The organism is Calothrix anomala FACHB-343 (assembly GCF_014696435.1).
GTDB classification, from domain to species: domain Bacteria; phylum Cyanobacteriota; class Cyanobacteriia; order Cyanobacteriales; family Nostocaceae; genus Aulosira; species Aulosira anomala_A.
In genome coordinates this window covers 1-57671 of sequence record NZ_JACJQG010000003.1, presented here as the reverse complement: position 1 = coordinate 57671, position 57671 = coordinate 1, and the positions used below count along the sequence as shown (strand labels likewise).

The window sequence follows — 57671 nt, the reverse complement described above, 5'->3', positions numbered from 1 at the left end:
ACGCTTAAAAATGGAAATTGGCTCGCGGATGGTAGCCAACAATCGCTTAGATTATGCCATGCAAATTTTGCAACAAGCTGACAACTCAATTCAAATTTTTCGCCGTCGGGCAGAAGTTTGGCAGAGTTTAGCATCATTAGAACTAGGTACAGTTCAACCTATGTGCCTCACAGATAGCATTCGCGATTTAGTGGATTTACTCTCAACGGAAATCTCAATTCGCAAACTAGAAGTTATCACATATTGGCAAGAAGAACCAATTCACGTTTTAGCAGATTCGCGTAGCCTATTGCGTCAGCTTTTTCGCTATTTTTTACAGATATTTGAGATTGTCGGCAAAGCCGGTAGAGTCAAAGTAGTCGTGAATATACTAGATTCTGGATTTGTGCAAGTCAGTTTTATCCCAAATGACAGATTAAATCTTGACCAATTAGAATCAGGCAAGTACACTTTTTCTCTACCACTAGCTAATTATAAGTTATGAGCAGAAATATTTCAGTGAAGCGTAAGGTGCTGATTGCAGACGATGACGATGACAGTCGAAAGATGCTGGCTTTTTTACTGGAAGATGAAGGCTGGGAAGTCAAAGAAGCACGGGATGGTAAAGAAGCTTTAGCAACAATAGTTAACGATCGCCCTGATTTATTAATTTTAGACAACCGGATGCCAGAATTAACCGGAGCCGAAGTTTATCAGCAAATGCAAGCCCAAGGTATTAATTTAGCAGTTGTTTTAGCTACAGCTTATGGACATATAGAGGAATTAGCTTCATCGTTAGGTATTGTTCATTTTGTTAATAAACCCTATGACATTACAGAATTATTAACAATAGTAGAATCTGCCTATGCAAATTTTTCTATTAGTAATATTTCTCACAATTAAAATTACCTATATTCACAATCAATCCCAAAATTATCCCAATTTACCAACAGAATATGAAAGTAGGGGTACGCTAATGCGTGCCCTTTTGAATATATATTAATCCTATTGAATCTGCGAACAAAAGCGACAAGGAAGACAGATAGGACAAAGAGGACAAGGGAGATAGGTATTTTAGGACTTACGCAGTGTCAGATATTTTTCATGCTTTTTGTCAATGGTCAATGGTCAATAGTCAATAGTCCAAAAACCTGAATTTTGACCATTGACTGTTGACTTTTGACCACCCTTGTGAGGGTTTTTGTGTTCGGTGCGTAAGTCCTAGTATTTGTGAATCAATTTTGGATGGGTGGATTTTAGATTTATTCCCCGAATAAATTCGGGGGCTACCCTACGGGAATGCTAGGCGAACATACGAGATGAGATTTTAAATTTTGAATCTTCAATCCAAAATTTAAAATCTAAAATCTATAATTCGGTGAATAATTTAGAATTGCTAGATTTGCAAGCCTGACGACAGACAGCGATTACTAGGAATTTTTACTTTTTCAAGAAATATTCTCAACCCAAACCTATTGAGTTATACCAATTAATTTTTTGGGAATCATTGGTTGTAAGTATACCTTTCCCAAAAAAATATGGGTATTATATGAAAATTCCGCAAATTATTTACAGATGGACAATCTGGTGCCTGCGAAAATTGAGATTAGGTATCAAGGCTAGATTTTTCTATTTGTCTGCGATCGCTCTTTGTGTGATATTAATCGCTAATGCTTGTAGTTTTGGGCAAAATCAATCTCTCCAGCCACTGCGGATCGGAATTACCAGCTGGGTAGGCTTTGATATTGTACGCTATGCCCAACCCGCAGGCATCTTCAAGCAACGGGGATTAGCAGTGGAGTTGGTACAATTTGATAACCAGCAAGATTCTAGTCGAGCCGTGATTCGTGGCGGATTAGATGCGGCGTTTGTGTCTTTTTGGGATGCGATGCAAGTCGATCCAGGTAACGATAAACCAGCAGTATTAATGACAACCAATATTTCTGCTGGTGCAGATGGAATTGTTGCCAAACCAGCAATAAAATCTGTAGCAGATTTACGCGGTAAACAGGTAGGTGCAAAGTTAGGTACTGTCAACCATTTGATTTTATTAGAAGCTTTAAAAGCCCATAAAATCAAACCTGCTGAGGTGAAAATTATCGATTACTCCAATGAGGTAGCCGCCGAAAAAATTAAAACAGGTGCCATTGATGCGGCGGTGTTATGGGAACCAATGCTAGGGGAAACGGCGAAAAAAATCAAGGGAAATATCATTCATACTACTAAGCAACTAGACAGTCTAGTAATTGATATTTTGATGTCTAGCGACAGAACGGTGAAAGCGAAAAAAGCCGAATTCAAGCAATTTCTTTTAGCATGGTTTGATGTCATGCAAGCTGTAGAAACCCAGCCGAAAAAGGTGTTTGACACTGTTGCGCAAACATTAGGACAAAGTACTGAGTCTTTTGCGGCTGATTATGCAGGATTAAAAAAAGGCGATATAACTTTAAATCGGCGGATGTTCGCCGCAGATAGTCGTCTCAATGCTGCAAAAAAAGAAATTATACAACTACTACAAGCAGATCCGCGTCACGGACGAGTTATTCGCCAAGATGTAGAGATTAATACCGAACTTGTCAATGAAGCAATGGCGGGATGGAAATCATGAGCCAGCCAGCTAAAAATCGCTTATCGCAGCAACTATTGATAGGTTTTGGTATTTCTCTGATTACGGTTGGCTTAACTACATTGGGATTTAACCACTTGTTGATTAAGTCACAACTAAGATATAAGCAAGAACAACGTGCCCAAACCATCACCCAAGGGGTGGCATTTTCTACAGAAGGATTAATCGAACTGGGAAATACGAGCATTATTAAACGCATCGTCCAAAATTATGCCACAATGCCATCGGTGGTTGAAGTCGCCATTGTCAGTCCCGACGGACAAACCCTGGCTCGGAGTGGCGCGCAAGCAAAAAATCGCCCCTATGCAGACATTTATCCACAATGGGCGCAAATTTTACAACAGGCTGCACAAACAGGTATAGACAGGAGTTTTCGCACGCAAATAGATGGTAGACCGGTATTAGTGGAAATTTTGCCCTTTAGCAGCACATTATTTGCTAAAGAAAATCGACGCGGATTAGCGATCGCTATTCTCGATGTGAAAGAATTACAACAGCAAGCTTGGCAAACTTTCTCTACTTCTACCATTACCCTAGTCGTTGGCATGTCAGCAATTTTGATGTTGATGACAATGATGATTCAGCGCTTAGTTTTACATCCCTTGCAACGGTTGAATAAAGCCGTCACCAACAGTCCCAGTATTGACTATTTTGTCATGCCTAGCGGTTTGCCTAATAATGAAATCAAATTCCTGGCGCAGACAATTCAAGCAGCAGCTACCAGAGTAGAAGCTTATCAGCAACTGGAACAGGAAATAGCACAGCGCAAACAAGTTGAAGCGGCTTTACTAGAGTCAGAAGCACAACTACGACAGCAAGCGCAAGATTTAGAGAAAGCTATGCAAGATTTGCAACAAGCGCAAACGCGGATTGTACAAGCGGAAAAAATGTCGAGTTTGGGACAGCTAGTTGCAGGTGTAGCCCACGAAATTAACAATCCAGTTAGCTTTATTCACGGTAATCTCAGTCATATTGAGGATTATACGCAAAATTTGTTGCAATTAATCGACATTTATCGCCAAAAATATTCAGATAATCCAGAAACTAACCACAAAGTAGCAGAAATCGACCTAGAATTTATCCAGGAAGACCTTCCCAAGCTGATAGGTTCAATGAAAACAGGTACAGAACGTATCCGGGGAATTGTCCAATCTCTACGCAACTTCTCGCGTCTGGATGAAGCTAAGTTGAAAATAGTAGATGTACATGAGGGGATTGAAAGTACGCTACTCATTCTCCAAAGCCGTCTTAACGCTAAACCTGGCTTTGCTGGTATCGAAATCATTAAAGACTACAGCCAGTTACCCAAGGTGGAATGTTATCCAGGACAATTAAATCAGGTATTCATGAATATTTTGGCAAATGCCATCGATGCGTTAGAAGCATCAACTAGCCATCAATTAGCTGCAAAAACAAATCCCCAAATTTCTATTGTTACCCAAGTTTTAGCAGACAAAGCCGTCTCTATTCATATTCATGATAATGGTTACGGCATGGATGAAACAGTAAAAGCGAAGTTATTCGACCCCTTTTTTACTACCAAACCCGTAGGTAAAGGTACTGGTTTAGGCTTATCTATTAGTTATCAAATAATTGTCGGCAATCACGGTGGTAAGCTGTACTGTAATTCTTTCCCAGAACAGGGTACTGAGTTTGTCATCGAAATTCCCATTTATCAGGGAAATCGCTAACTGCTGGGAGCAAATTTCCCAAATGACTAACTAATAAAAAATTTATGAGAATTGGCTGGCTTTAATAGTATTTGATAGTGTTGTAGTTAATTCATACCCAACAATCTTAGAATAATTAGGGTATGTTGAATTATGTAACAAAAATTTATGCCTCCTCGTTGGCCTACCAAACCCGATCGCCAAGACCCAGCTTACCGCAAAATAGATGACAGAATGAACTTTGCTGTTCATGTAGCGATCGCGGCGACGATAAACTCCGGACTATGGTTTTTCCACAATCTCAAAGCAACTAACTGGGAATGGCTACCTTGGGTATCAGTCAGTTGGCTGGTGATTTTGTTAGTCCATTTTCTTTATATCAGCGCGATCGCCAATTATTCCGATACCCCACCCAAATCTACCTAAATATAGACCATAAATGCTAGGGCGATGTAACCTGTGACTGTAGAGTTAGCCCAGCCAATTGAGCGATAATAATAAAGAACCTGAGAGTTAGCGCTTTTCGTTGATATGGGGTGATTTTTATGGCTAAGACTAACACCACAGAAATGCTAGAAGCCCTAGCAGCCGAAATAGGGGAAAATGTTTACATAGACATTGCTAAGTGGCATCTTTATTTATCTAATGCCAAATTGCATACCGTTGTCGCCGAACAGCTATATCCCTTAATTACTTCCAATACGGTGAATGAAGACAGAGTTATCGCCGTATTAGCTGCAATTCCTGTAAAAATTGGTGGTGGAAGGAAAGAAATTCCCTTAATCGATTTACTACCCCTGCAATGTCAGGTAAGTTTAGTCGATATTCTCGAAAAATTCCAACGCGAGTTGTAACATCTCTACTTTCAGTGTCCCTAGTGACTTTTGCAGCATCCTCTTAGCAGAGGTGGAGGACATGAATACATATCAGTTTCACGATGAATCTAGCCTAGCCGAAACAGCCGAGAATCTAGGTAAAAAAGCTTTGGCCTTAGGTTTGATTCCTAGTTTTGTAGTGCGTTATTTTCCTGATAGCAGGGAATATTACATTCCTAACGAAACACAATCAGAACCTTTAACACCAGAAGAGGCATATATGCGGTTAAGAAAAATAGTGGAACAATCTGGTAAGGCTTAAATTCCCTATTTGCCAATTTTCAGGCATAATTGGCGATATTTAAACATTAAATTCTGACCAATTCTCTCAAAACCCTAAACGACGCATTACGAATTACAAATTCAAATTACAAAGAGGTGAATTATATGTTTTTACAAACCAAAGATACCAATGGTTTAATTAAAATTGTCGATTTTGAAGAATTGATCGATCCCAATAAAGATACCGTTCACGGTAAAGACCAAGAAGGTCAAGAAGAACAAGAAACAGATATCTTCAGAAAAGATGAGTTAGTTTTTCCTTCAGGAGAAAGTCTTCCCCGTTGTTGGTTAGATGCTAATTATAGATAGGTTTTACCACATTAACGCTCTCTAAACAAACAAAGCCTGCCTTCGCAGGCTAAATTATATGTATCTTCATCTTGAATTGGTATTAGCTAAAAATGGGTAATAAATCGGAAAATAATCTATTACCCAATGATTAACTATTGCTCTATGAAATAGCTTTATCTTGGACTATTGCATCTGACTTTTCATTAGAAGAAAATGCTTTAGTTATCCAGGAAGTCAAAATATGGGATAAAACACCCATAGGCCCGGCAAATAAACACAGTATCAGAGAATGAATCGTCCAAATACCTGTAGTTTGTCCTTGCCAATATATCCAACGCCCAACAAATAAATCCATCACTAGAAAATGAATCCAACCAGTAGCGGCGGCTGTTTCATCAGCAAAAAATTTGGCAATATCAGCTAACTGAGGATTAGATAAAGCTTGGGCATTTTCTGGGGTAATGCTGGTAACGAACAAATATACATAAGCTCCAGCTAAAGGTAAAAAGGGTATATATGATTCCATCACTCGGCGAGTGACTTTCCAATTAGGTAGGAGAATCATCAAAGCCCAAAAGGGTAATACAAAAAGATTGGCAACGTTAAATAATTGCGTGACGTTCATGGATTTGATTTTTTTGATTTGTAAGATGTTCTGAAGTCAAAAGTTCGGTCTATCCTTATTTTGCTGAGAAGATAAAGGTATCAACTCAACCAATGCAAAGGGAATAATACATAGAGACCACAAGAAATATTGTAAAAACAGTACTGAATTAAAATACAAAAATATCATCATGGTTATTGTAGAAGATACAAACATGCTCACCTTTTCTTTCAGGAAACTTAGGTAAATCATTCCCATCAGAAATAGCATGAGTAACTTGGCTCTTAATCCTACAATCCACGGGTATTTTTGAGAAAAAATCACATCAACTGAGGGTGCATCTGTTATATGCGAACTCGCTAACCTTGTTCCTGAAAACAAGATAGATTTGAAGAAAGCTTCAGCATCCCAAATCAGAAAAGGTAATGATGTTAAAAAAGGAATGCTGAAAATAATCAAAAATCCCCAGATTATATGTTTAATTCGTCTATTTTTAGCTGCATTTTTCCAGATATATATAAGATACAAAGGTAGCAAAAATATTGCAATCTGCTTAATTCCCAAAGATATACTAAACATTAGCAAAGAAAATTTAGTTTTCTCTTTCAATAGAACTAAAGATAATATTAAAAAAAAGATGGCTGCAAATTCCAGGTGGTGAACCCTGACTATATATATACTCCAGCGCCCTAATAAGATTATTGTAGAGGCTACAAAGCCAATTATCCATAAACCTCGGATCTGGAAATATCTCAATATTAAAGCAACTATACCAATATGAAAGCTAAAAGAAATAGGTCGCCAAAAATATAACCAATCCCGAAACTCTAGAAACCCAAGCTTTTGAACTAACGCAGAGAAAAGGTAAGCAAGTGGAAAGTAAGTTGCATATTTATCATTGTTCCTCATGTCACCTAACAAAACTCTGGCATAAGGGTTTTCTCCACTAATAATCCGCTTGCCTTCCAACCAAATAAAGTAAATATCCTGATTTTTTAAAGCATCAGCAGGTGTGAGCCAGAATTTAAAATGTATTAAAAAACCCGCTAAAACTAGGGGCAATAGCAGAAGGCAATATTTTTTGTCTAATCTATATAAAGATAACATCGAGCATCATTTTAAAATTAGTTTATACCAATTTAATCTGAAGTTGCATATATCTAGATACCCCTAAATCCCCCTGTTTAAGGGGAGGCAGTGCGTTGGGCGGGTTTCCCGACTTGAAGCAACTGCCGTGGACTTTGATTCTTTTCCCCCTTTTTTAAGGGGGGTTAGGGGGTATCGAATTTTATGCAGCCTCATAAAAAATCGGTATTATGCAAAAATTTCTTCACCCAATTTTAGATTTTAGATTTTACATTAAAGATGAAAATCTGATTTTAACATTATTAATAAATTCTGCTAAAATCAGATTTGAGATTCGCCAAATGACTCGCTTATAAAGCTACAAGTTGAGATTCTATCTCTGCAGATTTCAAATCGCGACCGATAAAAACTAAACGAGTTTGCCTAGCTTCTTCTGGTTGCCAAGGGCGATCGTAAAATTTATCAAAGCGGGTGCCTACACCTTGCATAACTAAACGCATAGGTTTATTGGGGACAACCACAAAACCTTTAATCCGATAAATCTCTTGTTGATTGACTATTTGTTGCAGCTGTTGTTGCAGCTTTTCTGGATCAAAAGCCCGATCTAAAATAACATGAGTTGAGGTAATTTCGTCATCGTGATCGTGGTCTTCTTCTGTGTCGTGATGACTAGGACGACTATCTAAATTATCTTCCACAGCCGCTTGCAAACCGAGTAAGATAGATGGATCGAGTTGACCGCGATCGCTCTCGACAATCTTCACCACTCTGGGTAACTCTTGTTTAACTAACTCCTCAACTTGGGCTTTTGTCTGTGCATCCACCAAGTCAGTTTTATTCAAAACTACCAAGTCTGCACAAGCTAGTTGGTCTTCAAACAGTTCTTGCAATGGTGTTTCATGTTCTAGACTATCATCAGCTTGCCGTTGGGCTGCTACCGCCTCAGGATTGCTAGCAAATGTCCCTGCTGCTACCGCCGCACAATCAACAACGGTAATTACCGCATCTACCGTTGCACCAGTGCGAATTTCTTGCCAACGGAAAGCCTTAATTAAAGGTTTAGGTAAAGCTAACCCAGAAGTTTCAATGATAATCGAGTCAATGCGATCGCGCCGCTTGAGTAACTCTTGCATCGTCGGATAAAACTCTTCTTGTACGGTGCAGCACAAACAGCCATTAGTTAACTCAAAGATATTACTGCCATCCTGACTATCTTCGGGACAAATTTGACAGGATTTCAGCAATTCGCCATCAATACCCAGTTCGCCAAATTCATTAACTAAAACCGCAATCCGGCGTCCTTGGTTGTTTTGTAGCAGGTGGCGAATTAGGCTAGTTTTACCACTACCTAAGAAGCCTGTGATCACTGTGACAGGAATTTTTGTAGCCATTGTTTAACGCGAATTTTGCCCAAAAGCCATACTTGGCCTCTAAGTGCATTTTCCCCCATCCCCCCGTTGATTGGAAATCCGGACAAAGATGTATGAAAGAGGACAAGGGAAGAGGGCAGAGGGGCAGGGGGCAGGGTGCAGGGGAGACAAGGAGAGAAGTCTGAGCGCCGGCTTCCGGCGATCAGAACTTCGGAGGGACAAGGGGGACAAGGGAGACAAGGAGGACAACTGACTATTGACAAATGACAAATGACAAATGACCAAATAAAATTTAGGGCAACTTCCTTGCGATCGCCTCATTGACTCAGGTGACCCCAGGGAAATTGCCCCGAGAATTTATCCAAATTGATTTGACAAAAAATTATTACTCAGCAGTAGCCAGTTCGGTGCTGCCACGGCTGCGCTTTCTGGTTAAGCTGTTGTAAAGCATGATACCAATAGCTTTGATTAAATTACCTTCTAATTCTTTGAACATCTTCATGTTCATGCCAAAAGCAGCGTTGGCTTCTTCCACAATGCGATCGGCTGTAGCTTCATCGATGGGTAATTCATCTAAAGCTTGACGATACTTAGCTTTAAATGCCTTTTCGTCAGTAATATCTGCAAATTCATAAAATGCAGTACCACCTTCAGTCAGGTTCATTGCTGTTTGGGCAATACCTTTGAGGATTTGACCGCCAGATAAATCGCCTAAGTAACGGGTGTAAGAATGGGCGATTAATAATTCTGGTTCTGTAGCAGAGATTTCTCTGATGCGTTGTACGTAAGCTTCCCCGGCTGGAGATAGCTGTACTTGTTCCCGCCAGTTAAAACCGTAGTAGTAACTCAGGTCTTCCTCTAAGGTTTGCTTCCGGTTGAGTTCGATAAATTTAATTTTGCTAACAATCGGATGGTTCTGGTGCTTTTCCATTTCCTCTTCCATAGCTGAGTAGATGAAATAGAAATTACCAACTAGCTTGCGGTATGAGTTTTTCTCCACCACTCCTTTTAAAAAGCACTTGACAAAACCAACATTTTCTGCCATCGTATGGGCTTTTTTAGTACCTACACGCAACTTGCTTGCTAAATTGCTACTCATGCTAAATTTCTCAACTTTAAAAGGTCTACTACCAGAGTTTCGATTTATCAATGGCTAAATTAGGCCATTAAAACGTTACATTAGAACGATTTGATGAGAATTTATATTAAAAATTTTTAAGCTGAGAGCATTGACCGTTTAAGCACATCTTGGAATAGCATTAGCACAAGAGATTTGAGAATACCTATAACCCAATTCCCCATACCCAAAAACTCCACCCCCAAGGGGGTGGAGTTTTTCATTAACGAGGACTTACGCGAAAAATCTCCAAAACTCTGTGGTTCAATTTTCCGTCACTTGTCCGTAAGTCCTGTTAACTATAAGCGGAACTTTTTTCAACAGCAGATGGAGGATTATCCTGTAAGTGGAAACACCATACCAAAACTAACTGCCATCGAGTTTACATTTCCACAAGAATCGAGGATGTGGTGTCGTTAAAGTCGTCACCCACATAAGATGTATCTTCGGTGAAAGTTTTGCTTCGTCCACTAAAATTAACGTGTTCGTAAAGAGTAACTTTCATTCCCTGAGGTACTTTCAATGAACTCAAACTATCGTTATCGAGACCGAGTTGACCCCAGTCATATTGACCAACTGGTAGGTTAAAACTGTTTCCTTGAAAGTTGGCATGTTCGTAAATCGTCACTGATGATGTAGTTTGAGAAAGATAGACTCTAGAAAAGCCATCAACAGCGAACATACTCGCGTCAATTCCACATTCCCCATAACCAATCCAGAAGTATCCATCCATTCCCCAGCCAGTTCCCCAGCTATTTTTGCACAGCCAAGCGCCAAGGCTATCGTTATAACCAATACAGGCTACAGCATGTCCACCAATGTGGTTACCGCTAACATGCTTGTAAACCCCATTGGTATAGTGGTAAAAATCTTCGTAAATCGTCAGGCCAGTAGACAAAGGGCCTTGAGAAGAAAGCCAAGCTTTCATCTCATCAATGGATGTAATTTCGTGATAACTAGATACCTGAGTGATTTTATCTTGCCAATTTCCATTTAAGTTACATCCTTGATCTCCCGCAGTATATGGAAAACTAGATTGTGGAACTAGACCTTGATCTCTACAAAAATTTAACGCGGCCGCATTCCACCAACCGCTACCACAATTCCTGCCTTGGCTACCACCGTAACAATAAAACAGTTGTGCTTCCGATAAATCCTCAAATACAAAATCATTAGAAGAATTAACAGGAATATTTTTGAATATACGTGCAGCAGATTCAACTGTTGCGACGGTTGCGAAAGCAACGCAAGAACCACATTGTCCTTGGTCTTTGATTGAGGTAACGAAGTTCTTTCCGTTAACATCGCGCCAGTCAAAGGAAGAAGGGAATGCTGCTGCTAGTCCTCGAGTCTGAGGTTGACTCTTTGCAAGACGTTCTCGCTCTACCAACGATGGCTCACCCGGCCCGGGAACTAAACCGCACAGATATGTTTTTTCTATGTCTGAAAGCTGGGTGATACGATTGACGCCTGCTTCCCAACCGGCGTTTGTAGATTGTAACGAAATATGCAGATTTTGCAGAAATTCATGATTAGTCATGGGTAATTTATCCTTTAGTAATAATTGACAATTGAACTAACAAATTCGTAACTTAATTTTGAAATAAGTAATAGATGACTCATCTCTTCTCCAAGAACATTGATGTACCAATTGAATTTGGTATTCACCAGTTGAGTTGGCTGTGAATTTAAAATTCCTGATGCCTCCTCCTCCTGTTTCAGAATCAATATTTTGGATATATTGGTCTTCTGTGAGTTTGACGAAGTCCGCATCTATTTTGCTCACTTCCCATTGATAACCAGTTGTTGGGTTTTCGTTTAGTTGGATGAGAAAACTTTGACCAACCGACAACTCAACAGTTTTACCGTTATCGTCCTTTCCAAGAATTAAGTTAGAAGACATATTTGTTTGTTCTCTTGTCTTTCTATGTATACATATTATTTTTATTCAATATGCTTGGTAATTAAAAATTTTTCTTTACTATGTTAGTTCAACATTAATAATTTTTAGATGTAAAAAAATTAGGGAAAATAATTTTCGACCAAAAATCTGAAGAGAGAAAATGGCAATATCGTAGTACAAACAATTGATTTTGTACTACGATATAGTGCGATCGCTTCTTAGAGGATATTTGAAAAGTCTTTAGCGATGGATCAAATTAGTTTAGATACGCCTAAATTCCCCTTTTTATATCAGTCCGTCTTTGTAGAAAATGTCTGTTTTAGACGGTGATATTTGATAGAGAAGTTTATCATCTGGTAGCAAAATCTTGAGTCCAGTAGTGTTTGTACTGAGTTGCGTTACTATAGGCATAACCAATGCCAATTTCACGATAATTGGGATTCAGAATATTTTGCCTGTGTCCATCATTAGGTGGCGTTTCATTCATCCAACTTGACATTGCATCTTCAGGGGTAGATTGACCTGCGGCAACATTTTCTGCGGCAGTTGAAAAATAATAACCCTCTCGTTTTATTCGGTCGAATGGAGACGAGCCATCTGAACCATTGTGCCCCATAAAGTTATGGTCTGCCATATCTTGACTATGTGCTTGGGCGGCTGTCGTCAATTGAGAATTTAGTGTGAGTGGTGTTAAACCTGCTGCACTCCGTTCTTGATTTACCAAATTAAGCATTTGGCTAACAACATTAGAAGAATTATCATTTTCAACTTTAATCGAAGAAGTCAGATCGTTAAAATCATCACCCACATAAGGCGTATCTTCAGTAAAAGTTTTACTCCTCCCTTGAAAGTTAGTATCGCTGTAAAGGGTCACTTTGATTCCTGGAGGAACTTTCAGCGAACTAATAGTATCATTGTGAATCTGACCCCAATCATAATAACTACCAACATTTAAAGTCTGAGCAAATCCGCGATATTGTGAGTCATCGTAGACAATAACCTGGTTATTTGAATTTATTAATTCAACTTTGATAGAAGAAGTTTGATCGTTAAAATCATCACCGACATAAGGCGTATCTTGAGTAAAAGTTTTACTCCTCCCTTGAAAGCGAGTATTGCTATATAGCGTCACTTGCATTCCTGGTGGAACTTTCAACGAGCTAATCGTATCATTATGAATTTGACCCCAGTCGTAATTTCCTGCTGCTAAAGTTTGGGCAAATCCACCATATTGCGAGTCATCATATACAATGACTTGATCGCCAGTACCCATAATTTAATTTCCTTAATTTGTCAGTAATGTGAGATTGAAGGCATTTTTTTTCAGCAATCAGCTAAATTTTTATTTCCTCTGATTGATATTATTTGATATAAATTTGATTGGTAATTAATTATTTTTTGATTTATTTAAAAGTAATTAAATATTTTTCAAATTAATTATTCAGGCTATTCAAACCCAAAATAAATACTTTTCAGAAAAATGCACAAAAAATAGTAGCAGTAAATTTTAGGTAACTTACTGCTATAATCATTAATAATTTTGCAGATTCTAAATTTTGCCGATTTTATTTATTTTCATAATCTGATTTATTTGGCCCGGGCAGAATATCAGGAGTGTAAACTTGTGACTGAACATTTACACGCCCAACAATTGCTGTTCCTACACCACATAGTACTAATACTGCTTGTCCAACATCATCAACAGTGATTTTATTAGCCTTAATACCCTTTACAGCAATTGGAACTAATGATGCTACTCCTGCTAATACGGCACCCCAGAATGTCCTACTTGCAAATATGCTCTTAGCTACAGTTCGATCAATTTTCTCATTTTGATTCTTGCTGTTCATTATGACCTATGAATTTGATTGCATATATTATTTATTGAGCAAATAACGTGAGTTCGATGCAAAAGATTTTGGGGAGCATCCCAATTTTGACGCAATACCCTAGAAGGGTATTGCTATACCAACAAAGCCTGCCTTCGCAGACTAAAAGTTTGATAGCCTGCGTTCGTCGAAGACGTTCCCGAAGGGTAGGCAGGCTTCGTATTTCTAGCCCCACCCTTATAGGGTGAGGGCGTTTTTGCACATTTGGGATGCTCCCAGATTTTGACCTCATCTCCTTAATCTCTTGAATTTGAGTACAAGGTAGAGAAAAGACTAATTTTTCATTTTTCGTTACTCTTCCTGTGAGGAGAGTGAGACTGAGTGGATGAGGTTTTATCGAATTCACGTTAAAGGATTAATAACAAACAAAATTAATGATTGAATTTTGCTTTATCAATAAATTTTTCATTTGGTTAGAGGCTGTAGTCTTTGCTCTGTAACCATTTTTGAAATTTTGAAGCATCAATAACTACAGTATCAAATTTTGTTTGTCCACTTTCCTGACAAGCAGGCATAAAGAGATTGTAATGTGTAGATGGATGCTTACCAACTAAACAACCATAGCTCCAAGCACCAACTGTATCAGGTGCGGGTGAATCTGCACTATTTCCAGTTGTATGTTGGTTAATACCAAAATCACTACCTGCATAGGTTTTATCTCCAGTTCTGATATGATCTTTGTTAGCGTCTCTATAACCTAAAACCTCACCACACTGAACAAGAGCTAATTGATTAGAAGATTTTGTAATATGTTTACCTACTTCCCAAGCATCTTTGAAGAGAGTATCTAAGCCAATTCTAAAAGTACCATTAGAATTCATCGGATTGTTTACAGCCTTAATTCCCGGCTCTGTAGTAGCAGAACAACTAACAATAACTTTACCTTCTTTAGGTTGCCAAAGAATTCTCACATCATTCCAAGCATCTGGTTGATTAGGTTTCGCTTCCCAAGTATTTGGATCTGCATCTTCTAAATATGTAATTGTCAAAGGTTGGGTTCTCCAGCCATTTTCTGCATAATATTCGGCTAAGGCTTCAGCTTTTGATTTATGAGTGACCATTGTCAGTTAATCCTTTTGTTTGTTGTTAATACTAGAATAGTTGTTGATGATTTATTTGATAATTAATTATTTTTAGCTGTTGATGAGATGATAGTTGATTATTTTTAGATATCAAATTCATATTTGATTTTTGAAATATATATAGGTGAGTCAGTGCGTTGCAGGTTTCCATCGTTGTGTAAACTGGCGTTGTGTTTTCGCCAAGCGCCGAAGCAAAAATGAGAATGCGGTGCGTTACACTACCCTTCGGGAAGCCACTTCGTGTCTACGTGATAACGCACCCTACAGAATCTACACATTTTCAGGTTTTTGGCGCTAACTGAAGGGTATTGGCTTTTAAGATACTTGGCGACGATGGTTTTCTCTCCAAGCACGGGGAGTATTTTTATAGTAGTCACGAAACTGGCAGTAGAAATGATTAATATTTTGATAACCTACTTGTAAAGCAATCTCTTCCACAGAATAATTGGTTTCTAAAAGTAAGTTACTTGCTTGAATTATCCGGCGTTCAATAATCCAGTTATTAACTGTCTTTCCTGTCAATTTTCTGACTAAATCTGTTAAATAAGCTGATGAATAACCAACTGCTTGCGCTACTTCTTTGAGACTAATATTTTGATGATAATTTAATTCAATAAACTCAAACACTTCATTGAGTCGAGCAATATTAGGAAATATAGATTTTTGATAATTTGTGATATGAGCGTTATGTTTTTGAGAAGTTTTATTTTGGAAAATACCAACCTTAACAATACCATTTTCAATATTAATTATCTCAAAGCCTGCATTTTCTAAGCATCTCATTAATAATGTTTGGGTCTCAAAGTTGGTATCATTGATTAAAATATCGGTCATTTTATTTATCTCCTAATATTTCTATATATTTATCAAGTTGCTATATTTCATTACTGACGACCCCTTAAACTTAAGGTGTGTTTTCAGCAATAGTGATGGATAATGCTTACTTATCCTGGTGTTCAACCTGATAAATCTATCAAAACCTGGCGCATACTGGTTTATCGCCTGAGAATTACTGACTTATATCTGACTTGTGACTGATTTTGAAAATAGGGGCGCTTAGGCTAGGGGCTAGAGGCTAGGTGTGAGGAAAGAGAAATTTTCATATTTGGTTGTGAGATTTTTGCGTGATTGACTGTCTTGAAAATATGGCTTAGGGGCTAGGGGAGAGAGATTTTCATGTTTGGTTGTGAGATTTTTTCGTGATTAGCTGACTTGGAAACCATTACTGTTAAAATTTATAGAGTCGTATTTAAACGAGTCATGGCTAGGTCACTCAGGGTTCGCCCAGAGTTCATTGAAAAAGTAAAATCAGCAGTCAGGCGCAATGGTTTTCCTAGTCAAAAAGCTTTGGCTATTGATGTAGGGTTGGCTTTAGCTACAGTTAGCAACTTCCTTACAGGTAAACCAGTTGACTATTTAACATTTGAAGAACTTTGTCGAAAGTTAGCGCTTTCGTGGAGAGAAATCGCTGATTTGGATGTTGACAATCGATTACAGAATGTAGATTCAGATAGACAAACTAGAGAAATAACTCATAATTACCAGAACTGGGGAGAAGCAATTGATGTCTCTCTGTTCTATGGACGTACAGAAGAATTAGCTACGTTAAAACAATGGATTATTGACCATCGTTGCCGACTTATTAGTTTAATTGGTTTGGGTGGGATTGGGAAAACAGCTTTGTCTGTCAAATTAGGACAGCTTTTGCAAACCGAATTTCAATATTTAATTTGGCGCAGTCTACGTAATGCACCACCAATTCATGAGATTGTTAACGACTTCATTAAGTTTTTATCACATCAAGAAATTGTTTGCAATGAAAACTTAGATAGTAAAATTTCTGCTTTAATTGAATATTTACGTGCCCAGCGTTGCTTGTTAATTTTAGATAATGTAGAGTCGATTTTATCTAGCGATCGCCCTGCGGGATCGTATCGTCAAGGTTATGAAGGATACGGACAATTATTTAGAACTATCGGTGAAACTGAGCATCAAAGCTGCCTATTGTTAACTAGTAGAGAAAAACCTAGATGTATTAGAATTAAGGAAGGTATTAATTCTCCAATTCGCTCACTAAATTTATCTGGTTTATCAGGAGAAGAATCTGAAAAAATTTTTGCTGAGAAAGGCTTGGGTATTTCTAGAGATGAATGTCAATCGCTAGTTGCTCTATATGCAGGTAATCCTTTGGCATTAAAAATTGTTGCAACTACGATTCATGAGATATTCGATGATAATATTGACTTGTTTTTAGAGCAGGGAACTATTGTATTTGGTGATATTTCTGATTTACTTGACCAGCAGTTTCATCGATTGTCTACTTTAGAACAACAGGTGATGTATTGGCTGGCAATTAATCGAGAATGGGTATCCTGGAAAGATTTACAGGAAGATATTATTCCCCAGGTTTCATTTAAAGATTTATTAGAAAATTTAGAATCTCTACAATTGCGATCGCTAATTGATAAAAATGCTGGTTATTTTACGCAACAACCAGTAGTCATGGAGTATGTGATTGACTGCTTAATTCAGCAAATTTGTCAAGAAATTCACACGGGAGAGATAGAGTTATTTGATAAATTGGCTTTGATCAAAGCTGAAGCTAAAGATTATGTGCGAAATTCACAGGTTAGGCTGATCCTTAAACCAATTGCAGATAAATTAGTAAATCTGTTTGGCAGTTTAGAAAATGTGCAGGTTGCTTTGAACAGGATTTTATCTAACTTGAAATCTGGCGTTCAGCGCAAACCAGGATATGCAGCTGGCAATATTCTCAATTTACTATGGCAGCTGCAAATTAATTTGAGTGGCTATGATTTTTCTAACTTAACAGTTTGGCAAGCTTATTTACAAGATATGAGCTTACCTGGAGTTAACTTTAGCAATGCAGATTTGAGTAAGTCTGCTTTAAGTCGAACTTTAGGGGGTGTGCTATCAGCAACTTTTAGTCCAGACGGTAAATTATTAGCAACAAGCATTGACCATGAAATTTGCTTGTGGTCTGTGACAAATATCAAACAAATTGTCACATATATGGGTCATACAAGTTGGGTACAATCTCTAGCTTTTAGCCCCGATGGTAACATTTTAGCTAGTGGTAGTAATGACCAAACAGTAAGATTGTGGAATATACATACTGGTCAATGTCTCAAAACTTTGCGAGGTCATACAAGCTGGGTACAATCTTTAGCTTTTAGTCCCGATGGCAACATTTTAGCTAGTGGTGGTAAAGATCAAATAGTAAAGTTGTGGCGTATTGACACTGGAGAATGTCTACAAACTTTATCAGGACATAGCAATCGGGTGATTTTTATTGCTTTTACAGCTAATGGGGAAACCTTAGTGTCTGGAAGTGAAGACCAAACTGTTAGGGTATGGGATGTTCTCACGGGTGAATGTTTGCGAGTTCTGAAAATTCCAATTAACTGGGTATTAGCGATCGCACTGAGTCCAGACGGACAAACTTTAGCTACAGGAAGCGATCGCACAACTGTCAAATTTTGGGATTTAGTCAGTGGTGATTGTATCAGCACAATACCAGATTATCAAAGTCATGTCTGGACAGTTGCTTTTAGCTCTGATGGTAAAACCTTGGTAACCGGGAGTGAAGATACAACTGTGAAAGTATGGGATGTTGCTACAGGTAAATGTCTGCAAACCTTGTCTGAAGATGGAGATTTATCCACAGGCGATCGCCCTGCTTCACGTATTTGGTTAGTAGCACTTCATCCCGATAATCAAACTTTGCTCAGTATCAATGAAAATCAAACTATCAGATTATGGGATATCAACTCAGGAAAATGTTTGAGAACAGTGCATGGCTACATTAATTGGATATTATCTGTTACTTTTAGCCCTGATGGTCAAATGTTGGCTTGTAGCAGCCAAGACCAATATGTAAGATTGTGGGATGTAAATACAGGAAAATGCCTGCGGACTTTAAAAGGTCATACTAATTTAGTCTCATCAGTTACCTTTGCTGGCAAACACCTAAATGATTTTGCAATCAACAGAATTATAGTCTCATCTGCAGACAGAGAAAAGCAGCGACAAAGACCGATTTTGGCAACTAGCAGCGATGACACAACTATTAAACTTTGGGATGTAAATACAGGAGATTGCTTACAAACACTTTGGGGACATGATAGCTGGGTACATTCTATTAGCTTTAGTCCAGATATACAGATTTTGGCGAGTGCTAGCCGCGATCAAACAGTAAAGCTTTGGGATTGGTATACAGGAGAATGTTTGTTGACATTAACAGAACATATTGGTGAAGTCAAAACCGTTAATTTCAGTCCTTGCGGTAAGTTTTTAGCCAGTGGTAGCCACGATAATACTGTCAAACTTTGGGATGTAAATACAGGAATGTGTCTACAAACATTTTCGGGACATAGTGATTGGGTATTAGCTGTTGCTTTCGCTGAAAATGCAGAAATTATTGCTAGCGCTAGTGGAGACCAAACTATAAGATTGTGGGATGTGAATACAAAGCAATGTCTACAAACTTTGTCAGGTCATACATATAGAGTAAGAACAATTGCTTTTAGTCCAGATGGCAAAATTTTAGCTAGCGGTAGTGACGATCGGACTGTGAAATTATGGGATATGCATACAGGTTCGCCGATCAAAACATTTTCAGGACATCTCAAAGCAGTACGTTCAATATGTTTTAGCCCCAATAGTTCTGTTTTAGTTAGTAGTAGCGAAGACGAAACGATGAAGCTTTGGGATATTGAAACAGGTGAATGTATCAAGACTATCAGAATTGATAGACCATATGAAGGGATGAATATTAAAAATATTAATGGTTTAACAATTTGTCAAAAAGACACGCTTAAGGCTCTGGGTGCCATAGAAAGAGAAGAAAACGTTATGATGAAATAATGCTTAATCATCAAACAGTTTGGGTGCAAAAACCGTATGGAAAATCAAGAAATTAAACAAGCTTTGGAAATAGAAGAAGAATCAGATTTTTCTCCAGCAACAGATAGAGGTGGTGAAGCGAAATCTGATGCATCAAACAAGCAAAATAGCAAGTTAGAAAAACAACAACTGAAACAAGCTCCAACAATCACACCCAAATCAACGCTCTCGCCGGGAACAGATAGAGAACCATAGTTTGTTTTTCAAGCAAACAATTAATCAAAAATAGCGATCGCACTTTTTATTCCCAGAATTAGAGAGTGCGATCGCTCTTGTCTAGCTATTTGTCAACTAACTTGGGCACATTGTCACACAAATGGCGATCGCTCTCATTAACATTGGGGTTATTTTGGAGATAGTCACCCATCCAATGACAAGCTTGTACTTGTAAATCATCTAGTAGCCGATTATCCAAGTTTTCATGTAGTTGCCATAGCTTCACGGTTTGGTCTTTGCTAGCTGAAACCAGAATTTTTCCGTCGGGACTCCAGGCAACGCTATTCACCTGATCGGTATGATTTTTCAGGGTAGTCAATAATGTACCATCTAGTTTCCACAACTTTATACTGTTTCGTGAAGTGGTAGCGAACATCCGCCCATTAGGCCTCCAGGCGATTTTATCGACACCATCACTACCGACCTGAATAGATTTCATTAAATTACCATTTGGCTGCCAAAGCTCTACATTGTTGCTCCCTAGCCCCCCACTCGTCGCTAGAATTTTCCCATTGGGACTCCAACTGACCCTGTTATTGAAAGTATTATCAAATTTTGCGATCTGCTTCCCATCCCGTTGTAGTAAAAATACCTTACCATTCCTATAGGCTGCTGCCAGCAGCTTTCCATCAGAACTCCAGCTGACATCATAACCCCAGTCTCCATCCGCGATCTGAATGAGATTTTGCAAAAGTGTACCATCTCGCTGCCATAACTTCACAGTGCCATCTCCGGCCGCTGATGCCAGAACCTGCCCATCAGGATTCCATCTGACACTATAAACGTTATTGCTATGACCTGGAAGGGTTTTGAGGAGCGTGCCATCCGGATGCCACAACTTTACGGTGTTAAACTCAGCAGAGGCTAGGGTCTGTCCATCAGGACTCCAACTCACGCTATTGACCCCACTCTCAACGGTGAGAGTTTTTAATAAAGTGCCATCTCGCTGCAACAAATTCACTGTTCTATCGCCACTAGCCGTCGCCAATAATTCCCCATTTGGGCTAAAACTTGCATCATTAACTTCCTGGCTGTGGTTATTGAGGGTGATCAGCAAGGGATTATTTTTTTTCCACAACCTCACCGTGCCATCGCTACTGCTAAGAGTAGCCAGGGTTTCTCCATCAGGACTCCATTTGATACTAGCAATGGGCGTAGAAGTATGGAAGGTAGTTAAGGGACTCAGTCTTTTATTGCCATCCCATTTCCACAATTTCACAGTTCCGTCATTACTCCCAGCAGCTGCTAGAATTTGACCATCGCGATTCCAACTGATTAGCCCATGGCCTTTTGCTTCGACGGACGTTAGCTCTGTGAGATCTGGCTGTAGTAGTTTTACCATATTACCACCAGTAGTAGCTAGGATCTGCCCGTGAGGATTCCAACTTACACCAATCACCCAATATCCATAGTTATTGGAAGTTTTTATCAAGGTGCCATCTGGCTTCCATAACCGAACCTTTCCATCTGCACCACCAGAGGCGAGTGTGTTTCCATCGGGATTCCAACTCACACTAAAGACGCCCTGATGTAAATTAGAATCTTTAAGGGTTGCAAACAAGGTGCCATCTGGCTTCCACAACTGAATCATGTCGTTCAAACAGGGAAGAGCTAGGAGTTCAGCATTAGGACTCCAATTAACGCTGTATGGTTGGTAGCAATGGGAACTTCCTTCAATTTTGAACGCTTTGAACAATTCGCCATTTGGCTTCCAGAGTTTCACCTCTCCAACTTTACTAACAGTAGCCAGAATCTTGCCATCGGAACTCCAACTAACTCCCAGCACTTTGGTACTATAACCCTTGAGAATTTTTGGTTTGCTTCCATCCTGTCTCCACAATTGCACAGTATTGTCTCCACTTGCAAAAGCGAGAGTCTGTCCATCGGGACTCCAACTTATTTGTCCATCAACACCCCAATCTAACGGCTTACCATTACCTACCAGGCGATTGGACTCTCTCACTCCATATACTGCTTGCTGCAAAACTTGAGCGAGTTGGGCTTTCATTTGAGAGTCATGGCTTCCTAAAAGTAATGTTTGTAGCTGTTTTGTCGCCCTAAGACTATCTAGCAGAGCATCAAGTTCTTGCTGTGCAGCAAAGCGCCCTTCTGAAGAAGTTATTGTCGCCTGAATTTGAGCAATCTGGGCGTTTCTCTGACCGATTAAAGCAGCGATAGTCAACCCACTCAAGCCCAGCATAACAGCGATCGCAATTCGCCAGCGCCAACTACTATTCTGGCGTTTTTGCAATAAGCTTTTCTGCACAAACTCAGTTTCTAGTTGGTTAAACCAGTTTTCATCAGATTTAAGCTTTTCATCTAACACTTCAAGATAAGGATCTGTATCCCACAAAAACTCTGTGGATTTATTTCTCCGTTGTCCTTGCTGATTCTCCGCGCGTCGTAATTTTTCAGCTAATTTTTCAGGAATTTTATTCACGAAGTTTTCAATAGGTAATAGTATTCGATCTAACGCCACCAAAACAGGTGCAGTCTTGCCTAAAATTCCTTGTTGTTGTTCTTTGTCCTGATTTTTAAAATTTGCCCACTTCTGTACCGCCTGAGTTAACTCTCGTTGCAGAACTAAAATTTGTTCATCTTCTTGCTTCCACCCCAGCAGTTTTTGCCATCCCCGCACCAAAGCATCATGGGCAGGTTCTACATAGTAATTACCTTCAGCATCTTCTCCTGTAACTAGTAACCTTGCTTTGGTAAAATGCTCAATTACTTCTTTAACTAAATCATGTTTAGGAGGCGGATATTCTAGTTCTGATAGCGGTACTCGTCTGCGTGCTAATTCACCTCCACCAAGGGCAACCATCCGCAACATTACTTGACGGATAATATGCTCATAAGTGGAATTTTCTTGAACTAAAGCCTCATATTCTGCATCAGCTTTTTGAGTCAATGATTGGATAACTCCACCTAAATCTTGATAATCTGCCTGAGTTAGCGCTCTGTCAATTGTGATACCTCTATTTTCTGCATCACGTTGTCGCTTTAAATATCTGAGATAAAGTTCCCTCAAGGCAAAAGACAGCAGGGGTAATGCTCCCGGCATATCCGCTACTTCATCAATCAATTGTTCTACTAATTCGTGGGGCTGAAAATACATTACCCGTGCTTCTGCGGGTTTCTCAATTGCTTCGCGTAATTCTCCTCTTGTCATCGCTGGTACAATAAATCTTCCGCTATACCAGTTATTTCTCAGTACCGTATTTTCTAAGTTCAGGGAACTGGGGACAAATTTTAAACCAGCATCTCTGATTTGGGGTTCAAAGTCAGAACGTAAGGATAAAACTACTCGTAATCTCTGGCGATGAACATTAATTGCTGTGAGTATCTGTTGGAAAAATTCCTTACGTTCATCCTCGTTTTGACAGAGAGTAATAATTTCTTCACTTTGGTCAATAAACAGTAATAACTTAGATTTAGGGTGATTTTTAGCCCAAGCATCAATGCTCATTGCTAATTTCTGCTCTGGGTTTTGGGCTGGTATTTCTGGTAATTGGGCATTTCTTAAGGCATTACTTAACGCTTGTAAGGGAGTCTCACCAGGACGGATAGGTTCTAAGATTTCCCATTTTTGAGTATTATCTTGCCGGAGTTGGGGAATTAATCCTGCTTTGACTAAACTAGATTTACCTGAACCAGAAGCACCTAAAACTACTGTCAAGGGATTAGTTTTAACAAACTCATGTAATTTTTCTACCAGTTTACTTCTACCAAAAAACAGTTTGCTGTGTTCCTCTTCATAAGATTCCAAACCTCGGTAGGGATTGTTATTAGCATCCAAAGGTGGTGCGGGCGGTAAGTTAAGTTCATGTCCAGGGGTCAGGAAAATATACTCGCCTTTATCATGCTTTTTTAAAGGCCAAATTCCAGGGGTTTGGCGTTGGTGATTTCCTTCCGTGGCTGGTTCTACTGCATCCCGTAAATATAAGTAGAGTTCAGTAGCAGTGATGACTCCATCTCCTGCGGGTTTACCATTGGTAGAAGGAGGATAAATATCGGCTTTCCCTGCAAGTGCTTCTATTAATGCTGCTGCAAAGGGGGAATGATTACCTATTTGACCACGTTCCGATTTGAGTACGAAGGCATCTAAAGCTTTTTGGTCATAGGCAGCACTAGTAATTACTTGCCAAGCGGGATCGGTAATAAAACGATCGTAGCGTTCTTTGTGGATGACTTCTGGCGTAGTTAATAAATCCCTGGTGCTTGACCAACGAAATGCTCCTGCAAAACAGCAATCCAGGATTCCTAAGAAATGACGACAAGGTAATTTCTCTAAGGATTCCTGCAATTTGGTCATGGGCAGATAAGTTTCAGTAGCATTCAATTTGGCATCTTGAGGAATTAAATAACCTGTTGGGCCATCATCGCCATTTAAAGCTATCCCATGACCAGCAAAGTAAAACAGCAAGCGGTCATTTTCAGAAACTTGTTCAGGTAAAATTTTTTCTAAAAGTTGATTTAAATTTTTCAGGGTAGCTACTTCGTCTAAACATACCCATACTTTATATTCATGCTTTTCTCGCAGTATTTCAACTATTTTTCTGGCATCATTAACAGCATTCTGTAAAGGTGAAATACCGTTTGCGTAATTATTTATGCCAATGATAAATGCTAGATTTCTAGAGAACTCCGACATAAAAATAGTTATTTTGTTAGTGATTTTTTGTACTGGTTAAAAACCTATATATCGATCTAACTCCACTGCATACTTAGTTCATACCTGAGTATGACTGACTTGTGTCTGACTTAGATCGGGACTTATATCATGTCCGCTTGATTACTTACTAAATCTCAAGAACCCCACCCCAACAAAGCGATGCTTTGTGTCCCCTTCCCGCTTGCGGGGTGGGGATTAAGGGGAGCCAGCCGCGTGGGCGGGTTTCCCGACTTGAGCGGACTGGCGTGTGGGGTGCAGTGACTATGGGAATCATAACTAATTACCCGGACATGATATTACGCAAAAATTATCAAAAAGCTGAATTGATGGAACCACCAAGCATTCTAATTTTGCTGGGTTGCTAGATCCCCGACTTCTTTAAGAAGTCGGGGATCTGATCACCAGGTAGTTGAAGTCCCTATGCCCTTGGGCGCACGGTAGTAATGTGGATTTGACTGGTAATCCAGTCATCATAAAGTTCTTCTTCTTCTGGTGCGGCTCTCAAGTCGCGAGATTGGACGCGCTTCATTAAGCGGTTGAGGGTTCCGTTTCCTCGCCCTACTTCTCTTTCCGGGAAGAAAGGTAAATCTAGTTCATTTTGTTTGAGTAAGGTAGCATCAAATTCAGCTGTGCTAACAATTAGCTTAAGAATATCTCGGCTTTGAGTGATTCCCTGTTTCCAAAGTTTTTCTCGCACAGTCGGATAGATGTTTTCTCCTCTTAATGCCCAAGCTTCTTGTCCTGGTTTAAGCCAAATCCCTCCAGTTTCTAATAGTTCGGGACTAACTGCATAACTATCTGTTAAATCTAGGAGGGCGCAAAATAGTTCTTGATTGCTAGTATTTTTGAGCTTGAGTTTAAAAGCAGGGCCTTGCCACTTACCATTTTGCTGTTGATAGTGCAAGTTAATCTCAGAATCTTTGAGTTCTTTATCTTCTTGATAAATGACTATTTGCACTGCATCGGCGGGAATACTACTGGTAGCAGGACTTGAGAGTTCAGCAATGTTTGTCCAACGGGTAATATGCTCTAATCGCTCAATTGCTTGCAAGGCATTTTTTTCTGTATAACCCTGAATTGGTGCAACTAAGGGGCGATCGTCGGCTGGGCGAGTAATTGTATATTGTCCATTACGAGCAAGTAACTTAAATTCGGCTTCTTCCGGGGTTGCAACTTCTTTTAAATAGAGGGAGGGCTGGTTTGAGCCGTTAATTGTCTGTAAGGCGGTGCGGGCTAATTCTACTGCTGCTGGCTCGCCTGTAATTACAACTCCTTTTGGTGGTAAAGGTAGACTCGCGATCGCACCTTTAAAAGTCATCTCTGGTTCTAAAGCTGCAATACCACTAATTTGCACTAAACTCAGTTGTGGCTTAACTGCAATTACTTTCGCTTCACCTATAGCGGCGGACAATTTCTGCATCTGTTGTGGGGAGCTATCAAAGGGGAATAATGCGAGTAAGGTTGTTTCTTCCCCTGAAGGTTGGGGAATTCCATGCACTGAACCCGCATCAATTACCCACTGGTAATCTGGATGATAGCTGACAGTTAGGTAAGGTTTGTGTTGCGCGATCGCTCCTCCTAAAAAGGGTTGTTCTATATCATCTAAGTCTGTGGCTTCTAATTGCGGGGATTGCGCTAATACCTTACTCCGAACTAAAGCATGAGTCCGTTTGAATAAATCTCTATAAGTTAAATTGCCATTGGCTTTTTTTAAAGTATCCACGAGGAAATAAGAAAATGCTCCCCGACGTTGTCCATTAATCGCATATTCTTTGGCTGTTTCGCTATCTCGACAAGCTGCGAAAAAAATATGCTTGGCTCGCGGTAAATTCTCACCTGTGGGTGCTTTTACCAGATTGCGTTCAGTTAATAGTTGTTCAACCTCTAAAGGAGATACAAGAAAGCTTTCTAATGGGCGTTTTCTGCTATCAATAGGCGCTTTTCGCTCTGCGGTATCTGTTTCTAAATCGCCACGAGTGCCAGAGCTAGAATGGCAACAGTCCATAATAATTGTAATGTGAGGGTTTTTCTGGGCAATCTCTGCAATCAGCTTTGCCATCTCCTTATCCGCTAAACCCCATTCCCCCGACTTTTGACTGTCGTAACAAACGATGGTTTCATTGAGTCTATCTAGCTCTATAGTCCAAAACTCTTGCGGTGCTTCTTGTTGAGAACCATGCCCTGCATAATAGAAAAACGCTACATCCTCACTTTCCGCTTGACACAGATGTTGACGAAAACCATCAATAATTGCTTGTCGAGTAGCTTCTTTATTTAACAGTGTCCGTAAATGTAGCTGATATTCACCTGTATCTATCCGTCCTTCTAAATACTCTTGGATGGCATAGATATCATTAACACAACCCTGAAGTGGGGAAATGGGATATACGTATTCATCAATTCCCACCAGTAAAGCATATAAATTGCGCGTCATAGGCTTTTCTTGACGATCTACTTCAATTAGTTAAATTTGTCTGATTGATGGTTTGAGTTTATTTACTACCCAAATTTGACTAACTCATAGTTAGCCAACACAAAGTATGAGTAGTTGCTTCATACGTATGAATTCGTATGCGACACAAATTTATACAGCTACTATTTTTGGAGGTTGTATTCGTATAAATCTTTAGAACAGCATTTGAGAGTATATTAACAGCATTAGCAAATTTACGATAGTAATTTGGCATAAAAAAACTTAATTTAACCTTTTGCGCCGGAAATCCCTTAGTTCCATACAGTACACTGGGGCATGTAAACACGGAGATTCCCCGCTGGCAGAGATGATTTATTAATTTCCGGTTCTCCAAGAAATTAAGGAATCTTCACGAATAACCAGAAAATTTAATAAGTATTTTCTCTAGTAAACAGTATTCTTATATTAGAGATATGCTCTAAAAATCACAAATATATTTAAGTAAACGTGTTAATTTTAATGGGATAAAAAACAAAAAATCGCGATCGCCAAAACTGGTATCAGTAAATATGCAGTGATTTTTTCAAAAATTACTATCAAGCAATTGGGGTCACAAGTAAGCATTAACACTGATAAATGTGATACCCGTGATTTTTATGATCTAGTTACTTATGCAAATTAAGCGGTAATAAGTCAGAATTGTTGAACAAAGTATAAAGTGCTATTCTCCTGTGTGATTGTGTGGAGTGTTTTAAGATATGGTTTCATCAATAACTCGAACTCAAAGCGGACTTAATGAAGTTTCTGCAATAGCAGACAATATTATCGCCAATAATTTTGCCCCAAATTTAATATCGCTACCAAAAAATCCCTTGTTTGGTACAGATGGGATTCGCGGACGAGTAGGAGACTTACTCAATGCACCTTTAGCATTGCAAATCGGTTATTGGGCGGGGATTGTTTTACAGACTCACGCCAAGCGCTTGGGCCCGGTAATTCTCGGACAGGATTCCAGAAACTCCAGCGATATGTTAGCAATGGCTTTGAGTGCAGGGTTAACAGCAGCCGGAATTGAGGTTTGGTATTTAGGTTTATGTCCTACACCATGCGTTGCTTATCTGACAAGCATTACAGATGCTATCGGCGGGGTGATGATTTCTGCTAGCCATAATCCACCAGAAGACAACGGGATTAAAATCTTTGGTGCAGATGGTGGAAAGTTACCACTAGCATTGCAAGCAGAAATTGAAGCCGGACTGCGGGGTAATAAAGCTGTTATTGGTGTAAATAATTGCGGACGCCATTATTCGCGTCAAGAATTAGTGACAAATTATGGTGATGCGTTAAAGCAACCTTTGCAAGGTGCAGTAAATCTTCAGGGAATGAAGATTGTTTTAGATTTAGCCTGGGGTGCAGCTGTGGGGTTAGCCCCAAAAGTTTTTCGGGAAATGGGGGCAGAGGTTATTTGCTTGCATAATGAAGCAGATGGCGATCGCATTAATGTTGATTGCGGTTCTACCCATTTAGAAATGCTGCAAGCTACAGTACAAGAACATAACGCTAACGTTGGTTTTGCTTTTGATGGCGATGCCGATCGCGTGTTAGCTGTAGATAGTACAGGGAGACAAGTTAACGGCGATTACATTCTTTACCTCTGGGGACGCCACCTCAAGCAACAGCAACAGCTACCAGATAATTTGATCGTTTCCACCGTGATGGCTAACTTAGGCTTTGAAAGGGCTTGGGAACAGCTAGGCGGAAAATTAATTCGCACTGCTGTGGGCGATCAATATGTGCAAGCCGAAATGTTACGCACTGGGGGAATGCTAGGCGGCGAACAGTCTGGTCATATTTTGTGTCTGCATTATGGCATGACCGGAGATGGTTTGTTAACAGCTTTGCATATAGCAGCTTTAATTAAAGAAGCTGGCGTAGAACTTCATGAAATGGTAGACCAAAGCTTTCAGACATACCCACAACTATTAAAGAACGTGCGCGTATTAGATCGCGATCGCCGCATGGCTTGGAAAGATTGCGAACCCCTACAAAAAGCGATCGCCCAAGCCGAAACAGCAATGGGTGATGCTGGCAGAATTTTAGTGCGTGTTTCTGGCACAGAACCAGTTATCAGAGTTATGGTGGAAGCGGCCAATGCAGAATTGGCTCACCACTGGACAAACGAACTAGTTTCTCAAGTCCAGCAACACTTAGGATAAACAGTGCTGTAGTGCTGAGTTATACGTAATTCAGACTCAGCACTACAGTACTGAAACCAATGGCGAAACCCCAGAAAAAATCTTCTAAAGTTGGAAAATCGAAAAAGCGTAGGCGTAGCCCGCCGCAGGCATCGCAATCTGAAAAGCCTACCCTTAGCCTCAAAGAACAGCTAGCCCAAAAGCGCAAAGCTAACCTAGCCAAAAAAGAATTTATTAGTTTACTAACCGCCGCCGTCGGTGGCGGTTTCTTCTTGGGTATAATACTGTTTGCCGCAGGTGGAATTAAAGCAGCAGTTCCCGGCATTTTAGCAATTATTATTCTTTCCTTAGCTTACAAATATCCCCGTCAAGCTTTATTTGCTTTTATAATTTATGTTCCCTTTGGCGGCACTATTACTTATTACATCGGTAATAGCCCTATATTGCAATTAGCTAAAGACGCTTTTTATATTCCCGCCTTAATCGGAATTTGGCAAAATTGTCGCCAACAGGGGTTACCTTTCATTATTCCCAAAGCTATTAAAATTCCCTTATTTATATTATTAGGCTTTTGTTTATTAACCTTACTATTTATTAATGGTGGACAGCAGTTTAACCCGCCGCCTGTAGGACTATTAGAAAAACCAGTCAAGGAAATACCTTTAGGTATGGGTATTTTAGGACTCAAAGTATTTTTAGGCTATGTTCCCCTGATTAGTTGCGCTTATTATTTAATTCGCAATCAAAAAGACTTTCTATTTTTATCTCGGCTACAAGTTGTCCTCACATTAGTTTGTTGCTTCCTGGGATTTATCCAATATTTATTATTACTAACTGGCGTATGTCAGGGTACCAGAGGTTATGTAGGAGATGCCTTATTTAGAGCTACTTTAGAAGCGCGATGTTACTTTGGTGGCTCATTATTATATAGTCCCGAAGAAGGAGTAATTCGCCTCCCTGGAACTTTTGTAGCGCCTTGGCAATGGGCATGGTTTTTAATTTCTAGCACCTTTTTTAACTTTGCAACTGGCTTTACAGATCCAGCGATAATTTGGCGATTTATCAGTTTAGGTTCCTTAGCCGCAGTCTTTATTAATGCTGTAATTTCAGGGCAGAGAATTGCCTTAGCATTAGTTCCAACATGCTTTATAGTGTTGCTGTTTTTAACAGGTCAAATTGCCAACTTTAAACGTTTTATACCCATCATTTTAGGATTGGCGACGATTCTGGGAATTGCAATGGTAAATAACCCAGAAGTAGTTCAAGAAAGATTGGATAGCTTCACTACTCGTTGGGAAGCTGCTCCACCCCAAGAGTTTATAATTCAGCAATTTAACGATACCTTAAAAAATCTCGATAACCCATTAGGAAATGGCTTAGGAAGAGCCACTAATTCTGCTCGTTCAATGGGAGAAACAAAACTTATAGAAACCTACTATCCTAAAGTAATTTATGAAGTGGGAATTTGCGGATTAATTGGCTTCTTACTTTTGGTTACTACTCTCACAAAAACTAGTTTTAAAGCTTATCGTTCCCTAAAAAATCGGAACTTACGAAGTTATGGCGCAGCTTTGTGGGTATTTATAGTATTTATTAGCTATAACACCTATTATTATCCTCTAGATGTCGATCCAGTCGCCATTTATTACTGGTTTTTCGCCGGAGTTCTGTTTAAATTACCTTTACTAGATCAACAAGATCAAGAAAATATAGCAGCGCAATCTAAAGCTAAAAGAAAACGCTCATTAACTTAAGAAATTATCTACAAATAAATCATCAATAAAATAGTACCGTAAACTCTCGGAGGGCAGATACTTATTTGTAGACTAGGCTAGATTCAAGATTTAGCTTAATCTAATTATGTTCATAATTTGCACGAGCGGTATTAAAAATCATTTTTTTACATACAATAAAAAATATTTAATTTAATTAACAATATTCAAATGATAACAATACTCATAGCCGGAGAAAAACATCTTAGTATTCCTAACCTACCTCGAAACTCTAGACATACATTAATTAGCTCTAAACCATTTCCTTCAGGCAGGTATCCCTTAGAAAGGTTTTGGCATCCTTTTAACAGTTTAAATTCTTGGCAAGCTTTTAATAAAAAGTATCAGGTTATTCATGCTTTTAATAGCATACAATATACCAATAAACCTTGGTTCGTCACTTTTGAAGACCATAGATTTTTATATAGAAATCCTAAAAATAAGTTTGCAGAAAAAATTTATAATATCTTGAACGAGCGGTTAGCTTTAGAAAATTGTCAGTACTTAATAGCTATATCCGATTATGCCAAACTGAGATTTATCAACAGAACGCAAGATTGGTCTATTGCTCATAAACTACAGGAAAAATTAGTTGTTATTTCGCCAAATTTTGCAGTTAGAACTAATCAGCATAAAACATACAATCCAAATGATAAATTACAACTAATATTTGTGGGTAACCATTTAGCACGTAAAGGTGGAATTGTTGCTTTAAGACTAGCCAAAAAAGCAGAAATATTAGGATTACCTATTCATATACATATAGTTTCTGGCTTAAAACATGGTGCAGGAGTACCTACTGATTATCCCGATTCATCTAAATATGCAGATGACTTAAAGTTATTAGATTTACAAAATGTCAGTTTATATCAAAATATTCCTAACGAACAAGTTTTAAATTTATTATCACAAAGCCATTTTCAAATTTTAGCTACATTACATGACACTTATGGCTATAGCGTAATTGAAGGTTTTTCAGTAGCTACGCCGGCTATTACTACTAATATATGTGCTTTACCAGAATTTGTACATCCTGGTGAAAATGGCTATCACTTAGAATTACCTATTAATGAAATACGTCATTGGCTTAATTGGATGCATGGAGAAAAAACCAAAACTGATGAATATTGGGAAATTGTAAATAGCACCTATGATTATTTAGCAGAAGCAGCACTGCAAAAAATCCTCCAATTTTTTGACAGAAATGATAAACGATCGCATTATGAATATCTCAGTTTAGGTGCGCTCACTCAAGCCAAAAATTTTCATAATGCCGTAAAATACAATGACTTTTTTGATAACCTTTATGCAACAGCATCTAAATTAATTTGATCTATTTAGCTATAAAAAATCATGAGTGATTTACCTTTAATTTCTGTAGTTATTCCTACTTATTATCGTGAAGAAGCATTAAGAGATACTGTAGTAGATATCCTTAAACAAGATTATCCGAATTTTGAAGTTCTAGTAGTAGACCAAACGCCAAAACATCAACCAGAAATTCAAAGTTACCTAGAAGAAATGACAACAGCAGGTAAAATAAAATGGTTCCGTTTAGATTGGGCGAGTTTACCAGGGGCGCGTAATTATGGTATCCGTCGCTCACAGGGTGACATAATTTTATTTATTGATGATGATGTTCAATTAAAGCCAGAGTTTTTATCAGCCCATGTGAAAAATTATTTGCAAAAACCAGAAGTAGGGGCTGTTGCGGGACGAGTATTTGACAGAATGAAATTAGGCGATTCTGGAGGAGAGTTGGAAATTGAATATCTTCCTCCGGAAGCCATGGAACCGGGAGTTGCTTGGTATCACATAGATTTAGTTCACACTATTAAACCTCAGCAAGTGTTAACAGCTAGGGGTTGTAATATGTCTTTTCGTCGGGAAATTTTTACTAAATATGGGCTGAGATTTGACGAAAGGTTTCGCGGTAGTGCTGTACGCGAAGAATCAGATTTTTGTTTGCGGGTGCGACAGACAGGATATAAGATTTGGTACGACCCAGAGGCTAATTTAGTGCATTTGGGTGAAGAGACTGGGGGTTGTCATGATATTAGTATGCGATCGCTCGAATATCAACTCACCTTTTACCACAATCATTTTTTACTCGGTCTGAAAAATCTGACGGTTAGCCAAGCTTTACGCCTTTACGCCCGTTTATTTGATTGTCACGTACTGGGACGACCTCCTTGTCATAAAAGCGGTTCTCCTATCAAAATCTTGACTCGTGGCTGTTTCTATATTTTGGGTTTTCTCAAAGCTTTATGGACTGTCATTCAATCAATTTGGAATGATGGACAAATCTATAGTCGTCTTGACCAACAAAATTTTAATTAGTTTGCAAATATATAAACCTTGTTTTTAGGGTGGGAATTACCTGCCTGATCAATTTTCCTATATTAATGATATTAGCTATGAAAATTTTAGTTGCTAGCCATACTTATATTGTAGACTTAAATTGCCAAAAATTACGCGCTTTATCTCAACTAGAATCGGGAATTGAGGTTACGGTTGTTGTTCCTAAAAGATGGCGACCTGGTGGCGTACAAAATAAAATTATCGCCACAGAATACCGCGATGAAGGTGCATTTAAAATTGTACCTATTGCTAATTTTAGTCAAAATCAGCAAGGATTACTCACATTTGGCACAGATTTAATCGCTTTATTACAACAGTTTCGCCCTGATATAATTCAGGTAGAACAAGGTTCTAGAGGACTGGCTTATACTCAAGCGATCGCACTAAATTTACTTTTGGGTTTAAATGCCAAAAATATTTTTTTTACTTGGTGGAATTTACCCTATAAACTAAAATTACCAGTTGCTTTATTAGAAAAATATAACCTAAGTCACAGCCACGGGATTATTTGTGGTAATCAAGATGGGGCAGAAATATTCAGACAAAAAGGCTATAAAAGACCGATAAAGGTTATGCCGCAGTTAGGTGTAGATGAGCAATTATTTACTCCTCAAACGCAACCAGAGTTAGCTGATCAATTAGGTATTTTATCTAGTGATTTTGTGGTCGGATTTGTGGGTAGATTTGTGCCAGAGAAGGGTTTATTAACACTTTTACAAGCATTGATTAGTATCAAAGATAAATCTTGGAAGCTACTTTTATTGGGAAGGGGAGACTTACAGACGGAATTACTGAAGATAGCAGCAGAGAATCAAATTCAAGAACGAGTAATTATTATTGAAAGCGTTCCCCATAATGCAGTACCTGAATATATTAATTTGATGAGTACTTTAGTCTTGCCATCAGAAACTACATATAAATTTAAAACTTTAACTGCTATTGGCTGGAAGGAACAATTTGGTCATGTAATTATTGAGGCGATGGCTTGCAAAGTTCCGGTGATTGGTTCTAATTCTGGTGAGATTCCTCATGTAATTAGTGATGCTGGTTTGGTATTCCCGGAAGGAGATGTTCAGGCTTTAGGGAGTTGCTTAACGCAATTAATTGATAACCCTGAATTTGCTATGAGGTTGGGGTGTATGGGGTATCAAAAGGTGATGGATAAATATACGAATCAGGCTTTGGCGCGACAGCAGTTAGATTTTTATCAGGAAGTTGTTAATAGTAAATTTTAATTTTAAACGCAAAGGGGCGCGGAGGTTTACGCAAAGGGGCGCAGAGAAGAGGTTATGTTGGAGGGATGGATGAATTTATGAAAATATTACAGGTTGTTCCTTCTGTTTCTCTTGTTTATGGGGGGCCTAGTCAAATGGTGTTAGGATTGGCTCCGGCTTTGGTAAGGGAAGGTGTAGAGGTTACGTTAATTACTACTGATAGTAATGGTGATAATGGACAAAAACCTCTGGATGTTCCGTTAAATTCTCCTGTTAAACAAGATGGGTATGAAATAATTTATTTTCGTTGTGCGCCGTTTCGTCGTTATAAGTTTTCTCTAGATTTACTTGCTTGGTTAAAATGTCATGCTGGTGAGTTTGATTTGGCGCATATTCATGCTTTATTCTCTCCTGTGAGTAGTATGGCGGCTACTATCTGTCGTCAGCAAAGTTTACCTTATATTTTGCGACCTTTGGGAACTCTCGATCCGGCTGATTTACGGAAAAAGAAATTATTAAAACAGTTATATGCAGCTATTATTGAAAAGCAAAATTTGGTTGGTGCATCTGCAATTCATTTTACTAGCGATCGCGAAGCGAAAACATCCTCAAAATTTGGGGTAAATACGCAAGATTTAGTAATTCCTTTGGGTGTGATTCCGCCTAAATTTACCAACGAACAACAAAAGAATTTAGTCCGCCATCAATTAGGGATTCTGAGTGATGTACCTGTAATATTATTTATGTCGCGGATTGACCCAAAAAAAGGGTTGAATTTGTTAATTCCCGCTTTAGAAAAACTATTAGCGATTGGTTTTAATTTTCATTTTGTCTTGGCTGGAACAAATCCCCAAGATCCCGATTATGAACAAAGTATCATTACAAAAATTCACAATTCATCACTGCGATCGCACTGTACAATTACAGGCTTTGTCACTGGCGAGCTAAAAGCTAGTTTAATGCAAGCTGCTGATGTGTTCGTCTTGCCTTCCTACTATGAAAATTTTGGTATTGCTGTGGCTGAGGCGATGGTAGCAGGAATTCCTGTGGTAATTTCCGACCAAGTGCATATTTGTCACCAAATACAGGAAAGTCAGTCAGGCTGGGTAGGTGGATTAGATGTCGAAGTACTGGTAAATTTATTGCAAACGGCTTTAGAAAATCCCCAAGAACGCCAACGTCGGGGAATAAACGCCAAACAATATGCACTACAAAATTATAGTTGGGATGCGATCGCTCGCCAAACTATCGCCGCATACCAGGAAATCTTAGGGAGACAAGGAAGAAATAAATCTTTCAACTCACCCCTCATATAAAAATCTCTCTGACTTACCCTCTAATCCCTTTTTATAAGCATACCTTCTGCCTTCTGCCGTCTGCCCTCTGCCTTTTCATTGAGCTTTTTTAAGGGAAATTACGTAATATCAAATTTTCTTTCGCGTCTCTTAACCCGATGGGAAAACCGGGGTTTTATGTCACGTTTGCGTAGTAGAATACTTAATGCCTTCTAACTACAAGGAAGCTCTCATGACTCTGCGTCTAGGTGATACAGTACCCAACTTTACTCAAGCCTCTACACATGGCGATATAGATTTTTACGAATGGGCAGGTGACAGCTGGGTAGTGCTGTTTTCTCACCCTGCCGATTTTACACCTGTTTGCACCACCGAATTAGGGACGGTTGCTAAACTAAAACCAGAATTTGACAAGCGCAATGTCAAAGCGATCGCTCTCAGCGTTGATGATGTAGAATCTCACAACGGATGGGTGGGTGATATTGAAGAAACCCAGAGTACAACTCTCAACTACCCAATTTTGGCAGATGCAGATCGTAAGGTTTCTGACCTGTACGATATGATTCATCCCAATGCTAATGCATCTGTGACAGTGCGATCGGTTTTTGTCATCGATCCTAACAAAAAGCTACGTCTGAGTTTCACATATCCCCCCAGCACAGGACGCAATTTTGATGAACTGTTGCGAGTCATTGATTCTCTGCAACTAACAGATAATTACAGCGTAGCTACACCAGCTGACTGGAAAGATGGAGATGATGTAGTAATTGTCCCCTCTTTGAAAGATCCAGAAGTGTTGAAGGAGAAATTCCCCAAAGGTTACGAGGTAATCAAACCTTACTTGCGGATGACACCCCAGCCTAACAAGTAAGTCTGAAAATCATTTCCTATTGTCTGTTTTTCAGGCGCGAAGGTAAAACTTTGCGCCTTTATATTTATGCGTGAAAATAAAGATAAAAGTTAGTCTGGTAAGCATTATGTTCTCATCTCCCTTGGTGTTGCAACTTCCACCATCAATGCAAATGACAGACGAACAATTCTTTGAGTTTTGTCAGGTAAATCGTGACTTACGTATTGAGCGTAATACATTAGGAGAGATATCAATTATGCCACCCACGGGTTCAGAGTCTGGCAATCGTAACTTCAATATTGCCTTACAGGTAGGAGTTTGGGCAGAAAAAGATGGTACAGGTATTTGTTTTGACTCCAGTACAGGATTTAAGCTATCAAATGGTGCAGATAGATCCCCTGATGTTTCTTGGATGAAATTAGAACGCTGGAATAGTTTGTCTTCTGAACAACAACAAAGATTTGCACCTATTTGTCCAGATTTTGTGATTGAATTGCGATCGCCTAGCGATAATCTCCAACCTCTCAAGGATAAAATGGCAGAATATATGCGCGAACCAGGAATACAATTAGGCTGGTTAATCGATCGTCAAAATCGTCAAGTTTATATTTATCGTCCTGGTTTATCTACAGAATGTTTAGATAATCCTGATACAGTCAGTGGAGATCCGGTGTTACCTGGGTTTATTTTGAATATGAGTAAAGTTTGGTAAATACAGCAACCTTACATTATTTGTGAAAATCCTCTTTCTTATCTTTCTTCGCGTACTTAGCGCACTTCGCGGTTCGTTATATAATTTTCCTTTTACAACTTATCTGAAATTGCTGTAATTGTATCTTCCTCAGTTTACTCCTGTATTCTCAGGATTGAGATTAATCCGATAAAATGGTATAAGCTTCATTAATTAATCGCATTTTTTCTTGAGCTTGTTTTTGTAATTGTGGCTGATTTACAAATAAATCTGGATGCCATTTTTTTACTAAGCTTTTATAAGCCTGTTTCACTTCATTAATGGATACACCAGGCTGTAAACCTAAAATACTATAAGCGCGAGTAATTTTATCTTTTTCGGCTTGAGTTTTTGGTTGCTGCGGTGCTTTATTACTTTGGGATGTCTTCTGCTGTTGTTTGTTAGCTTGATAACCAGGAGAACGCATTTCAGCTTTCATTCTTGCTATCTCCTGATCGATTTCCCAATTGCGAAAATTTGTGTCTACTTCTGCGGGATTGGGTGAAGTTGAAGCTTTGGGTGGAGGAGATGTATTCACGCGCTGATTTGAATTGGCTTGATTAGTCTCAGCAGTTTTATAGGAATATCTATATGTTGAGGATGTAGAATTATTCGCTTTTTCTTTTTGGGAATAAGTTGTTTGTTCCTTTTCAACTGGTGGGGTATATGGTATATATTTAGGTGTTTCTCGATAAGGTTGATAATTTGTCGGTACTTTAGCCTTACTTAACTGTTGTACTAATTGATTAAAACTAATTTGTAATTGCTGTAAATCTTGTCTTTTATGAGCAATTTCTAGCGGTTCTGGACTACCAGAAAAACGAGTTACCCTTTTAGCTTTATACTCAAATTCTCCTAAAATAGCTAATCCTTGATTGCTCAATTCAGTGAAATAATCTTCAGTCACACCTATGCAAATTTTCGCAACTTGCTGATGATAGGATTCCTGTGCTGATTTATCGTCAGTTTCTTGAATATTTTTGTTTAATAAATAAGAAATACTCCCAACTACCGCCGCACCTACAGGCCCCCCTAATAACCAACCAATACCACCACCAACTGCAACAGCACCAGCAGGTTCTGTTAAATCGTTATTACTCCCTGGTTTTGGCGGTAATGTAATTTGTGGTTCGCTAGGTAAGGGAATAGATAAATCTTCTGGCCTTTCTTCTTTAAAAAATTCGTAAGCTTGATACAGCCATTTCATAATATTTAGTTGTAACTCGCTGAGGTCTTTTTTTAAAGTACCGATTTGCCAAGTTTTAAATTTATCTTCGGCAATTGCAACTGTAGCCTCAGTTTGATATTTCTTCAGCAGATTGGTTAATTCTAGCCAATTGCGTAATTCAGTAAAACTCTTATTTAAGCCTTGTTGAATTAAATTAGCGGCTTTTTGTTTAACTTCAATTTTTGCATTCTCTTTCTCATCAAAAGACTTAACTTCTTTGAGTAGAGGGTCAATTTTTGCTTGTAAATTTAATTGAATTTGGGAAGCGATCGCCTGCACTCTCGGTAATCGCACATCGCCCCGATTTTGTTGTAAAATAGTGACTATATTTTGCAAAGCTGCTTCAAAGGTTGCTAACCCGCTACTCGTAGCACCAGCAGCATCACCTTTTAATCTCGCTCTTAACGCAGGTAACGCATCTACACGATATAAATTACTAAATCCTGGCGGTAATTCAGCGCGAAAACTTTCCGCAACAAATAGCAGGCGATTTTGTACTTGCTGTTGTTCTTCGGGTTCGAGTAAGTTAATAAAATTAGCAACGAAAATAACCGTTTTAATACCCCTATCTAGTAGCCAATCGCGCAGGTTTTCCCGTTCGCCTAAAGTCATTAACTTGCGTGCATCAAGTAATTGTACTACCAAATCTGTGGATAATAGGCGATCGCGTACTAAAATATCTTGGGCTTCGCGATCGTTTGTACCAGGTAAATCTAATAATTCTATACCCCTGGCTAAAAACGGATGGGGACAAAAAACTTCTACAGATGCTACATCTTGACGCATCTGTCTGTTCCCATCCAGAATTGCATATTGCTGTAAAATTTCGGTACCGCTACGATAAATTTCGGTACCATCTCTTAACATAATTCGCGTGCGTAAATCGCTACCATATTTAACAGTAATCGCCGCGCCTGTAGTGGGAATTAAATCAATTGGTAAAGTGCGATTTCCTAAAATGGCATTTAATAAGGTAGATTTACCATGATTAAAAGGGCCAAATACTGCAATCTGAAAGTTAGGATTAGTCAGATAATGAGAAATAGTATTGATATCTTGAACTAGTTGTGAGTTGCGCTCTAAATTTAGCAATTTAGATGCAGATTTAAGCGCGTTTACTAAATCCTGATAACTTTCAGATTGTTTTTGCATATCTTTTTGACTTGTATATCTAATACCAAGACATCTCTCTGTGTTCTCCGTGTCTCTGCGGTTAAAAAATAATTTATTCAACCACAGAGACGCAGAGGGCGCAGAGATAAGAGATGATAAAATATTAGTCATCTCTTAGTATTATCTGTGATGAGGATTTAACTATAGTAAGCGATTAAGTTACTATAGGCAGCTTCAATTTTTTGCAATTGCTCTATCACCTGTTCCTGCAAACTTTTCAGCCGCTTTAATTCACCTTCGCGATTAATTTCTTGTGTGGCTTTTTGCTTGAGGAGATTATCTAATTCCGATTTGCGAGATGTGATATCGTCGTTAATTCGCTTGCTCACTTCTCTTTCATAAACATCAAAACATTCTTTAACTGCATCATATACAGTTTGCGATTGCTCGTGAGCTACTTGGGGTAGGTGTTTAACTAACTCTTTCTTGGCTGTTTTTACTAATTCTTTCCGCGCTTGATCTGCTTGGAGAAAGCCTACACCTAAACCTAGCAATGCAAAGCCAATCGGCCCCAGAAAAATACCTGTTACTGCTGTAATTATACCGCCAATACCAATCACAGTGAAGTAATTTAATAAGATATTTTTCCAATCAAATCCTGCGCCAGCTAACGCCACACCAGCTAAATTACCTCGCGATAAAGATAACAACCCCATCGCCCATTTTGCCCATCCGGGAGAGTTATCATCTTCAGTAGTAGAAGATGCATGTACTTTGACTTGTTGTCCGGTTAACTTTTCGGTAATTTGGTCTGTAACTTGGCTATAAGATGCGCCATATTGTGCCGCACTTACAGAAAGTTCTCTAAATGCGCCATTTATATCTTTTTCTGCTGTTAAAGTCCAAGCTGAAAATTTATCAGTAATGTATTGCTCAAACGCTTTTTGCAAAGCCGTATTAAAAGCATCTCGCTTACCAATACTGAGAAAATCGAATAAATTTAACTCTGGTTGATAGCGTAAGAAATCTGTTTCAAAGGTATCGCCTAAGCCTAAAACATAGCTGCGGAATGATTCGGAAATTTTTCTCGCTTGGGTGTCTCTAGTATTGATAATCTCTTTTTGAAATTGATCGCGGATATTTGTCAACTTTTTAAATTCTGGTTCTACAGAATCAATTTTTTGTTTCAATTCATTGACATCTTTATCCAGCAATGGTAATCGTCTATCTATGGCTTCGCGAGTGTGATTACAAGCTTGTCGCGCTAAGGTTCTGACTTGTCGCAATTCCGCGATCGCACGTTCTCTGGTAAGAAATGTATTCAAAGATCCCATAAACTCAGGAAACCCAGTTCCAGTCAAATCAGCTTCGGGATTTTTTAATCTTTTTCTCAGTGCTTGAATTGAGGAAAGTTCAAATACACGCTCATTGTAAATACTCTGTCCATCTACATAGCAATATTCTGCCAAATTCGCTTGAAATACTTGTCTCAATCTCGCTTCGGCGGCGCTTAATTCTTCCACATCATCAGGATCTATGAGCGATTCTTTTACCTGATCCCAAGCATTAATTAAGAAGAAAACGCTCAATCCTCGACCTTTAATATAATTTTCTAAATAGCGACGCTCACCTAAAGTACAAGGTTGAGATGCTCTCATGACAAACAAAATTGCATGACAATTATTGACATATCCTAAAGATAATTCATTCCGCGCTTCTGTATCATTTAATCCAGGACTGTCAACAATCTCAATTCCCTTTTCTAAAAGAGCTAAAGGATATTCAACCACAGCATAATCAACATCAGGAAAAGCTTGTTTTTTCTCCTGTTCTAATTTCTTCGCCTCTGCTGGATCGATAGTATATTTATATTTAAAGCTTTGAAAATCTAGCTGTTGCGGACTTTTACCATCATTAAAGTGAATTGTGACTTTTTTCTCCGGCCCGTAGCGTAAAACTGTTAATACAGCCGTGCAAGGATTCACATCGCTGGGTAATAAATTCTCACCAATTAAGGCGTTAAGAAACGTACTTTTACCTCGTTTCATATCGCCTAATACTAATAGGCGAAATACACCTTTTTGCAGATTTTTACTAGCTGCTGTAATATCTTCAATATCTCGTTCTAAACTCAGTTTACCAGAAGAAGATTCACCAGCTAATTCTGCTTGATTAATTGTGTCAGCAAGTTGGCTCAAACATACAGCCATTTTTGCTCTGACTTGCGCTACACGTTCTAAATCGTTGAGAAATCTGTCAGCCGCAACTTGATTAGTCATATTGACTCTCTAAATTAAGGTTTATTTTTGGGAGATTCCAGAAACAGCTTGTAAGCCATCCAAACCAGCGCGCCAAACATTACAATTCCCGCGACAGCTGCGGCTATCCTTGCAGCAACCAAAACCGCCACGCCAAGTCCAAAAAGCTGTAAACCAAGAATGGCTTTTTTCATCCAAGGTTGAGAGAACTTTTCTGACGGATGCTTGACAGTTTTATGAAAAGGTGCATTAGAAGGATTGAGATCCGCTTCCATTTCCCGAAGTCTTAATTCCACTTCGCGCTGTCTGAGATCGCGTTCGCGCTGTTCTAAGTCATGATTGCGATCGCCTTCCATTGGTTTCCACCTCGTTGACGATAATGAGATATTTTCAGTACTTATAATCCGTATTTATGTATTTTATTTTACTAACAAATAAAATACCTCAGTATAATTTCTATTTTCATGACAATTCTTAACAACACAATTGCTCAGATATATTAAATTTCACCACTTGAGCTTGCTTTTTCGGAATTTTAGCTTTATTACCCAACCCAGTAGATAAGGTGAAGACATGAGATAAACACCTGACAATTGTACAGACGCGATTAATCGCGTCTCTACTACTGACCATTGACAAATGATATGTAAAATGGTCAGCGTATCTCGCTCAATGTAGGCGATCGCTCATGGCCATGACAAAACGGCAAATGCCGTCATTTTTACGCTTTCCCAAAAATCCGAATCTTTCTCAAGTGTTAATGTTGATCGGGTTAGCCATTACTCTATTTTTTATCTTCCTAGCTTTCTTTGCACCCGTATTTCAAGCTTGGGGATGGCTACAAAGTCCCACAGAGTTGTTAAATAACCCCGTTTACGATCCACCTTCTGGTAAATATTGGTTTGGTACTAGTCTTTTAGGACATGATGTTTTTTCTCGAACCATCTTTGGCGCTCAAGCTGCTTTGCAAGTGGTGATTTTAGCAACAGCCTTAAGTATGTTAATTGGCGTGCCTTTAGGCATGGTTAGCGGCTATCTTGGCGGCAGACTAGATAAAATCCTGCTGTTTATCATGGATAGTATTTATACACTACCGGGATTACTACTATCAGTAACACTGGCATTTATTGTGGGACGGGGGATATTAAATGCCGCGATCGCTATTAGTATTGCTTACATTCCCCAATATTACCGAGTTGTGCGCAACCACACCGTCAGCGTCAAAACCGAAGTATTTATCGAAGCGGCACAAGCAATGGGCGCTTCTACTTGGACTGTGCTATCGCGCTATCTATTTTTCAACGTTATTCAAAGCGTACCTGTATTATTTACCCTCAACGCCGCCGATGCAATTTTAGTTTTAGGCGGTTTAGGATTTTTAGGTTTAGGATTACCAGAAACCGTTCCCGAATGGGGAAGAGATTTAAAACTAGCACTAGAAGGATTATCCACAGGGATTTGGTGGACTACACTGTTTCCCGGTTTAGCAATGACATTAATGGTGGTAGGGTTATCACTACTTGGTGAAGGTTTAAATGAATTTGTCAATCCGCGTTTACGACGACAGAATAGTATTCGGAAATAATTTAGCTCGTTGTGAACATTAATTAGTACACAGACCAATTTTGGATTTGGAGATTCAGGTGAAAGACAATTTGACTTTAGTTGCTGCGGCTACAGGTGGATTTATGCTTTCTGTAGCTTTATCCGGTATTTTACGGGGAACACCAGTTACAGCTTGGCAAGTTGAATCTGGTGTACGCCAAGGGAATGTAAGCAATTTGCAATTTGCAGCTAATAAAAAAGAGAATTCAGAATTTTTTAGCAACAACACCCAAAAAAGCTAAGATGCTTTTTGGGCATTGGGCATGGGGCATGGGGCATTGGGCGATCAATAGAGACGCGATTAATCGCGTCTGTACAATTTTCCTCCTTTTCCTCCTTGTCCCCTTTGTCTTCCTTGTCCCCCTGCTCCCTGCCCCCTGCCCCCTCTCTAGCCCCTAATCCCTAGACTAAAAAGTGGTAAATTCTCAAGTAATTGGTATTGATTTGGGGGGAACAGCGATTAAGCTGGGGCGATTTGACCGAGATGGCAATTGCTTGCAATCTCTGACAGTAGCAACTCCCCAACCATCCACGCCAGAGGCAGTACTGGCGGTAATGGTAGATGCGATCGCTCAAGTCGATCCAGATAATCAAACTGTGGCTCTTGGCGTCGGTACTCCCGGCCCGGCTGATGCTCAGGGACGCATCGCTAAAATCGCCATCAACTTAGCAGGGTGGCGAGATGTGCCCTTAGCCGATTGGTTAGAAGCGAAAATTGCTAAACCCACAATTATTGGTAATGATGCTAACTGCGCCGGTTTAGGCGAAGCTTGGTTAGGTGCTGGGCGCAGTTTTCAAAATTTTATTATGCTGACATTGGGCACTGGCGTAGGCGGTGCTATCTTCCTCAATGGCAAACTATTTATTGGACATCAAGGCGCAGGGGGAGAACTCGGTTTAATTAGCTTTAACCCTGAAGGGCCGATGTGCAATAGTGGTAATCGCGGTTCTTTAGAACAATACACCTCGATCACAGCTATCCGTCGCCGCACTGGTAAAGAACCTTGGGAATTGGGCGCTCTAGCCGCCGCCGCCGATCAAGAAGCCTTGACTTTTTGGCAAGAATATGGTAAAGATTTGGGTATTGGCTTAACCAGTTTAATTTATGTATTAACGCCAGAAGCGATCGTCATTGGTGGCGGAGTTAGTGCAAGTTTCCGGTTTTTTGTGCCAGCCGTCAAAGCAGAAATAGAACAACGAGTGATGCCGACATCGCGTGTCGGTTTACAAATTATACAAGCAGAATTGGGTAATGCTGCGGGTATGGCGGGTGCAGCCAAGTTAGCATGGCAACATATTTCCGAATCTTCAAATATGCATCTGTAATTATCTTGCAATCTGAAAGAATAAAAAATTTAAAATTAAAAATACAGTACAAACAAATATTGACGAAATATATGGAAATAACAAAAGTATCCAGTAAGGGACAAGTAATTATTCCTGAAGAATTGCTAAAAGCTTCAGGCTGGGAAATCGGACAGGAATTAATAGCAATTAATATGGGTGATGGTATCCTTCTCAAACCTAAGAAACCTTTTACAGAAACCACATTAAATGATGTTGCAGGCTGCTTAAAATATGAAGGCTCACCAAAATCTTTAGAAGAGATAAATTATGCCATCCGTCAAGGTGTAGAGGAATCATGGCATGGTGGCAGTTGATACTAATATTATTGTACGTCTATTGACCCAAGATGACGAATTACAGTACCGAAAGAGTCTAGAAATTTTTCAAAATCAAAATATTTTTATACCAGATACAGTTGTTCTAGAAACTGAGTGGGTACTAAGGTTTGCTTATAAGTTTAAACCTGCTGAAATATGCACAGCCTTAAGAAAGCTTTTTGGTTTGCCAAATGTTCATCTGAGTAATGCTAGCCTAGTTTTTCAGGCACTGCATTGGCATGAATTAGGCTTAGATTTTGCAGATGCTTTTCATTTAGCCCAAAGCCAAAATCATGCAGAGTTTTACACTTTTGATGATAAATTCGTGAAAAAAGCTAAGGGATTAACTACCTGTGAAGTCAAACTACCTTAGTGAGGACTCACCAGAAACAGCTAACCTCAAAGTATGTAGTTAGGCGATGCCTGCGGCAACCCCTTCGGGGAACGCTCTACCCATGTCTTTACACTAATACAGTAAAAGCGATCGCATCAATAAAGCACTTCCTCAATTTATCAATATCGACAAAGGGCGAGATTTCCCCGCCCTTTATACTTTAATTTTTCCCATTCGGACGCTGAATAATCGTCTCTATCACGCGCCGCTTCGCTTTTGGATCGATTCCTACCAAACGCAGATATTCACCGCTATATTCCTCTAGACATGATTCTAAAGCGGATATGGCATCGGAATGTGCATCAATGTGGGTATTGAGACAACTTTGCCAAGAACCTGTCCGAAAACGACGTTCATCAACATGTTCAATATTAATGGTGTAACCTTGCGCCAAAATTTGCCGAATCTGTTCTTGGGTTTCTAATGTTAAATGGGGACTCGACGCTGGCTTATTTGCACCATTGGTTTTTGCAACTTGCTTTTCACCATCACTTGACGGCTGACTAGTTGGTGTCACATTGGGAGGTGGCGCAGCTTGATAACTTCTACCGCGATTGAGGCGATTATATTCATCAACCAACTGGGAATTTTCTACCCGCTTTTGTTCTGCTACCATCAAGTGACCAGATTCAATTAAATGCGCTAGGCTAAAATCTGGCTTTTTAAATGCTGGCGGCCCTTCTATACTATTGACAACACGTAAAGAAATGCGCTCAAATCCTATATCATGGATAAACTGGCGGATTTGTTCGTCATAAATGCGCGATCGCAATGCACTAAAGAAATCAATCGATTGATTAGCAAAAGTATCAACTAACTGTTCTACTTCTTTTTGCGAAAGTCCATCTGGTGCAAAAATTCCGCCCACAATCCCCACTTTATCGTCACGGCTGGGTTCCCAATAAAATTTTTCCATGCGCCCGTCACGAATTAACGGTGCATACAGGGTAGTAAAATCATTACCGGTGACAATAATCGGTACGCGACGCAAAGGTGTGGAATCGTAGCTTCCAGGTAACTGCACATCGGTAGGATTATCCGCAATATTCATCAGTGTGGCATTCACCAACTGAGTATTTACTGTATATTGAGTGCCTTCATCAAATCTACCTGCACCTGCATCTAAATCGTTAATCATCAGCACGCACATTTTACCGCGCACTTTGCTTAATTCCGACGTTTCTCGGTAGCGTAAGCGAATTAAACGTGCTGGATCTCCCGCATCAGGACTTTCTAATTCACCACCAGAGATGAGTGTTACTTCCACACCCATTTTTTCAAAAGCTAATTCACATTGAAAGGTTTTCCCTTCACCTTTACGTCCATGAATCCCTAAAATCAAAGGTACTCTAATACCAGGAAGATTTAAGAAGTTTTTGGTAATGTGGACAGCAATTTTATCCAAAAATCGAGGAGCAATGTAGTAACCCATAAAATTGTTCTTGCCTGGGAGTTATTAAAATAATGCTACGTGTTTTTGTGTCAAATTTTATTTATCTTTTGGTATAAAGATAATCCTAACTACCACAATCGCTGAATTGGATAGGCATCAAAAATTGTATCAGCACTCAGTATAGGAATATTTTCTACTATAGACTGTGCAATTAACAGCCTGTCAAATGGATCGCGGTGATGTAAAGGAAGTTGGGAAACAACTATAATCTCTTCTCTGGCGATCGGTATTACTTCAATACCATTGTTAATTATTTACTGTTCAATAAACTCTGGAAAACTCATATTAAAGTTGAGTTTACCAATACTGTGTTTGATTGCCATTTCCCAAAGACTGACAAGACTGAGTAGGTTATCATTGTTTTCAATTTGCGATCGCCAATTCTCGCTAATTCTTGGATTACCCATAACAAACCAAATAAAAGTATGAGTATCCAGTAGTTGTCTCATTCCATATATTCCTTAAAATCTTCTAATGGTTCGTCAAAGTCATCAGATATAGTTATTAATCCCTTAGCACTACCAAACTGAGGACGGCGTTTAACTGGTGATACAGGTGTTAACTTTACTACAGGTTGATTATCTTTGATAATAATAATTTCTTCACCGCTTAGGGCTGCTTCAACCAAATCAGATAAGTGTTGTGATGCTTCATCTAGAGTAATTTGCTGCATAAATACTACCTTCAGATATTTAATTTTATATCAATTCTATGTGAGGTTGCACATTAACGCCCGCAGGCTAGAAGCCTGGGGCTAAATAAACAAAGCCTGCCTCCGCAGGCTAATAATATGCATCTTCATATCAAAATGGTATTAGGTTAATCTCAACATCTATTTTAATATTCAAGCCGAAATATTTGAGTAATTATGCTAAAAATTGTTGATGCGCTTGCGAATTCAATCCTTGCTGTAATATCGCTAAAACTTGCGTCATTTCTCCAGTTAATAATGCAGTCACATCCAACCATAAACCAGGAAATACACGACTTTTAATAATCCCATCAGCATCGGGTGTTAATGTGACATACTCACCATTTTCTAAAATAAACCAATCAAATTTATTTTCAAATACTTGCCAAACAATATATTCTTTAACGCCATTGCGACGATATACCCGTTTTTTATCATATAAATCATTAGCCGCACTACTAGCAGCAACTTCTGCAATTAATTCAGGTGCGCCTTCTATATAGTCATCTTCACTAATTCGGGTTTGTCCACCGAGTTTTTCGTTAAGTATCAGTACAACATCTGGTTGTACTTCATTATCTGCATCTAAGCGGACTGTTGTATTATCGCCTAACTCCACACCTGGAGTAGAAACTTTGTAAGTACCTAACCAGATAATCAAGTTACCATGAGGCTGTCCATGACTTTTAAAACGTAATGGTGAGGCCACGTAAACGACTCCTTCGATTAATTCTGCTTTTTTAATATTCGACATCGTATGATAACGACGTTCAAATTCTGGGCGAGTTAGGCGATCGCCACTTTCTAAAGGTGGTATTTTGATATCTGAAGCTGTCATTTATGAATTCCTCAAAAAAATTTCTCTGCATCTAGTATAAGCAATTCTTATATAAACCAATTTTTCCAAGCTTCCCAACGATCTACAAGTTGAGCAAATTCCTCATAACCACAAGCTCTTGGATGAGCGCCATCATAATTTCTTGCTTCTTCTCTCCAAATTGTTGATTTTTGTAAATATTGAAAAATGTTGAGATAGGGAATATTTAATTCCTGACAAACTAAACCAAACTCTTGGACTAAATTAGCAATTCGTTGATTTTGTGCCTCATCTGTGCATGGAGGCGGACTCACCATCAAAACCGGATATAACTGTTGAGCCTGACTCAAAATATTGTGGATATTATCAATTGAATCTTCAACAGCAACACGGGTTTTACCATTTTCAATTGTCGTGTCATTTACCCCAAAGGAAAATACTACTCTCCCGTCACATTCTTTTGGTAGGCGATAGGTAGCTTCTCTGTGCCAACGGTTTCTCAGTTCTGTACTCGTTTCTCGCCGCACACCTAAATTGTAGTAAGTGATTTCATGACCTTTTTTCTGGGCATTCACACATATTCGACCTGTCCAACCGAGGCATTCTAGATCGCCTGTACCATTCACGAATGACTCGCCTAGAAAGCAAATTCTCATTTGGGATGGAGATTTTTCAGTCACAAAACCTCTACTCAGTTGCGATATCTATCTAGGATTATCCTTCAACCAAGTAACTGCAAAATCAACGGCATTTTTCATATTAAAGAATTTTGTTGTTGCAGAACCAACCGTTGAGATTTGGACTTGGCCAGTTTTTTCAAATGCTTCACCTATCTCAACAAAACAGCTAGTATCAAAATCAATATCTGTGAACCATTTCCAAACACGTTGTCCTGTTTCCAAAATAGGCGCACCCTTTTTAACTTGCTGTGCTTGACCAACCCGGTACTCGGCTAGATGAAAACTAGTGCAATTTTCATATCCAACACCCAATAAAAGTACCCAACCATTCAAGTCATACAGACGAGCTAATGGTGAATTTTCTCCTAATGAGTAGTCAAGAGAGTGATTTGAGACTATTTTTTCAACGTTTTGACCCCAAGCAGCAAAAGAAACCTGGGGATGAGAACTTCGGATGACATTTTCCCAAGTTCGGAAGGTTTCAACAATTTTGCCCATATCTCGTGTTGGAGTCACTTTAGTATCAAAAGCTGGCATCGTTTCACGGATGATAGACCACCACTGTTGCGGAACTGCTGGTTCTTGCCACATAGCCGGGTCAGATAAATCACCAGAATGGGTAGGCATGACCAAATTTCCGGCTGGTGTAATCACATCCATCAGTGCTTGAACTACTGCAACTGAACCACCGCAAACCCATCCTAATGAACTAAGAGATGAATGTACTATCACCGTCATCCCTGAATTAAGGCCGGCATTGACTAAATCTGTGGCTAAACTCTGACGAGTGCGAGGTGATGATGTGCTATGAATTACTTTTGATTCACTCATCTGGCATGGAGTTCTCAATATCTAAAAAACAAGAAAAGAGAGGTAAATTTATCTACCTCTCTTTAATTAATGAATTATTTAAGCTAAATCAGCTTTTAGTATCTGCTGGGTTTGTGAACGATAAAGCTGAGAACTTGGCACTGCTTGATGTTGTCGAAACCTACAACACGGATGTAGTTGTTAGAATACTGAGAACGGCAAGCTTGAACTTCGCTCAATACTTCGCGGGTGGATTTAGCACCAAACAAAGGTAGCTTCCACAGTGTCCAGTAGAATTCGGTAGGTTCAGAAGTTTCGTTGAATTCGATTGCTGGAATGTAACCTTGAGTCAGAATGTACTGAACTTGCTTTTCGATTTGAGCGTCAGACAGAGGGGGTAAGTAAGAAAGGGTTTCGTAGCGGCGCTCTTTTGGTAGAGTTTGCATGGCTTATATAACCGGTAATATTTTGTGACGACTTGGAATTACGTGGGTATTGATATCCTAACTAGCTAAGTTATCTAAGTCAGGATCGGTAAAACTTTGCTGTTCTGATTCCGGACTGGGGTTAGATAAATTCAACTGCGTCATGCGTTCTAGATGCTGGCGGCGCTTTTCCATATTTGCTTGCTGAATGCCAGTAAGAACCATTTCTGGGAGAAATTCGGTGATTTCCCTAGCTATATGTTCTCTCACCGTCATAATCCGCAATGCCAATTCTGGTTTTTCTCGCAAAAGTTCTTCGATGTATTTTTCCCCATCTTGGACTTTTCCGGCAGAAAAGTTATGCAGCCACAGTGCCAATGGTGGATTCGTTTCGCCTAGCTGCGCCAGCACAGTCCTTAGCGCCTGATAAGTTAGGTAGCTTTGGAGAGTTTTGGCTGTATCCTTCGCAATTTGCTTGAAATTCATGCTTGACCCAGCCCAAATTTAAGTAAAAAGTCAAAAGTAAAAAGTAAAAAGAAGGATTGAAAATTTTCTTTTACCTTTTAACTTTTTACCTTTTACTTGATTATCAGACGGTATCAACAGTCTCAAACTCGAACTTGATTTCTTTCCACAGTTCGCAAGCAGCAGCCAATTCAGGAGACCACTTAGCAGCTTCGCGGATGATATCGTTACCTTCACGAGCCAAGTTGCGACCTTCGTTACGAGCTTGGATACAAGCTTCCAAAGCCACGCGGTTAGCGGTTGCACCAGGAGCGTTACCCCAGGGGTGACCGAGTGTACCACCACCGAATTGTAGTACGGAGTCATCACCGAAGATTTCAACTAGTGCGGGCATGTGCCAAATGTGGATACCACCAGAAGCAACTGCCATTACACCAGGCATAGAAGCCCAATCTTGGGTGAAGTAGATACCGCGAGATCTGTCTTGCTCTACATAGTTTTCGCGCAACAGGTCAACGAAGCCCATTGTAATACCGCGATCGCCTTCTAATTTACCAACAACGGTACCGGTGTGAATGTGGTCACCACCAGACATCCGCAATGCTTTAGCCAATACACGGAAGTGGATACCGTGGTTCTTTTGACGGTCGATTACAGCGTGCATCGCGCGGTGGATGTGCAGCAACAAACCGTTGTCACGACACCAACGAGCCAATGTGGTGTTAGCGGTGAAACCTGCGGTTAGGTAGTCATGCATGATGATGGGCATACCGAGTTCTTTAGCATACTCAGCACGCTTCAACATTTCTTCGCAGGTAGGAGCGGTTACGTTGAGGTAGTGACCTTTGATTTCGCCTGTTTCTGCTTGAGATTTGTGGATAGCATCAGCAACAAACAAGAAGCGATCGCGCCATCTTTGGAATGGAGCAGAGTTGATGTTTTCGTCGTCTTTGGTGAAGTCCAAACCACCGCGCAAGCACTCGTATACTGCACGACCGTAGTTTTTAGCAGACAGACCCAATTTGGGTTTGATTGTACAACCCAACAAAGGACGACCGTATTTGTTTAATTTGTCACGCTCAACTTGGATACCGTGGGGAGGGCCTTGGAAGGTCTTGAGGTAAGCAACAGGAATCCGCAAGTCTTCTAGACGCAGAGCTTTCAAAGCTTTGAAACCAAATACGTTACCTACGATGGAGGTAAACATGTTGGTAACAGAACCTTCTTCAAACAAATCTAGAGGATAGGCAATGTAGGCAATAAATTGATTGTCTTCGCCAGGAACGGGTTCGATATCGTAGCAACGACCTTTGTAGCGATCTAGGTCGGTCAACAAGTCTGTCCATACTGTTGTCCAGGTACCAGTGGAAGACTCAGCCGCTACCGCCGCGCCTGCTTCTTCAAAAGGAACGCCAGGCTGGGGTGTGACTCGGAACGCTGCCAGAATATCTGTATCTTTAGGTGTGTAATCGGGTGTGTAATAAGTAAGTCTGTAATCTTTAACCCCGGCTTGATACCCAGATTTTGACTGAGTCTTCGTTTGAGCGTAAGACATAAATTCCCTTCCAAGAAGTCACACTGAATTACTTCACAAATCACGCTTAGTGCAATTTCCCCTCACCCTGCGCTCTCCCCCTGTAAGCAAGGGGAAGCCCAAGAAAATTTTTTTTAGTTAGGGGTTGTCTATGGCAAAGGGTAGCGGTTTTGATTTCGGAATATTTGGTGTGCTATTTCAGACACAATCGCCAATTTCCTTGATTTTTCGATGCACACAGCTATGTGCTTCTACTGTTCCTCTTTCCCAGGCATATAAATTCTTTTTATCTCTTTCTCTCATTCCTCTAATGTGTTTCCCAGCCCACATAACCTTGCTGTGACGCAAAATGATTTTTTACCCATTTTTCCTGAAGTACAACTTAGGCATTAGGGACTTTTCACCTCTATATCCGTCTATTTTCCTTGTTCTACAAGGAAATACTCAGATTTATGTGGCTTGAGTTGGGTTTAGAGAAATGGTGAGCGCAAGACAAAAATTGCACACCACGTAATTTGTAACTTGTCTCACAATATATCAAGAAATCAATAAGTTATACTTTGAAACTTTTTAACTTATATATTTAAATTTTTTATTACATAAAGTTTTAAACATTTTGTTAAGAGTGGTTTACAAAAGTACATTTATAGTCATATATGCTTTGGGCTAAAAGGGGAGATGGGGGACAAGGGAGACAAGGGGGACAAGGGGGACAAGGAGGACAAGGGGGACAAGGAAGCAAATAACTATTGACTATTGACTATTGACTATTGACTATTGACCACCCAGAAAAATTGCTGAAGGCGTTTAAAAAATCTTGGTGAAGGGAACACTGAAAATTAACCCTCTCTTTAAGGGAATCTCACCATGATTAAGCGTACTAATGTATTGATTACTTCTATCCTCGCAGGAATGGTGATGCTACCCAGCATGGGAATTATCGCTTTGAGCAATCCAGCGACAGCCCAAAAAACTGATAGTCCTGCACCAACACCCACAAAACCTGTTACTAATTCATCTAAGCCAACTAACTCTTACCCAGCTGTTGCGCCACCTCCGCGAGTAGACCCTTTGCCGAATGAAAGGGAAGAACAGGAAAATTCTCTAGAACCAGATTACCGCGTTAGCAACTTATTAGCAGATGTGACTGGTAATCTTTGGGTAGCTTCTTGGCGCGGTTTGTCACGCATTGACCCGAAAACGGGCAAGATTGTCTCTCGCGTAAGTCTACCGAATGTCGCCATTAGTGCCTTAGCACAAGACAAAGTAGGGCGCGTCTGGGTAGGAAATTATGAAGGATTAATCCGCGTTGAACCCCGCACCAGTGAAATTACTGCCCAAAATTTATTTTTGCCTTCTAAACGAGTTTTATCGCTATTGATTGACAAACGTGGCTATTTATGGGCGGGAACTGATAACGGCTTGGCCTTGATTAGTCCTGACCAAGGTTTAATTATGACTACGTTAAAAAATTTGCCTGGTGTTAGTGCTAACGCCTTAACTTTAGATGCAGATGGTCAATTATGGGTAGGCACTTTAGACGGACTGATCCGGGTAAATACTGCTAATGCTTTAATTATCAAGCGGATTGCCGATTTACCAGGAACAACTGTGCAAGCTTTGGCTATTAGTCCAGAAGGATTAATTTGGGCGGGGATGCCAAATAATTTGCTAGTTATTAACCCGAAAACTGGTGCAGTCATGCGTTCTGTCACTCGTCTGCGCGGACGTAATGTCACAGCAATACGTTTCGCTCAAGATGGTAGTGTATGGATCGGTACCAACAATGGTTTGTTACGATTAAATCCAAATACAGGCGCTGTCTTAGATGAGGTTGCAGGACTTCCTTCTAGTCGGGTACTTGCTTTGGTTCCTGATATTGCCAATAAATTATGGATTGGCACTAGTGAAGGTTTAGCTTGGTTAATGCCGAAAATGGAGAGTGCAAAAACCCATCTGGCTTTTAGTCGTGCGGTGAAGTAAGGATTGGGCATTGGGCATGGGGCATTGGGCATTGGGCATTGGGAAATACTTATCCGCCTTGTCTCCCTTGTCAACGCCACTTGCTACAACGCGGGGAACCCGCGCAACGCAGTGGCTCCTCCTTGTCCCCCCTGTCTTCCTTGTCGCCCTTCCTCAGTCCTCTACCTCCCTAGCGCCTTACCCCTAACCTCTACTCGGATTGAAAATGGTCGTTACCACCCAGCAATTAATTCAATGGAAACAACAAGGGCGTTCAATTGTCGCGTTGACCGCTTGGGATTATGCGATCGCGCAATTACTCGATGCAGCTGGGGTAGACTTAATCCTGGTAGGTGACTCAATGGCTGTGGTTCTTGGCTATGAGACTACATTGCCTATTACTTTAGAGGAAATGCTCTACCATGCTAAATCTGTGCGTCGTGGCGTTAAACGTGCCTTAGTCGTGGTGGATTTACCGTTCTTGACTTATCAAGAAAGTATTCAACAAGCTATGCATTCAGCTGGGTTGGTGTTAAAAGAAACCGGCGCTCAAGCTGTGAAATTAGAAGGCGGCTATCCGGCGATGGTAGAAACGATTGCGCGACTGGTACAAGCGGGAATTCCTGTGATGGGACATGTAGGTTTAACGCCACAATCAGTTCATCAACTGGGTTTGCGACAACAAGGGAAAACGCAGGAAACTGCTGAGAGAATTTTAAATGAAGCGATCGCTCTCGAACAAGCGGGTGTATTTGCGATCGTTCTTGAGCATATTCCTGCAGAATTAGCACTCCGTATTACCCAAAAACTCAGTATTCCTACTATTGGCATCGGCGCAGGAATCCATTGTAATGGACAAGTGTTAGTCACCTCTGACGTTCTGGGACTTTCAGAAAAACACCCGCCTTTTGCCAAAGTTTATACTAATCTCCGGGAGACTATTACCAAAGCTGTACAGGATTATGCACTAGAAGTGCGCGAGCAAAAATTCCCCTAGCAAACTTCTAAATAAACAAATATCCTATCGCCATGTCAGCAGAGGAAGCAGACTGAGACGTTCATCTTAGCTCTAAGAACTTAGATGATTTAATTCTGGAATTTTCTCATTTGGCGACTGACAACTGACAATTGACAAAAAAATAGTAATTGAAGATGAAGATATTGCAATTATCACTGCCAAAAAATCAACTAAGCGAAATAAGCAAGCGACAAGTTTGCAACATAACATCAACAATTACTACAGTTCTAACTTGAATCGGGAGGAAAAACTTAAATATTGAGTTTTATTTCCAGAAAACGTGTTTTTATTAGAGAGGTAGATATTTAGACACAGAATTGTTATCTGTACCCAATATGACTAGTGTAAGTAAACTCCTATAGTTTGGGGAAAGCCATTCTGAGGCTCAAAACTTGAGCAAAAATTAGATAGATAAGATATAGAACGAAATCAACTGCTTTTGAGTTTTGACTAAAGCTTTGACTAAATTACAGAGGTACTAGACTTTTAGCATCAGGCTAAAGCTTAAAACAAATAACATAGCTGTTATTTTTTGATTGCAGATCATCTCAATAAACAATCTAGCCAATTGTTCCAGATTCATTGACCTCAAAAATACAGCAAAACTCAAATATCTGTAGAGTAGAGTATTTAACGACCGAATATTTCATGCAATGGCTAAGATAAGTATTTATCAGACTTAACGCTATTTTTCTCTAGCCAATGCAGATTTATATTTTTGGTAAGTTGCCAATTCTATTGAGAAACAGCAAAGTGCAAAACTGCTAATTATGTAAATCTGCGAATCTTTTATCAAGGCGAAAATCAGGTGCAGGTTCTAGCTTCAGCCAATGTTTACGTTTATTTTTATTCTTGAGGATACTTACATAATTATCAGCGTAGCGGAAAGCTGATGCGCGATCGTAAGTAGCGATAGCCACTGCTTGAGAGAAAACCTTTGCAGGAATTTCATAACCAGAAAATTTCTGCATTAAAATAAACAAGTCTTCTTCGGTGACAGGTAAACTAATTTCTTCTACCTGTTCTGGTTCGTTAAAGATCTCTTCATTTAGCGTTCTGGACATTTAGCACCTCCCCAAATGCATAAGAAGCGAAACCGGCGATGAAATTAAGTTGTTGCTCGCGAGTCTGTAAATTTACGGGTAGTTCACTACTAGAACAGCCAATTTCCCGCAAAATTTCCAAACAGTAAGCACTCAGTTCAGTATATGAAGCTCTTTCCCAATTTCGAGCCACCTCTTTAGCTTTCTCTAGATTGACTCGAATTACAGTCATTACAGGGCTTGTCATCAATCTACCCTCCTAACTTTATATTCGCCATTTTTATCTGAACAACAAAATGGCGTAACCGTGTTATTGCGGAATTTCTCTAGGAGGGGGGGGAGAATATACGGGTATTTACGGTTAAAGTTCTTGGGCGATCGCTTCCCTTATATTTTGAATTGATACACTACCAGTATCTATGTATTTGCTTGGTAATTTATAGCAGCAAAAAGGTTTTAGCCTTTTGTTGTTAATCTTTTTTTAATTTTTTGCGTATACTTACTTGCATTTACTTAAGTGTTATCACGCAGATAATAGAGGGTTGAATACTCAACTTTCAACCGAAAAAAACTAGAAAATTTCTGATGACAAAATACTTTTCAGCTTGGAAGTGCAGTGCTGGCTGATGACTCCAAAAAAGAATTATGCTTTACATTTAGCAACATTGCCAATCTAACTTTAGTTAGAATTTTGGAGCTTATACGAATATTCACGGTTATCCGTTGCCATAATATCAATTTCTCTAAGTTTTTCCCATGATTGCATAGCTACAAATGTAGGTTTGGTTGAGGAACAAAACCCAACACTTAAAAATCTTGACTGGTTAATTGAGACGTAGGTTGGGTTGAGGAACGTAGACGCGGAGCGGCTTCCCGAAGGGTAACCCAACACCAAAAAACCTGGCTGCTTAGGGACTTCCAGAGAATAAAATATACAACTTATAAGAATGATAATCATTCTGGTGGGGAAGGAAGAGGTTGCCAACGGCAACCTCTTCCTTCCCTTTTTGTAGTAAATTCAATGATGATTCGATTTTTGAATGTACATAGGTGTCAATGGAATTAACAGATTCATTGAAAAACTTGTTGAAGG

The 57671-nt window shown here is 39.5% G+C and carries 53 protein-coding genes (1 of these 53 running past the window's edge); 25 read left to right on the top strand and 28 right to left on the bottom strand.

Annotated elements, in window-relative coordinates; translation table 11 throughout:
• From H6G08_RS02060 to H6G08_RS02025, 8 genes are all read left to right on the top strand, one after another.
• Positions 1–484, top strand: the final stretch of a protein-coding gene (locus tag H6G08_RS02060) for a GAF domain-containing protein (RefSeq protein WP_190538645.1). The gene continues 716 nt to the left of window position 1, outside the view; the window shows 484 of its 1200 coding nt (coding positions 717–1200); its start codon lies off the left edge, out of view; it ends in the stop codon at positions 482–484.
• Positions 481–882, top strand: a complete 402-nt coding sequence (locus tag H6G08_RS02055; RefSeq protein ID WP_190538644.1) for a response regulator — start codon at positions 481–483, stop codon at positions 880–882. The genes H6G08_RS02060 and H6G08_RS02055 overlap by 4 nt, the downstream gene beginning before the upstream one ends.
• Before the next feature lie 646 nt (positions 883–1528).
• The gene (locus H6G08_RS02050; protein ID WP_190538643.1) at positions 1529–2587 is read left to right on the top strand and encodes an ABC transporter substrate-binding protein; all 1059 of its coding nucleotides are present in this window, start codon (positions 1529–1531) and stop codon (positions 2585–2587) included.
• Positions 2584–4296 carry a sensor histidine kinase gene (locus H6G08_RS02045; protein WP_190538642.1) on the top strand — a complete coding sequence of 571 codons (1713 nt, stop codon included), beginning with the start codon at positions 2584–2586 and terminating at the stop codon, positions 4294–4296. Before H6G08_RS02050 ends, H6G08_RS02045 begins: the two co-directional genes overlap by 4 nt.
• Before the next feature lie 147 nt (positions 4297–4443).
• A complete protein-coding gene (locus H6G08_RS02040) occupies positions 4444–4701 on the top strand; it encodes a 2TM domain-containing protein (protein ID WP_190538641.1) in 258 nt (85 codons plus the stop codon).
• Between the two features lie 119 nt (positions 4702–4820).
• Positions 4821–5129: a DUF3181 family protein gene (locus tag H6G08_RS02035; RefSeq protein WP_096644197.1), complete on the top strand. Its 309-nt coding sequence runs from the start codon at positions 4821–4823 to the stop codon at positions 5127–5129.
• A gap of 61 nt (positions 5130–5190) precedes the next feature.
• Positions 5191–5412, top strand: a complete 222-nt coding sequence (locus H6G08_RS02030) for a hypothetical protein (RefSeq protein ID WP_190538640.1) — start codon at positions 5191–5193, stop codon at positions 5410–5412.
• A gap of 125 nt (positions 5413–5537) precedes the next feature.
• Positions 5538–5741, top strand: a complete 204-nt coding sequence (locus H6G08_RS02025; RefSeq protein ID WP_190538639.1) for an acetyltransferase — start codon at positions 5538–5540, stop codon at positions 5739–5741.
• Between the two features lie 142 nt (positions 5742–5883).
• Here the strand turns inward: H6G08_RS02025 and H6G08_RS02020 are convergent, their stop codons facing one another.
• From H6G08_RS02020 to H6G08_RS01975, 10 genes are all read right to left on the bottom strand, one after another.
• The gene (locus tag H6G08_RS02020; RefSeq protein WP_190538638.1) at positions 5884–6348 is read right to left on the bottom strand and encodes an ABA4-like family protein; all 465 of its coding nucleotides are present in this window, start codon (positions 6346–6348) and stop codon (positions 5884–5886) included.
• 36 nt (positions 6349–6384) lie between these two features.
• On the bottom strand, positions 6385–7434 hold the full coding sequence (locus H6G08_RS02015) for a putative hexosyltransferase (protein ID WP_190538637.1): 1050 nt from the start codon (positions 7432–7434) through the stop codon (positions 6385–6387).
• Positions 7435–7763: 329 nt separating this feature from the next.
• Positions 7764–8804: a cobalamin biosynthesis protein CobW gene (cobW, locus tag H6G08_RS02010; protein WP_190538636.1), complete on the bottom strand. Its 1041-nt coding sequence runs from the start codon at positions 8802–8804 to the stop codon at positions 7764–7766.
• 364 nt (positions 8805–9168) lie between these two features.
• Positions 9169–9882, bottom strand: coding sequence for a biliverdin-producing heme oxygenase (locus H6G08_RS02005; RefSeq protein ID WP_190538635.1), 714 nt, complete (start codon positions 9880–9882; stop codon positions 9169–9171).
• A 400-nt stretch (positions 9883–10282) separates the two neighbouring features.
• Complete coding sequence (locus H6G08_RS02000; protein WP_190538634.1) at positions 10283–11440, bottom strand: C1 family peptidase; 1158 nt, start codon at positions 11438–11440, stop codon at positions 10283–10285.
• A gap of 36 nt (positions 11441–11476) precedes the next feature.
• Positions 11477–11803: a protease inhibitor I42 family protein gene (locus H6G08_RS01995; RefSeq protein ID WP_190538633.1), complete on the bottom strand. Its 327-nt coding sequence runs from the start codon at positions 11801–11803 to the stop codon at positions 11477–11479.
• 349 nt (positions 11804–12152) lie between these two features.
• The gene (locus H6G08_RS01990) at positions 12153–13076 is read right to left on the bottom strand and encodes a CAP domain-containing protein (protein WP_190538632.1); all 924 of its coding nucleotides are present in this window, start codon (positions 13074–13076) and stop codon (positions 12153–12155) included.
• Between the two features lie 292 nt (positions 13077–13368).
• Positions 13369–13653, bottom strand: coding sequence for a hypothetical protein (locus tag H6G08_RS01985; protein WP_190538631.1), 285 nt, complete (start codon positions 13651–13653; stop codon positions 13369–13371).
• Positions 13654–14105: 452 nt separating this feature from the next.
• The gene (locus tag H6G08_RS01980; protein ID WP_190538630.1) at positions 14106–14753 is read right to left on the bottom strand and encodes a hypothetical protein; all 648 of its coding nucleotides are present in this window, start codon (positions 14751–14753) and stop codon (positions 14106–14108) included.
• A 336-nt stretch (positions 14754–15089) separates the two neighbouring features.
• Positions 15090–15608, bottom strand: a complete 519-nt coding sequence (locus H6G08_RS01975) for a helix-turn-helix domain-containing protein (protein ID WP_190538629.1) — start codon at positions 15606–15608, stop codon at positions 15090–15092.
• Between the two features lie 426 nt (positions 15609–16034).
• On the opposite strand from H6G08_RS01975, the gene H6G08_RS01970 reads away from it, so the two are divergent.
• Both H6G08_RS01970 and H6G08_RS01965 read left to right on the top strand, forming a co-directional pair.
• Positions 16035–19661 carry a WD40 domain-containing protein gene (locus H6G08_RS01970; RefSeq protein WP_190538628.1) on the top strand — a complete coding sequence of 1209 codons (3627 nt, stop codon included), beginning with the start codon at positions 16035–16037 and terminating at the stop codon, positions 19659–19661.
• A gap of 36 nt (positions 19662–19697) precedes the next feature.
• Complete coding sequence (locus H6G08_RS01965) at positions 19698–19895, top strand: hypothetical protein (protein WP_190538627.1); 198 nt, start codon at positions 19698–19700, stop codon at positions 19893–19895.
• A gap of 85 nt (positions 19896–19980) precedes the next feature.
• On the opposite strand, the gene H6G08_RS01960 is transcribed toward H6G08_RS01965, so the two are convergent.
• Both H6G08_RS01960 and H6G08_RS01955 read right to left on the bottom strand, forming a co-directional pair.
• On the bottom strand, positions 19981–24567 hold the full coding sequence (locus tag H6G08_RS01960) for an nSTAND1 domain-containing NTPase (RefSeq protein ID WP_190538626.1): 4587 nt from the start codon (positions 24565–24567) through the stop codon (positions 19981–19983).
• A gap of 439 nt (positions 24568–25006) precedes the next feature.
• Positions 25007–27022, bottom strand: coding sequence for a caspase family protein (locus tag H6G08_RS01955; protein WP_190538625.1), 2016 nt, complete (start codon positions 27020–27022; stop codon positions 25007–25009).
• A 737-nt stretch (positions 27023–27759) separates the two neighbouring features.
• Between H6G08_RS01955 and glmM the strand changes: the two genes are divergently transcribed.
• From glmM to H6G08_RS01915, 8 genes are all read left to right on the top strand, one after another.
• Positions 27760–29217 carry a phosphoglucosamine mutase gene (glmM, locus tag H6G08_RS01950; RefSeq protein ID WP_190538624.1) on the top strand — a complete coding sequence of 486 codons (1458 nt, stop codon included), beginning with the start codon at positions 27760–27762 and terminating at the stop codon, positions 29215–29217.
• A 59-nt stretch (positions 29218–29276) separates the two neighbouring features.
• Complete coding sequence (gene hpsL / locus H6G08_RS01945; RefSeq protein ID WP_190538623.1) at positions 29277–30950, top strand: hormogonium polysaccharide biosynthesis protein HpsL; 1674 nt, start codon at positions 29277–29279, stop codon at positions 30948–30950.
• A 189-nt stretch (positions 30951–31139) separates the two neighbouring features.
• Positions 31140–32300 (top strand): glycosyltransferase family 4 protein, encoded by a 1161-nt coding sequence (locus tag H6G08_RS01940; protein WP_190538622.1) that lies wholly within the window; start codon positions 31140–31142, stop codon positions 32298–32300.
• 21 nt (positions 32301–32321) lie between these two features.
• Entirely contained in the window at positions 32322–33308 is a 987-nt protein-coding gene (gene hpsN / locus H6G08_RS01935) for a hormogonium polysaccharide biosynthesis glycosyltransferase HpsN (protein WP_190538621.1), read from the top strand.
• A 77-nt stretch (positions 33309–33385) separates the two neighbouring features.
• Positions 33386–34564: a hormogonium polysaccharide biosynthesis glycosyltransferase HpsO gene (gene hpsO, locus H6G08_RS01930; protein ID WP_190538620.1), complete on the top strand. Its 1179-nt coding sequence runs from the start codon at positions 33386–33388 to the stop codon at positions 34562–34564.
• A gap of 77 nt (positions 34565–34641) precedes the next feature.
• On the top strand, positions 34642–35859 hold the full coding sequence (gene hpsP, locus H6G08_RS01925) for a hormogonium polysaccharide biosynthesis glycosyltransferase HpsP (protein WP_190538619.1): 1218 nt from the start codon (positions 34642–34644) through the stop codon (positions 35857–35859).
• Positions 35860–36070: 211 nt separating this feature from the next.
• Entirely contained in the window at positions 36071–36709 is a 639-nt protein-coding gene (locus tag H6G08_RS01920) for a peroxiredoxin (protein ID WP_190538618.1), read from the top strand.
• Between the two features lie 106 nt (positions 36710–36815).
• Complete coding sequence (locus tag H6G08_RS01915) at positions 36816–37400, top strand: Uma2 family endonuclease (protein ID WP_190538617.1); 585 nt, start codon at positions 36816–36818, stop codon at positions 37398–37400.
• Positions 37401–37560: 160 nt separating this feature from the next.
• On the opposite strand, the gene H6G08_RS01910 is transcribed toward H6G08_RS01915, so the two are convergent.
• The 3 genes from H6G08_RS01910 to H6G08_RS01900 form a co-directional block, all read right to left on the bottom strand.
• The gene (locus H6G08_RS01910; protein WP_190538616.1) at positions 37561–39798 is read right to left on the bottom strand and encodes a dynamin family protein; all 2238 of its coding nucleotides are present in this window, start codon (positions 39796–39798) and stop codon (positions 37561–37563) included.
• 158 nt (positions 39799–39956) lie between these two features.
• Positions 39957–42038, bottom strand: a complete 2082-nt coding sequence (locus tag H6G08_RS01905) for a dynamin family protein (protein WP_190538615.1) — start codon at positions 42036–42038, stop codon at positions 39957–39959.
• A 14-nt stretch (positions 42039–42052) separates the two neighbouring features.
• A complete protein-coding gene (locus H6G08_RS01900) occupies positions 42053–42373 on the bottom strand; it encodes a DUF3040 domain-containing protein (RefSeq protein WP_190538614.1) in 321 nt (106 codons plus the stop codon).
• 332 nt (positions 42374–42705) lie between these two features.
• Between H6G08_RS01900 and H6G08_RS01895 the strand changes: the two genes are divergently transcribed.
• The 5 genes from H6G08_RS01895 (at position 42706) to H6G08_RS01875 (ending at position 45659) form a co-directional block, all read left to right on the top strand.
• Positions 42706–43602 carry an ABC transporter permease gene (locus tag H6G08_RS01895; RefSeq protein ID WP_190538613.1) on the top strand — a complete coding sequence of 299 codons (897 nt, stop codon included), beginning with the start codon at positions 42706–42708 and terminating at the stop codon, positions 43600–43602.
• A 58-nt stretch (positions 43603–43660) separates the two neighbouring features.
• Positions 43661–43864: a hypothetical protein gene (locus H6G08_RS01890; protein WP_190538612.1), complete on the top strand. Its 204-nt coding sequence runs from the start codon at positions 43661–43663 to the stop codon at positions 43862–43864.
• Between the two features lie 172 nt (positions 43865–44036).
• Positions 44037–44948, top strand: a complete 912-nt coding sequence (locus tag H6G08_RS01885; protein WP_190538611.1) for an ROK family protein — start codon at positions 44037–44039, stop codon at positions 44946–44948.
• A 71-nt stretch (positions 44949–45019) separates the two neighbouring features.
• On the top strand, positions 45020–45283 hold the full coding sequence (locus H6G08_RS01880) for an AbrB/MazE/SpoVT family DNA-binding domain-containing protein (protein ID WP_190538610.1): 264 nt from the start codon (positions 45020–45022) through the stop codon (positions 45281–45283).
• The gene (locus tag H6G08_RS01875) at positions 45270–45659 is read left to right on the top strand and encodes a type II toxin-antitoxin system VapC family toxin (protein ID WP_190538609.1); all 390 of its coding nucleotides are present in this window, start codon (positions 45270–45272) and stop codon (positions 45657–45659) included. Before H6G08_RS01880 ends, H6G08_RS01875 begins: the two co-directional genes overlap by 14 nt.
• 181 nt (positions 45660–45840) lie before the next feature.
• Here the strand turns inward: H6G08_RS01875 and H6G08_RS01870 are convergent, their stop codons facing one another.
• From H6G08_RS01870 to H6G08_RS01830, 10 genes are all read right to left on the bottom strand, one after another.
• Positions 45841–47112 carry a RuBisCO small subunit-like domain-containing protein gene (locus tag H6G08_RS01870; protein ID WP_190538608.1) on the bottom strand — a complete coding sequence of 424 codons (1272 nt, stop codon included), beginning with the start codon at positions 47110–47112 and terminating at the stop codon, positions 45841–45843.
• A gap of 89 nt (positions 47113–47201) precedes the next feature.
• Positions 47202–47372: a type II toxin-antitoxin system VapC family toxin gene (locus H6G08_RS38640; RefSeq protein WP_339381700.1), complete on the bottom strand. Its 171-nt coding sequence runs from the start codon at positions 47370–47372 to the stop codon at positions 47202–47204.
• Positions 47373–47387: 15 nt separating this feature from the next.
• Positions 47388–47582 (bottom strand): type II toxin-antitoxin system VapC family toxin, encoded by a 195-nt coding sequence (locus H6G08_RS38475; RefSeq protein ID WP_313940899.1) that lies wholly within the window; start codon positions 47580–47582, stop codon positions 47388–47390.
• The gene (locus H6G08_RS01860; RefSeq protein ID WP_190538607.1) at positions 47579–47806 is read right to left on the bottom strand and encodes a type II toxin-antitoxin system Phd/YefM family antitoxin; all 228 of its coding nucleotides are present in this window, start codon (positions 47804–47806) and stop codon (positions 47579–47581) included. The genes H6G08_RS38475 and H6G08_RS01860 overlap by 4 nt, the downstream gene beginning before the upstream one ends.
• A 193-nt stretch (positions 47807–47999) precedes the next feature.
• A complete protein-coding gene (locus tag H6G08_RS01855) occupies positions 48000–48662 on the bottom strand; it encodes a Uma2 family endonuclease (RefSeq protein ID WP_190538606.1) in 663 nt (220 codons plus the stop codon).
• 47 nt (positions 48663–48709) lie between these two features.
• Positions 48710–49297 carry a GDSL-type esterase/lipase family protein gene (locus H6G08_RS01850; RefSeq protein ID WP_190538757.1) on the bottom strand — a complete coding sequence of 196 codons (588 nt, stop codon included), beginning with the start codon at positions 49295–49297 and terminating at the stop codon, positions 48710–48712.
• Between the two features lie 48 nt (positions 49298–49345).
• Positions 49346–50152, bottom strand: coding sequence for an AAC(3) family N-acetyltransferase (locus H6G08_RS01845; protein WP_190538605.1), 807 nt, complete (start codon positions 50150–50152; stop codon positions 49346–49348).
• Between the two features lie 95 nt (positions 50153–50247).
• Positions 50248–50577: a ribulose bisphosphate carboxylase small subunit gene (locus H6G08_RS01840; protein ID WP_190538604.1), complete on the bottom strand. Its 330-nt coding sequence runs from the start codon at positions 50575–50577 to the stop codon at positions 50248–50250.
• 57 nt (positions 50578–50634) lie between these two features.
• A complete protein-coding gene (rcbX, locus tag H6G08_RS01835) occupies positions 50635–51042 on the bottom strand; it encodes a RuBisCO chaperone RbcX (RefSeq protein WP_190538603.1) in 408 nt (135 codons plus the stop codon).
• A 103-nt stretch (positions 51043–51145) separates the two neighbouring features.
• Positions 51146–52576: a form I ribulose bisphosphate carboxylase large subunit gene (locus H6G08_RS01830; RefSeq protein ID WP_190538602.1), complete on the bottom strand. Its 1431-nt coding sequence runs from the start codon at positions 52574–52576 to the stop codon at positions 51146–51148.
• Positions 52577–53422: 846 nt separating this feature from the next.
• Here H6G08_RS01830 and H6G08_RS01825 point away from each other — a divergent pair.
• Positions 53423–54538, top strand: a complete 1116-nt coding sequence (locus H6G08_RS01825) for a ligand-binding sensor domain-containing protein (protein WP_190538601.1) — start codon at positions 53423–53425, stop codon at positions 54536–54538.
• Positions 54539–54743: 205 nt separating this feature from the next.
• Positions 54744–55514 carry a 3-methyl-2-oxobutanoate hydroxymethyltransferase gene (panB, locus tag H6G08_RS01820; protein ID WP_190538600.1) on the top strand — a complete coding sequence of 257 codons (771 nt, stop codon included), beginning with the start codon at positions 54744–54746 and terminating at the stop codon, positions 55512–55514.
• Positions 55515–56299: 785 nt separating this feature from the next.
• Here panB and H6G08_RS01815 read toward each other — a convergent pair.
• From H6G08_RS01815 to H6G08_RS37180, 3 genes are all read right to left on the bottom strand, one after another.
• Positions 56300–56599, bottom strand: a complete 300-nt coding sequence (locus H6G08_RS01815) for a hypothetical protein (RefSeq protein ID WP_190538599.1) — start codon at positions 56597–56599, stop codon at positions 56300–56302.
• Positions 56580–56825, bottom strand: coding sequence for a hypothetical protein (locus H6G08_RS01810; RefSeq protein ID WP_096604706.1), 246 nt, complete (start codon positions 56823–56825; stop codon positions 56580–56582). The genes H6G08_RS01815 and H6G08_RS01810 overlap by 20 nt, the downstream gene beginning before the upstream one ends.
• A gap of 661 nt (positions 56826–57486) precedes the next feature.
• Positions 57487–57671: hypothetical protein (locus tag H6G08_RS37180; protein ID WP_206758292.1), on the bottom strand; the 185-nt coding region annotated here is incomplete at its 5' end.

What these genes read in the sequence shown, in the direction of transcription:
- H6G08_RS01830 (WP_190538602.1), bottom strand. Translation starts at nt 52,576, where the DNA reads ATGTCTTACGCTCAAACGAAGACTCAGTCAAAATCTGGGTATCAAGCC.
- H6G08_RS02050 (WP_190538643.1), top strand. Translation starts at nt 1,529, where the DNA reads ATGAAAATTCCGCAAATTATTTACAGATGGACAATCTGGTGCCTGCGA.
- H6G08_RS02015 (WP_190538637.1), bottom strand. Translation starts at nt 7,434, where the DNA reads ATGTTATCTTTATATAGATTAGACAAAAAATATTGCCTTCTGCTATTG.
- H6G08_RS01855 (WP_190538606.1), bottom strand. Translation starts at nt 48,662, where the DNA reads ATGACAGCTTCAGATATCAAAATACCACCTTTAGAAAGTGGCGATCGC.
- H6G08_RS02035 (WP_096644197.1), top strand. Translation starts at nt 4,821, where the DNA reads ATGGCTAAGACTAACACCACAGAAATGCTAGAAGCCCTAGCAGCCGAA.
- H6G08_RS01850 (WP_190538757.1), bottom strand. Translation starts at nt 49,297, where the DNA reads ATGAGAATTTGCTTTCTAGGCGAGTCATTCGTGAATGGTACAGGCGAT.
- H6G08_RS01990 (WP_190538632.1), bottom strand. Translation starts at nt 13,076, where the DNA reads ATGGGTACTGGCGATCAAGTCATTGTATATGATGACTCGCAATATGGT.
- H6G08_RS01965 (WP_190538627.1), top strand. Translation starts at nt 19,698, where the DNA reads ATGGAAAATCAAGAAATTAAACAAGCTTTGGAAATAGAAGAAGAATCA.
- H6G08_RS01815 (WP_190538599.1), bottom strand. Translation starts at nt 56,599, where the DNA reads ATGTCCAGAACGCTAAATGAAGAGATCTTTAACGAACCAGAACAGGTA.
- hpsL (WP_190538623.1), top strand. Translation starts at nt 29,277, where the DNA reads ATGGCGAAACCCCAGAAAAAATCTTCTAAAGTTGGAAAATCGAAAAAG.
- H6G08_RS01980 (WP_190538630.1), bottom strand. Translation starts at nt 14,753, where the DNA reads ATGGTCACTCATAAATCAAAAGCTGAAGCCTTAGCCGAATATTATGCA.
- H6G08_RS01860 (WP_190538607.1), bottom strand. Translation starts at nt 47,806, where the DNA reads ATGCAGCAAATTACTCTAGATGAAGCATCACAACACTTATCTGATTTG.
- H6G08_RS01910 (WP_190538616.1), bottom strand. Translation starts at nt 39,798, where the DNA reads ATGCAAAAACAATCTGAAAGTTATCAGGATTTAGTAAACGCGCTTAAA.
- H6G08_RS01985 (WP_190538631.1), bottom strand. Translation starts at nt 13,653, where the DNA reads ATGAACAGCAAGAATCAAAATGAGAAAATTGATCGAACTGTAGCTAAG.
- H6G08_RS02000 (WP_190538634.1), bottom strand. Translation starts at nt 11,440, where the DNA reads ATGACTAATCATGAATTTCTGCAAAATCTGCATATTTCGTTACAATCT.
- H6G08_RS01840 (WP_190538604.1), bottom strand. Translation starts at nt 50,577, where the DNA reads ATGCAAACTCTACCAAAAGAGCGCCGCTACGAAACCCTTTCTTACTTA.
- H6G08_RS02025 (WP_190538639.1), top strand. Translation starts at nt 5,538, where the DNA reads ATGTTTTTACAAACCAAAGATACCAATGGTTTAATTAAAATTGTCGAT.
- H6G08_RS01870 (WP_190538608.1), bottom strand. Translation starts at nt 47,112, where the DNA reads ATGGGTTACTACATTGCTCCTCGATTTTTGGATAAAATTGCTGTCCAC.
- panB (WP_190538600.1), top strand. Translation starts at nt 54,744, where the DNA reads ATGGTCGTTACCACCCAGCAATTAATTCAATGGAAACAACAAGGGCGT.
- hpsO (WP_190538620.1), top strand. Translation starts at nt 33,386, where the DNA reads ATGAAAATTTTAGTTGCTAGCCATACTTATATTGTAGACTTAAATTGC.
- rcbX (WP_190538603.1), bottom strand. Translation starts at nt 51,042, where the DNA reads ATGAATTTCAAGCAAATTGCGAAGGATACAGCCAAAACTCTCCAAAGC.
- H6G08_RS01810 (WP_096604706.1), bottom strand. Translation starts at nt 56,825, where the DNA reads ATGACAAGCCCTGTAATGACTGTAATTCGAGTCAATCTAGAGAAAGCT.
- H6G08_RS01900 (WP_190538614.1), bottom strand. Translation starts at nt 42,373, where the DNA reads ATGGAAGGCGATCGCAATCATGACTTAGAACAGCGCGAACGCGATCTC.
- H6G08_RS02030 (WP_190538640.1), top strand. Translation starts at nt 5,191, where the DNA reads ATGAATACATATCAGTTTCACGATGAATCTAGCCTAGCCGAAACAGCC.
- H6G08_RS38475 (WP_313940899.1), bottom strand. Translation starts at nt 47,582, where the DNA reads ATGAGACAACTACTGGATACTCATACTTTTATTTGGTTTGTTATGGGT.
- H6G08_RS01940 (WP_190538622.1), top strand. Translation starts at nt 31,140, where the DNA reads ATGATAACAATACTCATAGCCGGAGAAAAACATCTTAGTATTCCTAAC.
- H6G08_RS01875 (WP_190538609.1), top strand. Translation starts at nt 45,270, where the DNA reads ATGGTGGCAGTTGATACTAATATTATTGTACGTCTATTGACCCAAGAT.
- H6G08_RS01960 (WP_190538626.1), bottom strand. Translation starts at nt 24,567, where the DNA reads ATGTCGGAGTTCTCTAGAAATCTAGCATTTATCATTGGCATAAATAAT.
- hpsN (WP_190538621.1), top strand. Translation starts at nt 32,322, where the DNA reads ATGAGTGATTTACCTTTAATTTCTGTAGTTATTCCTACTTATTATCGT.
- H6G08_RS01975 (WP_190538629.1), bottom strand. Translation starts at nt 15,608, where the DNA reads ATGACCGATATTTTAATCAATGATACCAACTTTGAGACCCAAACATTA.
- H6G08_RS02055 (WP_190538644.1), top strand. Translation starts at nt 481, where the DNA reads ATGAGCAGAAATATTTCAGTGAAGCGTAAGGTGCTGATTGCAGACGAT.
- H6G08_RS01825 (WP_190538601.1), top strand. Translation starts at nt 53,423, where the DNA reads ATGATTAAGCGTACTAATGTATTGATTACTTCTATCCTCGCAGGAATG.
- H6G08_RS01920 (WP_190538618.1), top strand. Translation starts at nt 36,071, where the DNA reads ATGACTCTGCGTCTAGGTGATACAGTACCCAACTTTACTCAAGCCTCT.
- glmM (WP_190538624.1), top strand. Translation starts at nt 27,760, where the DNA reads ATGGTTTCATCAATAACTCGAACTCAAAGCGGACTTAATGAAGTTTCT.
- H6G08_RS01895 (WP_190538613.1), top strand. Translation starts at nt 42,706, where the DNA reads ATGGCCATGACAAAACGGCAAATGCCGTCATTTTTACGCTTTCCCAAA.
- H6G08_RS01845 (WP_190538605.1), bottom strand. Translation starts at nt 50,152, where the DNA reads ATGAGTGAATCAAAAGTAATTCATAGCACATCATCACCTCGCACTCGT.
- H6G08_RS01905 (WP_190538615.1), bottom strand. Translation starts at nt 42,038, where the DNA reads ATGACTAATCAAGTTGCGGCTGACAGATTTCTCAACGATTTAGAACGT.
- hpsP (WP_190538619.1), top strand. Translation starts at nt 34,642, where the DNA reads ATGAAAATATTACAGGTTGTTCCTTCTGTTTCTCTTGTTTATGGGGGG.
- H6G08_RS01970 (WP_190538628.1), top strand. Translation starts at nt 16,035, where the DNA reads ATGGCTAGGTCACTCAGGGTTCGCCCAGAGTTCATTGAAAAAGTAAAA.
- H6G08_RS02005 (WP_190538635.1), bottom strand. Translation starts at nt 9,882, where the DNA reads ATGAGTAGCAATTTAGCAAGCAAGTTGCGTGTAGGTACTAAAAAAGCC.
- H6G08_RS01995 (WP_190538633.1), bottom strand. Translation starts at nt 11,803, where the DNA reads ATGTCTTCTAACTTAATTCTTGGAAAGGACGATAACGGTAAAACTGTT.
- H6G08_RS01955 (WP_190538625.1), bottom strand. Translation starts at nt 27,022, where the DNA reads ATGACGCGCAATTTATATGCTTTACTGGTGGGAATTGATGAATACGTA.
- H6G08_RS01880 (WP_190538610.1), top strand. Translation starts at nt 45,020, where the DNA reads ATGGAAATAACAAAAGTATCCAGTAAGGGACAAGTAATTATTCCTGAA.
- H6G08_RS02045 (WP_190538642.1), top strand. Translation starts at nt 2,584, where the DNA reads ATGAGCCAGCCAGCTAAAAATCGCTTATCGCAGCAACTATTGATAGGT.
- H6G08_RS01915 (WP_190538617.1), top strand. Translation starts at nt 36,816, where the DNA reads ATGTTCTCATCTCCCTTGGTGTTGCAACTTCCACCATCAATGCAAATG.
- H6G08_RS02020 (WP_190538638.1), bottom strand. Translation starts at nt 6,348, where the DNA reads ATGAACGTCACGCAATTATTTAACGTTGCCAATCTTTTTGTATTACCC.
- cobW (WP_190538636.1), bottom strand. Translation starts at nt 8,804, where the DNA reads ATGGCTACAAAAATTCCTGTCACAGTGATCACAGGCTTCTTAGGTAGT.
- H6G08_RS02040 (WP_190538641.1), top strand. Translation starts at nt 4,444, where the DNA reads ATGCCTCCTCGTTGGCCTACCAAACCCGATCGCCAAGACCCAGCTTAC.